We start from the raw sequence: 56,505 nt of genomic DNA on the forward strand, positions 1-56,505 counted from the left end.
ACTGAAGGAACAGAAAAAGAATCACGTACGGGTGGTGTTTGACGGCGCCATCCGGTTGCTGGACACCGGCGAGCGGGACGCCGCCTTCGACAGCCTCAACAAGCTGTTGGGCATGAAGGCCGCCTTTCACCTGATTGATGAGGATCTGCACCAGTTCGCCAAACTGGCCGCTGATGCCCTGGTCCAGTACGAACAGGCCAAACACACCACCGCCCCCATCGCGCCCCCGCAGGACGCTTTCATGCTGGGCCTTCACGCTCTGGTGTCCGGTGACGTCGAGACCCTGAGCTTCTTCCGTCGCCAGTTATTCGATCTGGCCGTCAAACACTCCTGCAGCCAAGCCCGTCTTCTCTACCGGGTACTGGTCGCCATGGTGCTCTGCCACCACGGCCGCCGCATTCCCGACAACGTGCTGGGGCCGCTGGTGAACAACAGCAACGAAGGGAGGGCAGTCCGTGAAGCCTCTTAACCATGCTGGTCGTGTTATGGCTGAGTATCAGCACCTTGAAGCCACTACGGGCGAAACGTTTGGCAAGGTTTTCTTCTTCGATGGCCAAAAGTGCGTTGCTACCGCTGACCGCCTCGGCCCCGCTCGCATGGTCGCCCCAGGCACCGTGGCTGTCAGTGTTTCTGGTCGTCAGTGGATGGCGGTAGGCGGTGACCGTGTAAAAGGGGCTGCTGGCTGGCGCTTCGTCTCTCCGTATGTCGATCAGTTGCCTGTGAACGGCGACCCGGTCTGCTTCAGCGACAACCCCAAGTCCCTGAAGATCCGCGCCAAGCTGGATGCCTACCTGGACTACTACCAGGAATGCAAAGGCGTCGCGCCTTCCACCGTGGTACTCCGCCGCGAACAGCTCTCCGCCGTCGGTGCGCTTCCTGGTCAGATCTACAAAGGCGCTCGCCTGGAGGTCTTTGTATGACTCCGGACGTTCGCAAGCAGAAGAAAACCAACATGCGCCTGCGCTTTCAGCAAGCCTGCGAAGCCTGGAGCGTTGGTGACTACGAACTGGCAGCCTGCCGCGCCAGCCAAGTGTCCGACATGGCCGCCTTTTATATGGGCGTCGACTCCGATCTGTACTGGTACGGCATCCGCCTGAGCATCGCCTGGAGCGAATTCATGCTTCAGGACGACACCCGCGACTTCAATACCTGGGCCGTCGGCCAAGCCTGCACCGCACTGAGGGCCGCCGCATGAACTGCCGCCAAGCAATGACCCATGCAATGGAATTCCAGCGCCCCAGCGCATCCAGGGAGGAACAGACCATGAGCGACCACACCAACTGTATCCGCCTCGCTCAGGCATGGCGCGACGACCGCCCGCAGCTCGCCGGCACCGGCTTTGTCGTGGTCTGCAATGACCAGTCCTGCGGCTGGATCAACGTGATCCGTAACCCGGAATGCTGGGCCCCAGGCTGTGTTGCTGTGGGCGCCAACGGCGACCTGTGGCAGGCCATGGGCGGCAATGATTACGACGGCGCGGCCCGCTGGGAACGCATCACCCACACAACGGAGAACGACCAATGAGCCACATTCCCCCACGCCAGGAACAGGTCGAGGACAAGGAACGGCGCTTCTACGTCTGCGCCGCGTCGTCCCGCTACCTGCAACTGCAACAGGAAGCCATCCAGCGCGGCACCGACCTGTGGACGCTGGGCGGCGCGGTCCTGACGGCGTGGCTGGAGGCCGGCTGCCCGGATTTCGGTTTCAGTGGTTCAGCCACCCCCGAAAGTCCCTCAAGTCCGCCCCCGTCATCGTCACCACTCGCGCATGACCAGGGAGACTGACAGGGAGCGTTGCAAGGCTGGCGCTTGCGCCACGGCCGCTTGCGGCCGCGTGGCCTTGTGGCGGTCCCTGGCAGGCTCACCATGCGCATAACGAGTGGTGATGCTGACGGGGGAGGACGCCGCCCCTTGATTCCGAGCCATGAGCACAGGAGGCAAGCGGAGCGCGGCAGGCGGCAGGGATCGTGACCCGTAAGGGCCAGCACCTCAGTGCTGGTTTGCAAAGCAAATAGAGCCCGGCCCGAAGGGGCCGCAGACAGAGTTAAACCCACCCGGAAACCACCGGGTATCACTGGAACGAAGAGGAAACAGCAAATGGAAAACTACCTGAACCTGATGATCATCGGCGCGACCCGCTACGACATCGACGGTAACCGTGGTGGTTCCCTGTGGGCCTACTCCCCAGCGGAAGCCGACGACGAAAACCGCGTAGGCAACGAGGTAATGAAGATCGCCTGCGATTACAAACACATCGACCAACTGCGCAACCACGCCAACCGCCTGCCGGCGATGTTCACCGTTAAGGCCCAAATGAAAGCCGGTGCCCAAGGCAAGGTGACCTTCAAAGCCCTGGAGCTGAAGCCCCAGGAACCGGCAAAGAAACCGGCAGCTTAAGGGAGTAGGGCAGCGTGAACTGGTGCCGGTTGCTTGAACGTTCTTCAACCCTTGTATCCGTTTTCATCATGGGCCTGACGATCGGCACGTTAGTCGGGCTCGCCATCGCGGTTGAAGGCCAGGATAGCTACCTGGAACAGCACGGCTGCCCGCCCGCTACATCCGAAAGTGGATCTGGGGAGTAGGACAGCATGCTTCGTGAAGTGCTCGTTGTAATGGTCGTGGCTTTCGTCTCTTTCGTGGCTGGCATGAGTTACATGACCTATGGCCTGGAAGATGACGTCATCCGCTTTCTGGATGAACACGGCTGCCCAACCCCCAGCACTGAGTTGGTTAAGTAATGGAAATCCTGACCTGTGACGGCCAGATCAGCCAGACCGGCAGCACCCCCCAGTGCTCCGGCTCCTGGCAGGTCGTCACGGTCGCCGAGTTCGCCACCCAGTACCGGGAGGCGTTCACCATGTCACGGGAAGACTTCCACCTGATGGCGGGGGATTTCGTGATGTGGTTCCTGATCGCGTTTGGGGTAAAGCTCATTCGCAAAGTAGCAAACGTTTGAAAGACGGGGATCTTATGAACGAACTCATGAAACAGCAGGAACGGGAGTCCCACAGCAAGCTGTGGGGCATTGAGAAATCACGCTTTGGCGCACTGGCCAAGGGCTCTGCGGCCCTGGCGTCGGTGGGCATGGCAGCGGCAGCCAATGCGGCCTCCATCCTGCCCGCCGACTTCAGCACCGACATGGACGCTGTTGGTAGTGACATTACCACCGTCGGCGCTGCGTTGATTGGTTTGGCCATCATCGCGGTGGGCATCAAGTGGGTGAAAGCCACCTTCTTCTGATCCTGAGGGTCACTCTCAACAGGGGCGGGCTACGGCCCGCCTTTTTTATGGACGGCCCCAGGGCCAAGGAGCAAGTGGTGTGTTCTTCAATGACCCGTATTTTCTGGCGCTGCTGGCGCTCATTGCCTGCTTGTGGGTGGCTACCAGTTAGGGCGCTGGTGTGCGTGTTGCTTTTCGCCCTGGCTCCTGCTGCGTATGCCTCCTGCCAGTCTATGGCTGAGTCTATGGCCTATTGTGCTGAAACAAAAAGCCGAATTCCGGGCTTAAAAAACGCCCGGTGCGTCTCTGCATATAGTGATTATCACCAATCTATGATGGTTTTTTTGAAGCATGATCGTTGGGGCAAAACCCATGATCACAGTAGCTGGAAAGTTTGCGGAAACAGTTGTGAGCAGAAAGAGTTTGAAGCCCCGGCCAGCTATGGAGCTGACAAATTACCCGTTGCTGCCTGTGACATGGGGTGCAGTGTTTCATACAGCGGAACGGTAACCGCGGATAGTGTTTCGGGGGGTGAGCCTGGTTCGGGTGATGAGACCTATCATTTTTCAAATGTGACGTTCACGTATTCCGGTGAGATGTGCTCTATGCCCGATGATGCGGAACCGTTGCCGACCTATGATCCGCCCGATGATGGAGGGGATGACGGCGGTGACGATGACACCGGCGGTGATGATGGCGATGGAGACGGCGATGGAGATGGTGATGGCGACGGCGACGGCGATGGCGATGGAGACGGCGATGGAGACGGCGATGGAGACGGCGATGGCGATGGCGATGGGGATGGCGATGGTGATGGTTCTGGCGATGGCGACGGGGATGACGACGGAAGTGGTGATGGTAACGGTGATGGCAATGGTCAGGGCGACGGTGATGGCCAAGGCGATGACCGCGAATACACCTCCAACGGCTGTGAAGCGGCCCCCACTTGCTCCGGCGACGCCATCCAGTGCGGCATTGTGCACGAAAACTGGCTGCACCGTTGCCAGATAGAGGAAGCTGCCAAGAAAGCCCAGGAGTTTATGGACCAGAAAACCCAGGGGGTCGGCAACCTGGGGGATGAAGGTCTGGCCCTGGCCGATCACAAAGAGTTCGACCTGTCTGAATACTTCTCCGACTTCACGAACGTATCGGACCCCTCACCGGGAGCCTGCCCTGCCGGTCAGCCTATCGACCTGTCGATGGGTAGCTACACCCTCAGTTATCAATCCTTCTGCGATCTAGCAACCGGCCTGCGCCCCCTGGTGATCTTCATCTTCACCTGCGCGGCCTCTTACATGATTCTCCGTCAGTTTATGGGAGGTATTCTCTGATGCCTGCGCTACTCCGTTGGGTCTGGTACCTGATCATCTCCGCTGTTCCGTACATCGTGGTTTATGTCCTGCGGGGCATTGGCTTTGGTCTGGTCACCTTCACCGGCATGACCATCATCTTCGACCAGCTCGAAAGCATTATCTTCAGCAAGCTGGACGGCATGCAGGAGACTATTTACCAGTTTGTGTCCCTGCTTGGTGTACCCCTGGGAATCAAAATCCTGTTCACCGCGGCCGCCGTGGCCATCGCCATCAAAACCGCCGTTAAGCCATCCCACCCGGTCTGGCGCAAACCCGGTTCTCCCTGGGAGGCCTGACCATGAAAACCACACTGTCCGGCGTGTTCTACAACACCGCCTACCACCTGATTACCGACATCCTGCCCCTGACCCTGGCCGCCCTGGGCGGTTACCTGCTGGGTCAGGGCAGCCCGTTCTAGGAGGCCTGCTGTGATCACCCTGATAACCGGCGTTCCCGGAAGCTCCAAAACCCTCAACGCCATCGATCTGGTGCAAAGCGATCCCGCCTTCCAGGGCCGGAAGGTGTACACCTACAACATCAAGGGCCTGACCCTGCCCTGGCAGACCCTGGACGCCGACGAAGCCAAACGGTGGTATAAGCTGCCCCACGGCTCGGTCATCATCCTGGACGAATGCCAGGACCTGTTCCCGCCGGAGAAATTCGGCAGCAAAGTCCCGGAGCACATCAGCAAGCTCAACACCCACCGTCACTTGGGCATCGACCTGGTGCTGATCACCCAGCACCCCAAACTGATCGATACCAAAGTGCGGCGCCTGGTGGGGCAACACTTCCACTTCAAGCGCCAGTTCGGCATGGAATCGGCGACCCGCTATACCTTCCAGGAATGCGCCGACGACCCCAACGACTTCTTTGCCCTCAAAGCGGCGACCAAAACCCGGAAGAAGTTCAACAAGAAACTCTACGGCGTCTACAAAAGCGCGGAAGTGCACACCCACAAGCGCAAGATCCCGTGGCAGCTGTGGGGCATTGTTGTTGTTGCGGTGATCGTGGGGTACATGATCTATTCCGTGGTCACCAACTACGGCAAGCGTGGCAACATCGGCGCCGACAATACGACAACCACCCAGGAGGCAGCCAGCCCCCTGGACACCGCAAAGCTGCCGGGCACGCCCGCCCCAGCCGCGCCCCAGAGCGATGGGAAGACCTTAACAAGGGAACAGTACATCGAGCGCTGGACCCCGAGACTTCAGGGCGTCCCGCACTCGGCACCGGCCTACGACAAGGTGTACGAGGTCCACGATTTCCCCAGGCCGCAATGCATCCAGCGCCAGAGTGATAGCAGCTGCCACTGCTACACCCAGCAGGCCACCCCCCTGGACATCGCCCAGGACCAGTGTGAATCCATCGTGGCCAATGGCTATTGGGACCCAACCCAAAAGCCGACCAGGGCTCAGCGGGTCAGCCAGCAGGGCGGCCAGCGGGGACAGGAAAGCGAGGGTGGTCAGAACCAGCTAGCTGCCCAAAGCGCCCACGCAAGGAACCTGCGGGCCTTACAGATACGAACCGAGACTGAGGCAATGAAGTTCTAGCAACCGCGGGGCGGTGGCGGCGCGTGGGTGGAAAGGCTTGCCCCAGCGACGCGCCGCCGCCGGCGGACAGACGTCCCTGTAACACGTCTCATAGAAAACGACGGCAGTCGTTTTAACACCACAATGAACCACAGTGAGCCATAGATGAAAATCAAAGACTTTGAGCGAATCGATGTACGCACCGGCGAGATTGGCAAGGGCAACCTGTTCATTGGACCGGAAGGGCAGCAAGTGGACCTGGGCAACGTCAATGTGCTGTGGACCGGGGTTGATACCGTCCGGCAGCTCTACGAAGGCAAACTGAAACCCCAGATCCTGGCCGACATCGCCCACGCCTACGAATCCGGCTACGACGCCAACGTAACCATTCGGGGCGTCACCTTCCGCCTGCAATCCGGTCGCCGTGGTGGCTTCAAATACCTGCTGCAAAACCGCGAATACGGCCTGACCATCCTGCTTCAGAACTTCTACGCCGAAGGCGATGCCCTGGGAACCCACGTCAAAATCGAATGCAGCCCTCAATGGCTCTATGAACGCGGAAGCGACCAGATCAGCGACGAACTGGCGGAGTGGGGCATGCACTTCCTCAACGCCATCAAACCGGTCGGAATCGCCCTCCATCTGGCCTGCGACTTCCAGGGCTGGGAACCGCCCCGAGAGTTTGCAGAACACTTCGTGACCCGCGCCAGAACCGTTACCGTCCACAACGGCCTGTCCGACCTGCGCTTCGATGGCGCCATCGGCTCAACGGTCAACGGACGTGGTGAAACCTACACCTTCGGCAAGGCCAACAGCCTCCAGATGTGCCTGTACAACAAGTCCAAAGAGATTGATGTCTCTGACAAGCGCGCCTTCATGGAAAGCATCTGGGAGTGTGCCAGCAACGAACAGTGCTTCCCGGACACCTGCTACGACCCGGATAAACCGGTCTGGCGCCTGGAGATCCGTTTCCATCACCGCATCGTCAACGAAGTCTCCCAGGGCACGGCCAACATGGCCCCGATCTACACCTTCGCCCACGCAGTGAAGCACCTGACCGGTCTGTGGCGCTACGCCATGGAACGCAACCGCTACGAGGCCAAACGGGAGTGGGTGCACCCGATCTGGACCAAGCTCCGTGACGACATCAGCTTCGGCCACCCGGCCCCGGATCTGCTGTACAAGCGCGCAAAAAAGGAACCCGGTTGCGGCAACGAAAAGAATGTCTCCCTGGCCTTCGGCAATCTCCTGAGCATCTATGCCCGCAACCGTTTTAACACCCGGCAAGCCTGGGATTGCCTCAAGAAATCAGGCCTGTGGGAAGACCTCTGCAACTACTACCGGCGCAGGGACATCAAGGAGAACGAGTTATACCAGCTTGTTGAGGATGGCTTGGTGAAACGACGGCTGTTGAGCAAGGTAGCGGCATGATCCGGAGAAAGCCCAACGGACGTTGGCAGGTGGATATTTGGGTAAATGGTCGCGGTTCAAAGCGCGTCCGGAAAACCTTTGCATCCAAGCCGGAAGCAATCCGGTTTGAGAACTGGGTGATGTCCAAGCGGATAGAAGGCAAAGAAGACTGGAGTCCGGCCAAAGCTGATACGCGAACCCTGCTACAGCTGATAGAGCTTTGGTTCAACATCAAAGGTGTCCACCTTAAGGACGGGGAACGTCGTAAACGAGCGCTGGAAACCATAGCCTCCGCTATGGGAAACCCCAGGGCCAGCAAGGCCAATGCGTCTGCCTTCCTATCTTACCGGGCAGCCAAAATGTCCAGTGGGGCAAATGGAAAGACCCTGAATAACCATCTTGGTTACCTCAACGCTGTGTACAACCAGCTACACAAGGTTGGTGAGATCGACTACGAAAGCCCGTTTGGCCGTATTGAGCCAATTCGGCTGGATGAAAAAGAACTAGCTTGGCTGACCTCCGACCAGATCCGGCACCTGCTGGAGACAATCAGCGATTTTACGTCGAATCCGCATGTCCATCTGCTGACTCGGCTTTGCCTGGCTACCGGTGCGCGTTGGGGCGAGGCTGAAAACGTTAAGGAGCGGAATCTAAGACACAACCGGGTGACGTTTGTGGGGACAAAAAGCGGCAAGTCCCGGACGGTGCCTCTGACACCGGATCTGTTCGAGGAGCTGCAGGCGCATCTGAAAGAGTGGGGTTCTTTCTCGTCTTCACTCAGTGCCTTTCGAAGAGCCCTGGTGAAGTCACGGATTCAATTGCCCAAGGGGCAGTCTGCCCATGTTCTGCGCCACACATTCGCCAGTCACTTTGTTATGAACGGTGGTGACCTTCTGACGCTGCAGAAGATCCTGGGACATTCCACCATCAACATGACCATGCGGTACGCGCATTTGTCACCGGACCACCTGTCAGACGCGGTGCGCTTTTCTCCGGTGTGGACACATTGTGGACGCGTTAGCGAGAATGAGGAAGGTTGAGAAACAAAAAAGCCCCTGAAATCAGGGGCTTAATTGAGAGAGGTTTGGTGGAGACGGCGGGGATCGAACCCGCGTCCGCCAGCACTCTGCCTTGAGGTCTACATGCTTAGCGTCCTTCTATTGATTTAACCTCAAACGACCCGAAGGTCAGGGTGTGAGAGGCGAGCTCTTTGAATCTTAGCCGTCAACCAGTGAGCTCTGGAAAACGGAGCATCCTGTTAATGATGACGTCCCGGGATGTTGCTACTAGGTTACAGGCATCCTAGCCGGGACGACTGGAACGGCTTACGCCGCCAGTGCGTAGTTGTCGTCGTTTGCGACTATTAATATGCAGCTTTGGATTAACGAGATTGGCTGCCATCTCGACATGCACCCAAGGGTTCGCAACCAGCGTCGAAGCCATGTCGTCCCCCTATGGTTAGAGTATATGTGGGCGGTTGTGCCCACTTCAAGGGCTTTCGCCGAAATTAAAGCGTCCCAGACTGGCGCGAGCCTCGCCAAGGCGTCGGGGGCCGACGCGGCTGATCCGCGAATAACCCCTAGCTCGCAGCGCGCGGTTCCCCCAAAAACGGTTGGCCTCTCGGAGTTGCCTGCAGCAAGCGCTCGAATTCGTTGTGGAAATCCGTCATGACGGCGTTGGGATCGAGATCGATCGCCTTGTCGACGCTGAAACCGAACTGGACCGTGCCATCATAGGTGAAAATGCTCATGCCGATCCCGATATCGCCACTTTGCGGGACCCAGAACATGGGTTGGCGCAGACGAGCGCCAGCGAGGTAGACCGGTTGCTTGGGGCCAGGCACATTGGTCAGCACGGCCGTGGCTTTGTGGCTGAGCAGGTTCAGGGCCTGGCGTTCGAGCTGATCCGGTCCATGGCCAAACAGATCCAGCAGCGAGTAGGTGATCTCGGCCTGGTGAGACTGCTTGAGCCGGCTCATGGTTTCCCGAGTCTGGTGGAATCGCATCAAGGGGCAGGGGACGTCCACCGGGAGGGTGACCAGCACCAGTCCAAACTGGTTCCCTAACGTGTCCACTGGCTGATGCAATGGCCGAAGGTTGAATGGCACCGCCACCCTGAGACCGCAATCCGGGGCTTGGCGGCCGGTATTCTCGAAGTATTGGTGCAGGGTGCCTGCGGCAATGCTCAGCAGCACATCGTTTACCGTTCCACCAAGGGTGTGGGCGCATGCCTTGACCTGGGCCAGATCCAGTGGGTTCGCCCAGGCAACCTGTTTGCGGCCACTCAAGGCGGGCTTGAGTCCGGTGGGCGGTTCGTTGGCGGCCAGTGCCAGCTTGAGGCCGTCAACCACCCAGCCGCTGGCCTCGCGGGCAAAGCGACGACCGAATTGTCCTTCCCGCAGGCTGTGACGAAGGCGCTCGCCGTTCCGGCGGACCGCTGAGGGCGCCGTCAGGAGTTGGTCCAGCCGGCGTTGCCAGCGCGATTGGCGTCGTGGTGGCTGATGGGCGCTGGGGGAGAGGGTATGGACCTTAGGGGTGGCGTTGCTGTCCGTCAGCGAGAGCAGTACCCGAACCAGGGAGAGGCCGTCGGCGATGCAATGGTGGATGCGGACAATCAGGGCGCAGCCGTCACCGTAGTGGTCGACGTAATGGATCTGCCAGAGCGGATGTCTGAAATCCAGTGGGGTGCTGTTGAGGTCGCTGACCAGTTCCTGCAGATCGAGCTGGCTACCCTGGCCGGCAAGGGCCATCCGGTGCAGGTGGTTGTCCAGGTCGAACCTGGGGTCATCCTGCCAGTACGTGGTGCCGCGATGATGGTAGGGTCGTTGCCGGAAGCGCCGAAACGCCAGCAGACGCTCGGACAGTACCCGGCGCAGCCGGGGCAGCGGAATGGCATCATCGAAAGCCAGTACCGCCGAAATCATCATCGGGTTCTGTTCGCTTTCCATGCGTAGCCAGGCGCGATCAACGGCTGACATGGGTTCACTGTGGGGTTGCATTCGACCCTCCCTCTTATCCGTAAGTGAGAGGTCGTAGCGTTGGTCAAATACGACAGATAGATGGGCGCTACCACCTGAGAAATTGCAGTATAGGCTGGTAGCACAGGTTGTGAAAGTGGCTTGTGACCAGACCTCGCGGCCGGGCTCAGGAGGCGTTGGCTTCCCGCATCACACGCTGTTTCTGGCGATTCCAGTCGCGCTCTTTCTCGGTCGCCCGCTTGTCGAAGAGCTTCTTGCCTTTCACCAGGGCAATCTCGCATTTAACCTTGTTTTTCTTCCAGTACAGGGCCAGCGGAATGCAGGTGTGACCGGTCTGATTGACCTTGCCGACAATGCGGGCAATCTCCTTGGCGTGCAGCAGCAGTTTGCGGGTGCGCGTCGGGTCTGCGATAACGTGGGTGGAGGCGGTGTTCAGTGGCATGATGTGGGCGCCAAGCAACCAGGCTTCACCGTCCTTGAGTAATACGTAGGCGTCCGTTAGCTGGCCCTTGCCAGCCCGGAGCGATTTCACTTCCCAGCCAAGCAGGGACAGTCCTGCCTCGAAGCGCTCTTCAATGTGATACTCGTGCTTGGCTTTCTTGTTGAGCGCGATGGTGCTGCTGGGCGTACCGGGTTTCTTCTTGCTCATGAATACCTGATCCGTTTGCGGGAATTGCCTGGGCCGGGAGGCCGGGCCCGCGGATAAAAGGGACCATTGTAGCCCAGGACTGCCAGATCGGTCACGATTCCCGTTGTCGGGGTCTGTCACAGGAGGTGAGTTCGCGTCGGATTTGGTTACAATGGCAGTCCACTGTCTGACTGGGTACGGAATGCCTACTCCATACGAAACGGCCATCGGTTCTTGGACCCGTCGCACGACGTTTTTCTGGGCGGCGACCGGCGCCACGGTGGGCCTCAGCAATCTGTGGCAATTTCCCTATCTCGCCTCGCAACATGGTGGTGGCCTGTTTGTGCTGCTGTACCTGGGGTGCCTGATCCTCGTGACCCTGCCGCTTATGTTGACCGAAGCCGCTGTTGGCCGGAATGCCCGCCATGGCGTGGTGTTGGCGATGGACGGCTTTGTGCGCCAGGCGCGGCTGTCGCGGTACTGGGTGTGGATCGGGCGTCTGGCCATTGTTTCCGCTTTTGTAGTTCTGTCGTTCACTCTGGTCATCGGGGCCATCTGTCTGGCGTACGTGTTCTATGGCGCCCTGGGCTGGTTTCACGGTGGTGGCGAGGCGGAGGCCACCGGCTTGCTGTCGTCTCTGGTGGCGGATCCGGGCAACTACCGTCACTTCATGGGCTGGCACGGGTTCTTTCTGCTGCTGGTGCTTTGGGTGTCAGCCCAGGGCGTGGTCGGCGGTCTGGAGCGGACTTTCCGGGGCGTTGTGCCAGGGTTGCTGTTACTGACGCTGGTGCTGTTGGTGTATGCCGGGCAGAACGGCGATCTGGCCGGCGCGAGTCAGCAGCTGTTGGGCTTCCGGCGCGAGCAGCTGGGCTGGGACAGTGTCAGCTTGGCGCTGTTCCACGCCTTCTTCACGCTGGGGCTCGGGATGGGGGTTTGGGCCATTTTTGGCGCTTACATGCCCGCCATGACACCGCTAAAGCGCTCGGTGTTCGCCGTGGTGCTGATGGACACCCTGTTTGCGCTGATGGCCGGGTTGGTGATCTTTGCGTTGGTCCGGGCCGGTGCGCCAGGGTTGGGCGAGCAGGGCTTCAGCTTGCTGTTTGTGGCCCTGCCGCTGAGTTTGGCGGAGGTCGTGGGGGGGCAGTTTGTGCTGGCGGCGGTGTTCCTGCTGGTGGTTCTGGTGGCCTGGACGACGTCGCTGGCGCTGCTGGAACCACTGGTGGGCTGGTTTCAGGAATGGACTGGTTCGCCCCGGGGGTGGTCGGTGGTGGTGATGGGGTTGGCGGTTTGGCTGGCCGGACTTCTGTCGCTGTTCTCGTTCAATGTCTGGGTCGATATCACCTGGATCGGCGGCAGTCTGTTCCGCTGGCTGGAGTTACTGGCCAGCGGCATCCTGATACCGCTGGTGTGTGTGTCTCTGGCGATATTCATCGGCTGGCGTCTGAGCCGGCCCCTGGCGTTCAGCCTGATTGGCCGGACGCCCTGGCTGGTTGGCCAGATCTGGTACTGGGGCATGCGGGTGGTGTTGCCGCTGGTGGTGGTCTACATCAGCGTTCATTACACCCTGGCCTCGGTGCGGGACCTGTGTGGCGAAGATCAGAATGAGGTCCTGTGTCGGCCAGTGTTGATTCACAATGGTGCTGCACCGCTGGAGGAGGCCGCGCCGGAAACGTCGGTAGAGCCGCCGGAATCTGAACTGAACGACGCTCAGGAGGCTTCCGAGCCGGGGGCTGATAAAGGAGCCCCGGGAGCGGAACCGCTGCCGCCAGCAGACGTGCGACCGGCGATGCAGGCCCCGAATGAGAAAGATCGCCAACGCCAGGATGAAATCCTTTATCATAGTGTCTGAATTTCCGGTTCCCGTGTCAGACAGGTAGTCCATTCCCATGTCCCACCAGATCGAGAAGACCGCGCTGGTCATGCACTCGGCCCAGCGCATGTTCGAACTCGTCAATGACGTTGCCCGTTACCCCGATTTTCTGCCCTGGTGTGAAGGCACCGAAATCCATGAGCAGACCGAGCTGGAACTCATGGCCTCTTTGCAGGTGGCCAAGGGCGGCGTGCGACAGCGTTTTACCACCCGCAACCAGCTACGGGCGCCGGACGTCATCGACATGACCCTGGTGGATGGTCCGTTTCGCAACCTCAGTGGCCACTGGAAGTTTCTGGCACTGGATGAGAACGCCTGCAAAGTGCTGCTGAGACTGGAGTTCGAGTTGTCCAATTCGCTGTCGAAAATGGCGTTTGGGGCTGTCTTCAGCCAAGCTGCCAATACCATGGTGGATGCGTTCTGTCGCCGGGCTGATGTGGTGTATGGGGAGCGCGTGCTGTGATTGCGGTTGAAGTGGCTTACGCGACGCCGGAACGTCAGGAAATCCTGGCGGTAAGGGTGGATGAGAGCGCAACGGTCTATGACGCAGTAATTCAGTCAGGTATTCTTGACGTGTTTCCTGAGATTGATCCGGACTGTATCGATATGGGGGTGTTTGGCAAAGTGGTCAAAGCCCCCAAGCGAGAAAGTCTGAGGGCGGGGGATCGGATTGAGCTCTACCGCCCGCTGAAAATCGATCCGAAACAGGCAAGGTTGAACCGGGCCCGGAAGAAAGGCTGATCCGGGCCGGAGCCGAACTGGTCAGTAGGCGGGCGTTTCGTCCAGCAGACTGGCTTCGTGATGGCTGTACTGGTTGCCATCGTAATAGACGATGATCTGCTGCTTGCGGATATCTCCGCCGGCTCGCTGGAAGGTGTAGACGTAGTACTCCTTGCTGTTGTCCACCGGATTGATGACGGCTGGTGACCCGAGGAGCGCGTGGACCTGGCGTCGACTCATGTCGGTGTTGAGCTGTTCCAGGTTCTCCTGGTCGACGATGTTGCCCTGCTGGACGTTGATTTTGTAGACGCCCGGGAACACGCAGCCAGAGAGGGTTAAAACCGCCGTCAGGGCCAGTAGGCACAAGGGCTTGAGGGGTGCCGCAAGCTTTTGCATCGTTGGGGGAAATCCTCTATCTTGAAGCGGCCTGCGGGTTGCAGGTAAGACGCGGGTCAAAACATATTCATGCGGCTTCATAATACCGGAAGCCGGAAGTACACCAAAGAGTGAATAGCATCATGTCTTCTGAAAACACCGAATTGCGCAAGGTCGGTTTGAAAGTCACGCTGCCGCGGGTGAAGATCCTCAACATACTGGAAAATGCCGAGGAGCACCACCTGAGTGCGGAGGACGTGTATAAAAAGCTCCTGGACCAGGGAGACGATGTCGGACTCGCGACAGTCTATCGGGTATTGACCCAGTTCGAGGCGGCAGGCCTGGTATTGCGCCACAACTTTGAAGGTGGCCACGCGGTGTTTGAGCTCGCGACCGACGAGCATCACGACCATATGGTTTGCACCCAGACCGGTCAGGTCATTGAGTTCTGCGATCCGGTGATTGAAGAGCGCCAGCAGAAAATCGCCGCCGAGCACGGCTTTGAGATTGTCGATCACAGCCTGACGCTGTACGTAAAGCCGATCGACTCCTGAGCGGGCATAAAAAAAGGCGGGTGTTGCCACCCGCCATCAAGGCTCTCAGGTCGAGAGGGGGAAAGTGTTCGTGGCGAGTTCAGTGATGGGTCGCCTGCCCCTTGGTAAACATCTCCCGGGCGTGAGCAATGGTCTGCTCCGTCATATCCACCCCGCCCAGCATTCGTGCCACTTCGTTGATCCGTTCATCGTCTCCCAGGGTTTCGATGCGGGAGTAGGTGGCGTCCTTCTGTGTGAACTTGCTGACAAACAGGTGCTGATGGCATTGCGCCGCCACCTGCGGCAAGTGCGTCACGCACAATACCTGGCCGTTGCCGCCGAGCGTGCGCAGCAGTCGGCCGACCACTTCCGCGGTACCGCCGCCAATGCCCACATCGACTTCGTCAAACACCAGCGTGGGGGTGGTGGAGGTCTGTGCTACCACCACCTGAATCGCCAGGCTGATCCGTGACAGTTCGCCGCCGGAGGCCACTTTGGCCAGTGGGCGTGCTGGCTGGCCGGGGTTGGCGCTGACCAGAAACTCGATGTCCTCCTGGCCGTGGGGGCCGGGTTCGTCGTGACTGTTACTGCTGAGGCGGGTGACGAACTGTACTGAGGGCATGCTGAGTTGCTGCAGTTCCTCGGCAATTCGCAGGTCCAGGGTGGCCGCCGCTTTTTGGCGGGCTTCTGACAGCTGAGTCGCCAGAGTCTGGTAGGTCTGTCTCCGCTCTTCCAGTTCTGCCTCCAGCTGCTCCAGGCTGCCAGCACCGCCATCAAGTTCGGCCAGTTCCTGGCTCAATTTGCGATGCAGCTCGGGCAGCTCTTCCGGTGGTACCCGGTGTTTGCGAGCCAGTTGGTAGATGGCGCTCAGTCGTTCCTCCACTTCTGCTAGTCGGGCCGGATCGGCGTCATAGTCTTCAACGAACCGGCGCAGGTTATCACCGGCTTCGGCAGCCTGGATTTGGGCTTCATTGAGCATCTGCAGGGTGTCGGCAAGCGCCGGCACTTCAATCGGGAGCTGCTCCAGCTGGTTCAGTGCCTGTCGCAGCAGGCTGGCTGCGCTGTTGTCGTCCTCGCTGCACAGCAAGGCGGCCTGATGGCTGCGGTGCATCACGCTTTCGGCGTGCCCGAGCTGCTCCTGCTCGGCCTCCAGCTGTGCCTGTTCACCGCCCTCCAGGGCCAGTCGGTCCAGCTCTTCCACCTGATAACGCAGCAGTTGCAGGCGGGCTTCGGCTTCGTCCGCGTTCTGGCGGCGCTTCTCAAGGGCGTCCCGGATTTGCTGCCAGGTCTTCCAGGCTGCCCGGGTCTGGTCGGCCAGGGGCAGGGCGCCGGCGAACTCGTCCACTAGCTTGCGGTGGGTGTCCTTGCGTAGCAGGGACTGGTGCTGGTGCTGGCTGTGAATGTCCATCAGCAGGGCGCCCAGCTCTTTCAGGTGTGCCAGTGGGCAGGGTTGGCCATTGATGTAGGCTCGAGACCGGCCATCTTTGCTGATGGTGCGACGGAGAATGCAGTCATTCTCATCATCGAGTTCGTGATCTGCGAGCCAGGTCCGGGCCTCGTCGATCCGGCTGACGTTGAACGATGCCGTGATGTCCGCCCGCTTGGCACCGTGTCGCACCGCCCCGGCGTCAGCCCGGCCGCCCATGGCCAGTCCGAGGGCGTCCAGCACAATGGATTTGCCGGCCCCGGTTTCTCCGGTCAGCGCGGTCATGCCTGCCTGGAACTGAAGCTCCACCCTTTCGGCGATGGCGTAATTGGTGACGGTCAGATGGGTCAGCATGCGGGGTCCTCCTGGATCGATGCGACGGATTCACTGTGAATCTATACAGTTGCTGTGAATATATACAGGCTTTTGCTGGTTTGCAAATGTTCAAATCGCAGGTTTCGGGTGGTTGAAACCCGTCAATTGGGCCCCATATCGTTCGGCAACGAGATTTACCGGTGACGCTGTCCCGGAACGCCAACTTGAATTGAGGGCCGTGACGGCCAGAAACGAACCAGCAGGAGTTGCCAATGAGCGCCGACGAGAACCGCAATGAGCAGGTGGAAGAGGAACTGAAGCAGCCGGAAGACGCCGAGCTGGAAACGCCGGAAAGCGACCCTGCGGGCGAGGCGTCGGCGGACGATACCGAGGCTCTGCAGGCCCAGCTCCAGGAAATGAAGGATCAGGTGCTGCGGACCCAGGCCGAGATGCAGAATGTCCGTCGTCGTGCCGAGATCGATGTCGAGAAGGCGCACAAATTCGCGCTGGAGAAGTTCGTCAAGGAACTGCTACCGGTGGCGGACAGCCTGGAGAAGGCGGTGGAGAGCACCGAATCCCAGAACCTGGATAGCGAGGCGCTGGCCTCCATTCGCCAGGGGGTTGAGATGACGCTGAATCTGTTCCTGTCCAGCCTGCAGAAGTTCAAGGTGGAGCAGATCAACCCGGAAGGCGAGCCGTTCGATCCCCAGAGCCATGAGGCGATGTCCATGGTGCCGGCGCCGGGCGCCGAGCCCAACAGTGTGGTGTCGGTGATCCAGAAAGGCTACAGCCTCAATGAGCGGCTGGTGCGTCCCGCCATGGTGGTGGTGGCGAAAGCCGAAGATGGGCCAAAAATCGACGAACAGGCTTGAAAACTTTTTGCTGGCGCCAATATAGGCAGTAAACGGGTGGCGCCCCGGGCCGACAGGCCCCGGAAGAGCAGCGGGCAGAATGCCGGAACCGGATGACATAACGAATTTGGAGTGAATCAATGAGCAAAATTATTGGTATCGACCTGGGAACCACAAACTCCTGTGTGGCCATCATGGATGGCGACAAGGTCAAGGTGATCGAGAACGCTGAAGGCGATCGCACCACCCCGTCCATCATCGCCTACACCGACGATGGCGAGACCCTGGTGGGCCAGTCCGCCAAGCGTCAGGCGGTGACCAACCCGGCGAACACCCTGTACGCCATCAAGCGTCTGATCGGTCGTCGCTTTGAAGACAATGTGGTCCAAAAAGACATCAAGATGGTGCCGTACACCATCGCCAAGGCGGACAACGGTGACGCTTGGGTGGAAGTGAAAGGCCAGAAGATGGCGCCGCCGCAGGTGTCCGCCGAAGTGCTGAAGAAGATGAAGAAGACCGCTGAGGACTACCTCGGTGAGACGGTCACCGAAGCGGTGATTACCGTCCCGGCCTACTTCAACGACAGCCAGCGTCAGGCCACCAAGGACGCCGGCAAGATTGCCGGTCTGGAAGTCAAACGGATCATCAACGAACCGACCGCCGCGGCCCTGGCCTATGGCCTGGACAAGAAGAGCGGTGACCGTACGGTGGCGGTTTATGACCTGGGTGGTGGTACCTTCGACCTGTCCATCATTGAGATTGCCGATGTGGACGGTGAGCACCAGTTCGAGGTTCTGGCCACCAACGGTGACACCTTCCTGGGTGGTGAAGACTTCGACATGAAGGTCATCGAATACCTGGCGGACCAGTTCAAGAAGGACAGCGGTATTGACCTGCGTGGTGATTCGCTGGCAATGCAGCGTCTGAAAGAGGCGGCAGAGAAGGCCAAGATCGAGCTCTCCAGCAGTCAGCAGACCGACGTCAACCTGCCGTATGTGACCGCCGATGCGTCTGGTCCCAAGCACATGAACGTCAAGCTGACCCGTGCCAAGCTGGAGTCTCTGGTTGAAGACCTGGTCCAGCGCAGCCTGGAGCCTTGTAAAGTGGCCCTGCAGGACGCCGGCATGAGCGGCTCTGAAATCGACGAAGTGATTCTGGTTGGTGGTCAGACCCGGATGCCGCTGGTGCAGGAGAAGGTTAAAGCGTTCTTCGGCAAAGAGCCGCGTAAAGATGTGAACCCGGACGAAGCCGTAGCCATGGGTGCGGCGATTCAGGGTGCGGTGCTTTCTGGCGATGTTAAGGACGTACTGCTGCTGGACGTTACCCCGCTGACCCTGGGCATCGAGACCATGGGTGGTGTGGCGACGCCGCTGATCGAGAAGAACACCACGATTCCGACCAAGAAATCGCAGACCTTCTCCACCGCGGACGACAACCAGACGGCAGTGACCATTCACGTCGTTCAGGGTGAGCGCAAGCAGGCTACCCAGAACAAGTCCCTGGGCCGTTTCGACCTGGCGGACATTCCTCCGGCGCCGCGCGGTGTGCCGCAGATTGAAGTGACCTTTGACATCGATGCCAACGGTATCCTCAACGTGTCCGCCAAGGACAAGGCAACCGGCAAGGAGCAGTCCATCGTGATCAAGGCCTCTTCCGGTCTGAGCGAGGACGAGATCGATAAGATGGTCAGCGATGCCGAGGCCAACGCCGATGAGGATCGTAAGTTTGAGGAGCTGGTGCAGGCCCGCAACCAGGGGGATGCCATGGTTCACACCGTGCGCAAGACTCTGAGCGAGGCCGGCGACAAGGTCAGCGACAGCGAGAAAGAGTCCATCGAAGCCGCCATCAAGGACCTGGAAGAGGCCCTGACCGGTTCCGATAAAGACGACATCGAAGCCAAGACCCAGAAGCTCACCGAAGTGTCTTCCGAGCTGGCACAGAAGATGTACGCCGAGCAGGCTGAAGCCCAGCCGGGTGATGCTGGTGCCCAGGCGGGCGGCGAGCAGGCTTCCGGCTCTGCGGACGATGCCGTGGACGCCGAGTTCGAAGAAGTGAAAGACGACGACAAGCGCTAATCCGCGCATTGTCGAAGTCAGAAAAACGCGGGGAGTCGCTTCCCGCGTTTTTCCTCGTTTAGGGGGTGCGCTAGAATGCCGGGCCGCCCCGTCGGTGAGGTGCTCCAGTTGGAGTATCCAGGCGATCAACAGAAGTCAGAACGGTTTCCGGAGATCCGGGAGCAAAAACAGGGTTAGAAAGCATGGCCAAGCGCGATTACTACGAGATTCTCGGAATTTCCCGGGAAGCGGATGAGAAGGAAATCAAGCGGGCATACCGTAAGCTCGCCATGAAGTACCATCCCGACCGCAATCCGGACGATGCGGATGCCGAGAACAAGTTCAAGGAGGCCAGCGAAGCATACGAAGTACTGGCCGATCCCCAGAAGCGTAGCGCCTATGACCAGTTTGGTCATGCCGGTGTCGACGGTCAGGCCGGCGGCGGCTTTGGCGGCGGTGGCGCGAGTTTCTCCGACATCTTTGGTGACGTGTTCGGTGATATCTTCGGCGGCGGTGGTGGTGGTCGTGGTGGCCGCAATACCCGTGGTGCCGATCTGCGCTATACCCTGGCTCTGGACCTTGAGGAAGCCGTCAAGGGCAAGACTGTCAAGATTCGGGTGCCGGGACACGTCGAGTGTGATCACTGCGACGGCTCCGGTGCCGAACAGGGCTCCCACCCGGAGACCTGTACCACCTGTAACGGCATGGGCCAGGTCCGCATGCAGCAGGGATTCTTCACCGTTCAGCAGGCCTGTCCGACCTGTCGTGGTGCCGGCAAGATCATTAAGAACCCCTGTAAGGTCTGTCATGGTGTCGGCCGGGTTCAGGAGGAGAAGACGCTGTCGGTGAAAGTGCCGCCAGGTGTGGATACCGGAGATCGTATCCGTCTGGCGGGTGAGGGTGAAATGGGCGTGGATGGTGGTCCTCCGGGGGATCTTTATGTCCAGATCGACGTTCGTGAGCACTCCATCTTTACCCGTGATGGCCGCAACCTTTACTGTGAAGTGCCGATCAGCATTGTTGATGCCAGCCTGGGCGGCGAACTGGAAGTGCCCACACTGGATGGTCGGGTGAAGCTGAAAATTCCGCCAGAAACCCAAACCGGCAAACTGTTCCGGCTGCGTAACAAGGGCGTCAGCCCGGTTCGCGGTGGTCCTGCCGGCGATCTGCTGTGCCGGGTCATGGTGGAAACCCCGGTAAACCTGACCAAGCGCCAGAAAGAGTTGCTGGAAGAGTTCCAGCAAACCCTGGACGCTGGCAACGGTACTCACCACGCTCCGAAGAAGACCTCCTGGTTTGAAGGGGTTAAGAGCTTTTTTGACGAAATGAAATTCTGAGGGCGGAGCAGATGAGGGTAGCGATCATTGGTGCGGCTGGCCGCATGGGCAAGGTGTTGATTGAGGCGGTGGATGACGCTGAGGGTCTGACTCTGGGTGCTGCCATTGTTGAGCCGGGCAGCAGTCTGGTCGGTGCCGATGCAGGTGAAATGGCCGGTATCGGCAAGATGGGGGTGTCCCTGGTGTCGTCATTGGACGAGGCCTGTGACGCCTTCGATGTGTTGGTGGACTTTACGTTCCCGGATCTGACCCTGGCCAACGCCCGTTTCTGTCAGGAACACGGCAAGGCCATGGTGATTGGCACCACCGGTATGACGGACGCTGAGAAACAGCAGTTGGCAGTGGCGGCCGAGTCGGTGCCGGTGGTCTTTGCGCCGAACATGAGTGTTGGCGTGAACGTGGTGCTGAACCTGCTGCGCACGGCAGCTGAAGTGTTGGGTGACGATTACGATGTGGAGATCATCGAGGCCCATCACCGTCACAAGAAAGACGCCCCCTCCGGCACAGCGCTGCGGATGGGTGAGGTGGTTGCTGATGCGCTGGGGCGAGATCTGGCCGAGTGCGCCGTGTATGGCCGAGAAGGGTTCACCGGTGAGCGTTCGCAGAAGGAGATCGGCTTTGAGACCATTCGTGGTGGCGATGTGGTCGGGGATCATACTGTGCTATTTGCCGGCATTGGTGAGCGTATCGAGGTTACCCACAAGGCCAGCAGCCGAATGACTTTTGCCAAGGGCGCGGTACGGGCGGCCAGATGGCTGAGTGGGCGGCCTGCCGGTTTGTACGATATGCAGGACGTGCTCGCGCTCAAAGACTGAGCGCGCCTGCAATCGCCGTGGACAGTAAGTCGCCAAAATTCTATAATAAGGCGGTTTAACTGCACTAAGCGTAACAAGCAGCCGTAGTTGACAACAGGACCTGGCATGGCAACGCATGCCAGGCATCGGGAAAGCGGGACGGAGTGAAAGACTCCCTCTCGCTTTTTTGCGACCTGAATTTGGCCTTTCACGGCCAGGTCGCCACGTTGGGGACCCCGCGCGCAACCGTTTAGAATAACGGTAGGGTCCGGCCCGATTCGCAACTGACGACACGCCACTCGATGAGGATACACGCCTTGAGTACTCACGCCCTGAGCTCCCCAAACCTGAGAACCCCGGCAATCCTGGCTCTCGCAGATGGAAGCCTGTTCTACGGAACCGCCATCGGCGCGGACGGAGAAACCAGTGGAGAGGTGGTGTTTAACACCGCCATGACCGGATATCAGGAAATCCTGACCGATCCGTCCTATGCCCGCCAGATGGTTACCCTGACTTATCCTCACATCGGTAACACCGGCGTCAATGAAGAGGATGTGGAGTCCGACCGTATCCATGCCGCCGGTCTGATTATCCGAGATCTGCCCCTGCTGGCCAGCAACTGGCGAAGCACCAATACGCTGGATCAGTACCTTCGCAACAACAACGTGGTGGGTATTGCCGATATTGATACCCGCCGCCTGACCCGGATTCTCCGGGACAAGGGCTCGCAGAACGGTGCCATCGTGGCGGGTGCCGACGCGACGCCAGAGCGTGCCCTGGAATTGGCCAAGGCCTTCCCCGGTCTGAAAGGTATGGACCTGGCGAAAGAGGTCACCGCTGACAAGAGCTGGCAGTGGAGCCAGACCGAGTGGGATCTGAGCAGTGGTTACGGTGAACGTACCGAGTCCCGCTTCAAGGTGGTGGCCTGGGATTATGGGGTCAAACTCAACATCCTGCGCATGCTGGCCGCACGGGGTTGTGATATCACGGTAGTGCCGGCCACCACACCGGCTGCCGATGTGTTGGCGATGAATCCGGATGGCATCTTCCTGTCCAATGGCCCGGGGGACCCAGAGCCCTGCGATTACGCTATCCAGGCCATTCGTGAAGTGCTTGAGACCGAGACCCCGGTCTTCGGCATCTGCCTGGGGCATCAGCTGCTGGCTCTGGCCAGTGGCGCCAAGACCCTGAAGATGGGGCATGGCCACCATGGCGCCAACCACCCGGTTCAGGATCTCGCCAGTGGCACTGTGATGATTACCAGCCAGAACCACGGCTTTGCGGTCGACGAAGCCAGTCTTCCGGCAAATATTGAGGCGACTCACAAGTCCCTCTTTGACGGTACGCTGCAGGGAATCCGACGTACCGACAAACCCGCGTATAGCTTCCAGGGTCACCCGGAAGCCAGCCCCGGCCCCCACGATGTGGCGCCTCTGTTCGATGAATTTATCCGGCTGATGGACGCTGCCCGGGGCTGAGCCCCGGTCCCAGCGCCAAGCTGTGTTCGAACATTATTAGCGCCGCCCTCAGGGCTGCAAGAATCCAACGTTGCTGACAGGTTTATCGACGACATGCCAAAACGTACTGACATCCAGAGTATCCTGATCCTGGGCGCGGGCCCCATTGTGATCGGCCAGGCCTGCGAGTTTGACTACTCCGGCGCCCAGGCCTGTAAGGCGCTGCGGGAAGAGGGCTACCGGGTGATTCTGGTGAACTCCAACCCGGCCACCATCATGACCGACCCGGCGATGGCCGATGCCACCTACATCGAGCCCATCACCTGGAAGACGGTCGCCAAGATCATCGAGAAAGAGAAGCCGGACGCGCTGCTGCCCACCATGGGTGGCCAGACCGCCCTGAACTGCGCCCTGGATCTGGAGAAGCACGGCGTTCTCGCCGAGCACGGCGTGGAGATGATCGGTGCCAATGCCGACACCATCGACAAGGCCGAAGACCGCGACCGCTTCGACAAGGCCATGAAGTCCATCGGCCTGGAATGCCCCCGTGCCGAGATTGCCCACACCATGGAAGAAGCCTGGGGCGTGGCGGAGCGCATCGGCTATCCCTGCATCATCCGGCCCTCGTTCACCATGGGCGGCTCCGGTGGCGGCATCGCCTACAACCGTGACGAGTTTGAGGAGATCTGCCAGCGCGGCCTGGATCTGTCGCCCACCAACGAGCTGCTGATCGACGAATCGCTGATCGGCTGGAAAGAGTACGAGATGGAGGTGGTGCGGGACCGCAACGACAACTGCATCATCGTCTGCGCCATCGAGAACTTCGACGCCATGGGCGTGCACACCGGCGACTCCATCACCGTGGCCCCGGCCCAGACCCTGACCGACAAGGAATACCAGATCATGCGCAACGCCTCGCTGGCGGTGCTGCGTGAGATTGGTGTGGAAACCGGCGGCTCCAACGTCCAGTTCGGCATCCATCCGGACACTGGCCGCATGGTGGTGATCGAGATGAACCCGCGGGTGTCCCGTTCCTCGGCGCTGGCCTCCAAGGCTACCGGCTTCCCCATCGCCAAGGTGGCCGCCAAGCTGGCCATTGGTTACACCCTCGATGAGCTGCGCAACGAGATCACCGGTGGCGTCACCCCGGCCTCGTTCGAGCCCAGCATCGACTACGTGGTCACCAAGATCCCCCGTTTCACCTTCGAGAAGTTCCCTCAGGCCGACGCCCGCCTGACCACCCAGATGAAATCGGTGGGTGAGGTGATGGCCATCGGCCGCACCTTCCAGGAGTCCATGCACAAGGCCCTGAGAGGGCTGGAAGTGGGCTCCGAAGGCTTTGAGCCCCAGGTCGACCTGGCCACCGAAGACGGCCGCGAAACCCTGATCCGCGAACTCAATGAGCCGGGCGCCGAGCGCATCTGGTACATCGGCGACGCCTTCCGCAGCGGCATGACCGTGGAAGACGTGTTCCAGCACACCAAGGTGGACCCCTGGTACCTGGTGCAGATCGAAGACATCATCCTGGAAGAAGAGGCGCTCAAGCAGGCCGGCAAGGCCGACATCGACCGCGACACCCTGTTCCGCCTCAAGCGCAAGGGCTTCTCCGACGCCCGCCTGGCCAAGCTGCTGAGCCTGTCCGAAGAGAGCCTGCGCAAGCTGCGTCACGACCTGGACGTGCGCCCGGTGTACAAGCGGGTGGACACCTGTGCCGCCGAGTTTGCCTCCAGCACCGCCTACATGTACTCCACCTACGAGGAAGAGTGCGAGGCCGACGCCACCGATCGCGACAAGATCGTGGTGATCGGCGGTGGCCCCAACCGCATCGGCCAGGGCATCGAATTCGACTACTGCTGTGTCCACGCCGCCCTGGCCATGCGTGAGGATGGTTATGAAACCATCATGATCAACTGCAACCCGGAAACCGTGTCCACCGACTACGACACCTCCGATCGTCTGTACTTCGAGCCGATCACCCTGGAGGACGTGCTGGAGATCGTCCGGGTGGAGCAGCCCAAGGGCGTGATCGTGCAGTACGGTGGCCAGACCCCGCTGAAACTGGCCCGCGGCCTGGAAGCGGCCGGCGTGCCCATCATCGGCACCAGCCCTGACGCCATCGACCGCGCCGAGGACCGCGAGCGGTTCCAGCAGATGATTGGCCGCCTGGGCCTGCTGCAGCCGAACAACGCCACCGTGCGCAGCCACGAGGAAGGTGTGCTGGCAGCCCGTGAGATCGGTTACCCGCTGGTGGTGCGGCCGTCCTACGTGCTCGGTGGCCGGGCGATGGAAATCGTCTACAACGAGGAAGAACTGGTGCGCTACATGCGCAACGCGGTGCTGGTGTCCAACGACAGCCCGGTGTTGCTGGATCACTTCCTCAACGCTGCCATCGAGGTGGACATCGACGCCATCTGCGACGGCAAGGACGTGGTCATCGGCGGCATCATGCAGCACATCGAACAGGCCGGGGTGCACTCCGGTGACTCCGCCTGCTCGCTGCCACCGTACACCCTGCCTGCCGACGTTCAGGACCAGATGCGCGACGCCGTCCGCAAGATGGCCATTGAGCTTGAGGTGGTGGGTTTGATGAACGTTCAGCTGGCGTGGCAGGATGGCCAGATCTACGTCATCGAAGTGAATCCGCGGGCCTCGCGGACGGTGCCGTTCGTGTCCAAGGCCATCGGCGTGTCCCTGGCGAAGGTGGCGGCCCGCTGCATGGCCGGTACGTCACTGGTTGAGCAGGGCTTTACCCAGGAAATCGTGCCGTCGTACTACGCGGTGAAGGAATCGGTGTTCCCGTTCAACAAGTTCCCGGCTGTGGACCCGATCCTGGGACCGGAGATGAAATCCACCGGTGAGGTCATGGGCCTGGGCGACAGCTTTGATGAGGCCTTTGCCAAGGCCGCTTTGGCGGTCGGTGAGCGGTTGCCGGAGAAGGGCACTGCGTTCATGTCGGTACGGGATGTGGATAAAGCCGGCGCGGCGGAAGTGGCTCGCGATCTGATCGCCGCCGGCTTCCAGCTGGTTGCCACCACTGGCACGGCCAAGGCTCTGCGCGATGCCGGCATTAAGGTGGAGACGGTCAACAAGGTCCGTGAAGGCCGCCCGCATATTGTGGACGCCATCAAGAATGGCCAGGTTCAGTTGATCATCAACACCACCGAGGGCCGCAAGGCCATCTCTGACTCGGCGCAGATCCGGCAATCGGCTCTGCAGTCGAAGGTTACCTACACAACGACGCTGGCGGGCGGTGAAGCGCTTTGCCGCGCCATTAATTTTGGTCCGGAGCGCACCGTTCGTCGGCTCCAGGATCTGCATGCAGGAAAGTAAGACTATGACAACCCGTGTACCCATGACCAAAGCTGGTGAGGTCAGTCTCCGTGAAGAACTGCACCAGCTCAAGACCGTTGAGCGCCCCCGCGTGATCGAAGCGATTGCGGACGCCCGCGAGCACGGTGATCTCAAGGAGAACGCCGAATACCACGCCGCCCGCGAGCAGCAGAGCTTTATTGAAGGCCGTATCCAGGAAATCGAGGGCAAGCTGTCCTCGGCCCAGGTGATCGACGTCACCACCATGGAGAACACCGGCAAGGTGGTCTTTGGTGTGACGGTTCACCTGCTGAACGTGGATACGGATGAGCAGGTCAAGTACCAGATCTGTGGTGAGGATGAGGCCGACATCAAGGCTGGCAAAATCTCCATTTCATCACCCATCGCTCGCGCCCTGATTGGCAAGAGCGAAGGCGATGTGGTGGCGGTACGGGTACCGTCCGGCACCGTGGAGTACGAGATCGAAGAGGTCGAGCACATCTGAGCATGTGTGTGCAGGTTCTCCGTCGCCGGCGACAGACAGGCCGGCGGTTGGGGAGCCAATAAAAAACCGGCAGCGGGACAGACCCGGTGCCGGTTTTTTATTGCCGCTGCGGTGGCGTCGATTAACCTTGCTGGCGCAGCAGGTTGGACAGCTTGGGGTTGGGCTTCTTGGCGCGACGCAGGACCACAGCGATCTTGCCAATGGTTTGAACCAGCTCGGCACCGGATTCCGCGCAGAGCGCCGCAATGATTTCCTGGCGCGCCTCGCGATCCGGGTTTGCGACCTTGACCTTGATCAGCTCATGATCGTCGAGAGCTCGGTCCAGCTCCTGCTGGAGGCCCTCGGAGAGGCCCTTGTCGCCGATGATAATCACCGGTTTGAGTGAATGGGCAATGCCCCGGTATGCGCGGCGCTGTTCAGGTGACAGGCTCATGATCAAGTCCTTCAATGGGTGCCATAAAAAACGTCAGCGGCACATCGGCCGTCAAACCCTTATAATCGAGGCATTGTACCAGATCGCATGATCCTGGAAATTGCCGTATCCACCTATCAGTGCGCCGGGAGGTTCTGCTTGGCACGTTCTAAATCCAGTGGTCGTTGGCTTAAGGAACATTTTGACGATGTTTGGGTCAAGAAGTCCCAGGCGGATGGCTATCGCTCAAGAGCCAGTTACAAGCTGGTGGAGCTGGATCAGAAAGATCAGTTGTTCCGCCCTGGGCAGTTGGTGGTGGACCTTGGCGCGGCGCCTGGCGGCTGGTCACAGGTGGCCATGGAGCGGGTCGGTGATCAGGGCACGGTGATCGCCAGTGACATCCTGGCAATGGACCCGATTGCCGGCGTCACGTTTGTTCAGGGCGACTTCACCGAGCAGTCGGTGTTCGACGAATTGATGTCGACTCTGGGTGAGCGTCGCGCAGACGTTGTAATTTCCGATATGGCACCCAATATGAGTGGCATGGCTGCCGTTGATATCCCCAGCGCCATGGGCCTGGTTGAGCTGGCGTTGGATATGGCCAGCCAGGTGCTCAAACCCAATGGGGTGTTTGTGGCGAAGGTTTTCCAGGGTGAGGGCTTTGATCAACTGCTGCAGGACATGCGCGGTTCGTTCAAGACCGTCGTCAGTCGCAAGCCGGATTCCTCTCGCGCTCGGTCCCGGGAGATCTACCAGGTCTGCAAGGGCTTTCGTGGGTAACTAGGCCAACTGTGTCGAGGGTGCCGATTACCCGCCGACAAGATTGGTTACCGACTGACCTTGTCGTTTTACCCGGGCTGACCAAAGGGTAACGAAAAAACCGCCAAGGGCGGATCATACGCGAAGGCCACTTATGGTGGAGCGGCGTATAATTGGTGTAAGGTGTCGATAAAGGCCAGCTTTGCGGCGTTGCCGGCAATGGGGTCTTTCAATTCACAGGTGACGATCCTTGAACGATATGGCAAAAAATCTGGTTCTTTGGCTGATCATAGCCGCCGTCCTGTTGATGGTGTTTCAGAATTTCTCACCCAACCCTACGGGGCAACAGGTAAATTATTCCCAGTTTGTACAGATGGTACAGCAGGGGCAGGTACGTCAGGTAACCATCGACGGCCTGGAAATCCAGGGCACCCGTGGTGATGGTTCCCGCTTCCAGACCATCCGTCCCCAGGTTGCCGACAACAAACTGATGGACGATCTTCTGGCCAACCAGGTGGAAGTCGTTGGCAAGGAGCCTGAGCGTCAGAGCCTGTGGACGCAGCTTCTGGTTGCGGCATTCCCGATTCTCATCATCATTGCTCTGTTCGTGTTCTTCATGCGCCAGATGCAGGGTGGCGGTGGCGGCAAAGGACCGATGTCTTTTGGCAAGAGCAAAGCCCGCTTGATGAGTGAGGATCAGATCAAGACCACCTTCTCCGACGTTGCTGGGGTCGACGAGGCCAAGGAAGACGTCAAAGAGATCGTTGACTTCCTGCGGGATCCGAGCAAGTTCCAGCGTTTGGGCGGCCGTATTCCCAAGGGGGTGCTGATGGTGGGGCCTCCGGGTACCGGTAAGACCCTGTTGGCCAAGGCCATCGCCGGGGAAGCCAAGGTGCCGTTCTTCTCCATCTCCGGTTCCGATTTCGTAGAAATGTTCGTCGGTGTGGGCGCATCCCGCGTTCGCGACATGTTCGAGCAGGCCAAGAAACAGAGCCCTTGCATCATCTTCATCGACGAAATCGATGCCGTTGGTCGCCATCGTGGCGCAGGCATGGGCGGTGGTCACGATGAGCGGGAGCAGACCCTTAACCAGTTGCTGGTTGAAATGGACGGCTTTGAGGGCAACGAAGGCGTTATCGTCATTGCCGCCACCAACCGTCCCGATGTCTTGGACCCGGCGCTGCTGCGCCCAGGCCGTTTCGACCGTCAGGTTGTGGTCAGCCTGCCGGACATCATCGGCCGGGAGCAGATCCTGAAAGTGCACATGAAAAAGGTGCCGCTGGCGGATGGCATTGAGCCGAGCGTGATTGCCCGCGGTACACCCGGCTTTTCCGGTGCGGACCTGGCCAACCTGATCAATGAGGCCGCGCTGTTCGCCGCCCGCCGCAATCAGCGTCTGGTGTCGATGGAAGAGCTGGAGCTGGCAAAAGACAAGATCATGATGGGTGCCGAGCGCAAGTCCATGGTGATGAATGAGAAAGAAAAGCGGAACACGGCCTACCATGAGGCCGGGCACGCCATTGTCGGACGTCTGATGCCCGAGCATGATCCGGTGTACAAGGTCAGCATTATCCCCCGTGGCCGTGCCCTGGGTGTGACCATGTTCCTGCCGGAAGAGGACAAGTACAGCCATTCCAAGCGTTACCTGATCAGTTCGATCTGCAGTCTGTTCGGTGGTCGGATCGCTGAGGAGCTGACGCTCGGGTTTGAGGGGGTCACCACCGGTGCCTCCAATGACATTGAGCGGGCGACTGGCCTGGCCCGTAACATGGTGACCCGCTGGGGGTTGTCGGAAAAGCTGGGGCCGCTGCAATACGATACCGACAGCGAGGAGCCTTTCCTGGGTCGCTCTGCCGGTCAGAGTCATACGGTCTACTCTCCGGAAACAGCTCAGCGAATCGATGAAGAAGTACGCAATATCATCGATGAATGCTACGAGAAAGCCCGTCAGTTGCTGATCGATAATCGCGATAAGCTGGATCTGATGGCCGATGCCCTGATGAAGTACGAGACCATCGATCGTCACCAGATTGATGACATTATGGAAGGTCGCACGCCGCGACCACCCAGAAGCTGGGGGGATAATGGTCCCAGTGGGGGCGCGGCGGTTGAAGAGCCGGTATCGGAACCAGCCGCTGGCGATGATCGCCAGTCCGGTGGGGTTGGCCGGCCTGCCGGGGAGCACTGACCGGCACCTCGGTGTTGGCTTCCCTGAACGCTGAGAGCAGTACGCACAACGCCGCCCGTCCGGGCGGCGTTTCTGTTTGTTAAGTGGAAATACACGTACGACCATGCCGGGCGGTTGATGAGCTTGCCCGGCGCTTGCTGATCCAAGAGGCTGAGATGGAAATGAACTTTGCCGGCCGGGTGCTGGATATGTCCCGGTGTCATGTCATGGGGATTCTGAATGTCACGCCGGATTCATTCTCCGATGGTGGGCGCTTCAACCGTCTGGACGCTGCCCTGGATCAGGCGCGCCGGATGGCGGACGCCGGCGCGGTGTTTATCGATGTTGGCGGCGAATCCACCCGGCCTGGTGCGGCGGAGGTCTCGGAGCAGGAAGAGTTGGATCGGGTATGTCCGGTGGTTGAGGCGATTGGCCGCGAACTTGAGGTGGTGGTGTCTGTGGATACCAGTTCGCCAGCGGTGATCACCGAGACGGCCCGCTTGGGCGCCGGGCTGATCAACGACGTTCGGGCACTGAGTCGGGACGGTGCCGTTGCAGCGGCCGCAGCCAGCAAACTGCCGGTCTGCCTGATGCATATGAAGGGCAAGCCCCGGGATATGCAGGTTCAGCCACGGTACGACAATGTCCTTCGGGAAGTCAGTGCCTTTCTGATGGCGCGAGTAAGGGAGGTGGAAGCTGCGGGTATTGCGCCAGAACAGGTGCTGCTGGACCCGGGCTTCGGTTTTGGTAAGAGCCTGGAGCACAATCTGCAGTTGCTGGCCACGATGGAACAGTTGCAGGTGTTGGGTTATCCGCTTCTGGTGGGGATGTCACGTAAGAGTATGCTGGGTCACATTACCGGCCGTGACGTGGATGAACGGTTGTCTGCGAGCGTGGCGGTGGCGACAATAGCGGCGATGAAGGGCGCGTCGGTCATTCGGGTGCATGACGTGCCGGAGACGGTGGATGCGGTTAAGGTCGTTGCAGCGATGGAGGAATCGGCACAATGAGCGACAGAAAGTATTTTGGGACCGACGGGATTCGTGGTCGTGTAGGTGAAGCGCCGATTACTCCGGATTTCATGTTGCGGCTGGGCTGGGCGGCCGGCCAGGTATTCAAGCGAGAGGGTCAGCGCAACAGTGTGTTGATAGGCAAGGATACCCGGCTGTCCGGGTATATGTTTGAGTCGGCGCTGGAGGCCGGGCTCTCAGCCGCCGGCGTTGATGTGAAGTTGCTGGGCCCCATGCCGACTCCGGCCATTGCCTATTTGACCCGAACTTTCCGGGCGTCTGCGGGCATTGTCATCAGTGCCTCCCACAACCCCCACCATGATAACGGCATCAAGTTCTTTTCGGCGGCTGGTACCAAGCTGGATGACGCCCTGGAGGCGGAAATTGAACGCTGGCTGGACCTCCCCATCCAGGTGGCGGATTCCGCCGACCTTGGGAAAGCCAGTCGTATCGATGACGCGCCGGGGCGTTACGTTGAGTTCTGCAAGAGCACCGTGCCCAATGAGTTCACTCTGGAGGGGGTGAGGTTGGTGCTGGATTGTGCCCATGGGGCGACTTACCACGTGGCGCCCAAGGTCTTTCGCGAGCTAGGGGCCAAGGTTTCAGTCATCGGTGGTGAACCGGATGGTCTCAACATCAACCTGGCGGTCGGTTCCACCAATCTCGACCGCTTGCGGGAGACCGTGCTTGCGCAGGGCGCTGACCTGGGAATTGCTTTTGACGGTGATGGTGACCGGGTGATGATGGTGGATTCGGACGGTGCCGAAGTCGATGGCGATGAGTTGCTGTACATCCTGGCTGCCGAACGCCAGGCATCGGGCAAACTCAAAGGGGGAGTGGTCGGCACCCTGATGACCAATCTCGGGGTCGAGCTGGCGCTGCAGGAGCGGGGGATTCCCTTTGAGCGGGCGAAAGTTGGTGACCGCTACGTCATGGAATGTCTGGTGAAGAACGACTGGGTACTGGGGGGCGAAGGTTCCGGACACATGGTCATCCGGGATCGCACGACCACTGGCGATGGTATTGTGTCGGCATTGCAGGTGCTGGTGGCCGGCTGGACCTCCGGCTGCTCTCTGAAGGCCTTGCGGGAAGGTGTGAACAAGCTGCCTCAGCATATGGTCAACGTCAGGGTGGCGGAGCGCTTTGATCCGCTGTCCCGGGATGATGTGCGGACGGCGGTCGACCAGGCTGAGCAGGCGTTGGGTGCGAACGGCCGGGTACTGCTGCGGGCTTCAGGCACCGAGCCGCTGATTCGGGTAATGGCGGAAGGACGGGACGCTGGGCAGATTGGTCGAATCGCGGAAGAGCTGGCGGAGGTGGTTCGCCAGTCCAAGGCGTGAAATTTCGGCGGGCGGTTGTCTGGCAGGGGAGACTGCTGTATAGTTCGGCCTCCCTTGTGTCAGGGGGCTGATATGCGCCAAAAGATTGTTGCTGCAAACTGGAAAATGAACGGGTCCGAAGAAATGGTTCGGACGTTGCTCAAAGATGTAAAATCCGGTGTTGCAGGCCTTGATAAAGGTGTTGAGGTTGTTATTATTCCTCCCTCTCTTTATCTTCGCGATGTGCAGCAGGAAGTTAAAGGCAGTCAGCTTAAGCTGGGAGCGCAGAATGTTGCTCGCTGGCAAGCCGGTGCTTATACCGGGGAAGTGGCTGCAGGCATGTTGAGTGACTTTGGTTGTCGCTATGTCTTGGTCGGTCACTCCGAGCGGCGTCAGTTGTTCGCGGAATGCGAAGAGGTCGTCGCCGAGAAACTCCAGCAAGTGCTGGAAGCGAATTTGACGGTCGTGCTCTGTGTTGGTGAAACGCTGGAGCAGCGACAAGCCGGGCAGGCTGAGCAAGTCGTGTGTGAGCAGTTGAGCTCTGCACTGGTAGGTCTGCGAGGCGAGCAGTGGCAGCAAGTGGTTGTGGCTTATGAGCCAGTCTGGGCAATCGGTACCGGCAAAACGGCAACCGCAGAAGACGCCCAGTCAATGCATGCTGTTATGCGTAAGCAATTGGCAAAGCTGGGTGCGCCCGCAGAGGAAATTACGCTGCTTTATGGTGGCAGCGTGAAGCCCGAAAGCGCAGTCGGACTGTTTCAGCAGCCGGATGTCGATGGTGGCCTGATTGGTGGCGCATCGTTGGTAGCTGCTGATTTTGTCGAAATCTGTAGGGCGCTCGAAGCGCCGGATGCGGTCAACTGATCGCACCAGCTAGATAGACAGAGAGTCGTTATGGAGTGGTTGGAAACACTGGTTGTCGTAGTGCACGTGGTGATCGCCGTCGCTCTGGTGGGTCTGGTTCTGATTCAGCAGGGAAAAGGGGCGGATGCTGGTGCAGCCTTCGGGGGCGGAGCGTCCCAGACGGTATTCGGCAGTCAAGGCAGTGGTAGCTTTCTGACTCGGATGACCACGTTCCTCGCGATCGTGTTCTTTGTGACAAGTTTTTCCTTGGCGATTTTCGCCAAGCAGCGTGCGGAAGTGGCTGGCGATGCTGGCATTCCGGTGGTCGAGGAAGTTTCGGTCGACGCTGAGCAGCCTGCACTTGAAGAGGGTGCGGCTCAAACCGAGGATGCGGCAGGTAATGATCTGCCGGAACTCGAGTAAGTTATTGCCGAAGTGGTGGAATTGGTAGACACGCTATCTTGAGGGGGTAGTGGCGTAAGCCGTGCCGGTTCAAGTCCGGCCTTCGGCACCATCTTAAAACGGTTTGGGTTTCCAAGCCGTTTTTTTTGGTCAGTCCTTGACCAGTGGCGGTGAGGTACTTATACTCCGGCCACGTTCGATGCGGTTTTCCGGTGATTTCGAGCCGGAGCTCGTGATGACAGGCCAGGTGTCTGTCTGCAGGGAGCGCGCAAGCGCAGCTTTCCCTGTACGTTCTTGCAACAAAGGGCCCCGGATTAAGGGGCTTTTTGATTAAGGGGCCTGGCAAATGGCCCTGGTGCATAAAAAGGGCTGATTAACAGCCCTTTTTTTGTTTTAGGGCACAGAAAATGATGGAGACGGGATAACCTTGTCAGCCAAGTTAAGTAAGCTTGAAGAAATGCTGCGGCCTGTAGTGGAAGGGTTGGGGTATGAGTTTTGGGGAATGGAATACCGTTCCCGTGGCCCTCAGCCGATGTTGCGGCTGTTTATCGACGATGCCGAGAACGGTATCGGTGTCGATGACTGTGAGAAAGTGAGTCGCCAGGTGAGCGGCGTGCTGGATGTGGAAGACCCTATCCAGAGTGAGTACACCCTCGAAGTTTCCTCCCCGGGCATGGATCGGCCTCTGTTCCGACTTGAACAGTACCAGGCTTATGCCGGCCACAAAGTCCAGATCCGGCTACGCATGGCGTTCGAAGGACGCCGTAAGTTCCAGGGCCTGCTTAAGGGCACCGAAGGTGGCGATGTGGTAGTGATCGTGGATGATCACGAGTACCTGTTGCCCTTCGACAGCATTGAGCGCGCCAACATCATTCCGGTATTCAAGTAAGTCGTCTGACTGCGAGTCTATTTCAGGTTAAGGGCAGGGTAATCCAATGAGTAAAGAGATCTTGCTGGTTGTAGAAACCGTCTCGAACGAGAAGGGCGTTGAAAAAGACGTCATCTTTGAGGCGATTGAGCTGGCGCTCGCCACCGCCGCCAAGAAACGTTACGAGGATGAAGAGGCCGATATCCGCGTTTCCATTGACCGCCGTACCGGAGAGTACGAAACCTTCCGTCGTTGGCTGGTGGTGGATAACGACGCGGTTCCTGCTCTGGGTACCGAACTCACGCTGCAGGAAGCGGAAGAAATCGATACGGAGCTCAAGCCCGGTGACCTGCACGAAGAGAAGGTTGAGTCCGTGGCCTTTGGCCGGATTGGTGCCCAGGCGGCCAAGCAGATCATCTTCCAGAAAGTGCGGGAAGCTGAGCGTACCAAGATCGTCGACAGCTACCGTGACCGGGTGGGTGAACTGGTGTCCGGCACCGTCAAGAAGGTGACCCGTGACAACGTCATCGTTGATTTGGGCAGCAACGCCGAAGCGCTGCTGCCCCGTGATCAGCTCATCCCCCGTGAAACTTTCCGCATGGGCGACCGTGTGCGTTCGCTGCTGCTGGAAATCCGCACCGATCATCGCGGCCCGCAGCTGATCCTCAGCCGTACCGCGCCGGAGATGCTGATCGAGCTGTTCCGTATTGAAGTGCCGGAAATCGCTGAGGATCTGATCGAGATTCGCGGTGCAGCCCGTGATCCCGGCTCCCGTGCCAAAATCGCCGTCAAGACCAACGACCGCCGTATCGATCCGGTCGGTGCCTGCGTCGGTATGCGCGGCTCACGGGTACAGGCTGTGTCCAATGAGCTCGGCGGCGAGCGCGTCGACATTGTGCTGTGGGACGACAACCCGGCTCAGCTGGTGATCAATGCCATGGCACCGGCGGAAGTGGCTTCCATCGTGATGGATGAAGATCGCAACACCATGGATGTCGCTGTCGCCGAAGACAACCTGGCCCAGGCCATCGGCCGTAACGGTCAGAACGTTCGCCTGGCCAGCGAGCTGACCGGCTGGACCCTCAATGTGATGACTGAGGAAGAAGCCGGCGAGCGTCAGGAACAGGAATACAATCGTCTGCTGAGCCACTTCACGGAAAACCTGGATGTGGACGAAGAGTTTGCCGGAGTTCTGATCGAGGAAGGCTTTACTTCCATTGAGGAAGTGGCTTATGTCCCGATGGAAGAAATGCTGGCGATTGACGGGTTTGATGAAGACACCGTCACAGAATTGCGTCGTCGTGCCAAGGACGTCCTGCTGAACAAGGCACTGGCCGACGAGGAAGCGCTGGAAGGTCGTGAGCCGGCAGAGGACCTGCTGACGATGGACGGCATGGATCGTGCCCTGGCGTTTAAGCTGGCGGGGCTGGGTGTCCAGACCATGGAAGACCTCGCGGAGCAGTCTGTTGACGATCTGCTCGAAATCGAAGGTATGGATGAAGAGCGCGCTGGCCAGTTGATCATGGCAGCACGTGCGCCCTGGTTTCAGGACCAGGCTTAATCGGGAGGAGGACCAGTATGTCAGAAGTAACGGTTAAACAACTGGCCGAAGATGTTGGCGCTCCCGTCGATCGTTTATTGCGCCAGATCGTCGAAGCCGGCCTCAAGGCCCGCTCTGAGAATGACTCGGTATCCAGCGAAGAGAAACAGCAGCTGTTGGCCTTCTTGCGAAAGAACCACGGCGAGTCGGACGCTGAACCCCGCAAGATCACCCTCAAGCGGAAAACCACGACCACCCTTAAAGCCGGTGGTTCCAGTGGCCGTGCCAAGACGGTCAATGTCGAGGTTCGCAAGCGTCGCACTTACGTCAAGCGAGCGGAGGTTCAGCCGGATGCGGATGCGCCTGACGTTGCCGAAGAGGCGGTAGAAGCCGCAGCGCCGGTTGCCGAGGCTCCGCAGGCCGAGCCGCCCGTCGCGACAGAAGCTGCCGAGGCGCCAGCCGCAGAGGCGCCGGCGCCAGAAGAGACTCAGCCGGAGCCGGAAGTGGAAGCGCCCGTTGAGGCTGCCGAGCCTGCGCCGGAGGAGGTTCCGGTTCCACCGCCTGTGGATGCCGATAACAAGGACCGCAAGGCGAAGAAGAAGAAGGAAAAAGAGCGCGGTCGCGACGACGCCGATGACGGCAAGCCGAAGAAAAAGTCGGCGGGTCATCGTGGTCCCCGTAACCGCCCGGCCGAGAAGCCGGTCATTTCTGTGGACGATGAAGATACGACGCTGCGCAAGCCAATGCGCGCGAAAAAGAAATCCAAAGAGAAGCGACACGGCTTCGAAAGGCCGACCAAGCCAATGGTAAGAGAAGTAGAAATCCCCGAAACCATCGCGGTGGGCGAACTGGCCCAGCGTATGGCCGTTAAAGCGGCGGACGTCATCAAGACCCTGATGGGTATGGGTGTCATGGCCACCATCAACCAGGCACTGGATCAGGAAACCGCCGTTCTGGTCACTGAAGAGCTGGGCCACAAGCCCAAGACAGTGAGCGAAGACGCATTTGAAGAAGAAGTGCTGAGCGGCATCGAGTTTGAGGCGGGCGAGAAGTCCAAGCGCGCGCCGGTGGTAAGCGTGATGGGTCACGTTGACCATGGTAAGACCTCGCTGCTCGACTACATCCGTCGCACCAAGGTAGCTGCCGGTGAATCCGGTGGTATTACCCAGCACATCGGTGCGTACCACGTTGATACCGATCACGGCATGGTGTCCTTCCTGGATACCCCGGGCCACGCCGCGTTTACCGCCATGCGTGCTCGCGGTGCCCAGTGCACCGACATCGTTATCCTGGTGGTTGCGGCCGACGATGGCGTAATGCCGCAGACCAAGGAAGCGGTTCAACACGCCCGGTCCGCCGGCGTACCGCTGGTCGTCGCTGTCAACAAGATGGACAAGGAAGAAGCCGATCCGGACCGCATCAAGAATGAGCTGTCCGCACTGGAAGTGATCCCGGAAGACTGGGGCGGCGATGTCCAGTTCGTGCCGGTCTCCGCACACACCGGTCAGGGCATTGAGGAACTGCTGGAGGCGGTTCTGCTGCAGGCCGAGATTCTGGAACTGGAAGCCTCCCCTGACGCACCGGCCAAAGGTGTAGTGGTGGAATCCAGTCTGGAGCGCGGCCGAGGTTCCGTCGCCACGGTACTGGTCCAGAACGGTACCCTGAAGCGTGGAGATATGGTCGTTGCCGGTGGCTTCTTTGGTAAAGTCCGGGCGATGATGGACGAGACCGGATCTCAGGTTCAGACTGCTGGCCCTTCCATCCCGGTTGAGATTCTGGGCCTGAATGGAACCCCCGATGCCGGTGATGAGTTCTTCGCGGTTGCGGATGAACGCAAGGCAAAAGAACTGGCTGAGTTCCGTCAGACTCGCGAACGCGAGCAACGGCTGCAGCGCCAGCAGGCGGCCAAGCTGGAGAACATGTTCGAGAACATGGGCAAAGACGAGGTCAAGAATCTCAACGTGGTCCTCAAGACCGACGTCCGTGGTTCTCTGGAAGCCATCGTCAAGGCTCTGCAGGATCTGGGCAACGACGAGGTCCAGGTGAAGGTGGTGTCCTCTGGTGTGGGCGGTATCGCCGAGACCGACGTCAGTCTGGCGATGGCCACCGGTTCGGTAATCTTCGGCTTCAACGTTCGTGCCGATACCGCCGCCAAGCGGTTGGTGGAGCAGGAAGGTCTGGATCTGCGTTACTACAGCATCATCTATAACCTGATTGATGACGTGAAAGCCGCGTTGACAGGGATGCTGGCACCGGAATTCCGGGAAGACATTGTTGGTATTGCCGAAGTTCGGGATACCTTCCGGTCGCCGAAGTTTGGCCAGGTGGCCGGCTGTATGGTGACCGAAGGCACGGTGTTCCGGAACAAGCCGATCCGGGTCCTGCGTGACAACGTGGTGATCTTTGAAGGTGAGCTGGAATCCCTGCGTCGCTTCAAAGACGATGTTCAGGAAGTCCGGAACGGTATGGAGTGTGGTATCGGGGTTAAGGGCTACGACGTGAAGGTCGGTGACCAGATCGAGGTGTTTGATCGGGTCAAGGTCGAGCGTAAGCTGGAATCCGCTGGTTGATACCGGCGTTCCCCGGACCAGGAGGCGCCCCGGCTGACGGGGCGCCGTGTTTTCTGCCGAGATAATCCGAAGGCGCGACATGCCAAGAGAATTCAGCCGAATCGATCGAATCGGCGACCAGATGCAGCGGGAACTCGCGCAGTTGATTCAGCGTGAGATCAAGGATCCCCGTGTGGGTATGGTGACCGTCAACGCGGTCAAGGTAAGCCGGGATTTGGGCTACGCTGATATCTACATTTCCCTGCTGACAACCGACGAATTGAATGCCGACTCGCCCGAGGTGAAAGAGTCTCTGGCGGTGCTCAGCAAAGCTGCAGGCTTTCTGCGGGGACAGGTTGGCCGAGCCATGAAGCTGCGGGTGGTGCCCCAGCTGCGTTTCCACTTTGACAGCCTGCTTGGGCAGAGCCGCAGAATGGATGCGCTGATCCGTAAGGCGGTGGACGACAAGCCTGCGGTGGATCAGGGCGATGACTCGGAGTCACCAGAGGAGTCGGGTTCTTGAGTCGTCGACGCAAAGGCCGTGATGTTAACGGCATTCTGGTGATCGACAAGCCGCAGGGGATCACCTCCAACGGTATCCTGCAGCAGGTCAAACGATTGTACGGTGCCGCCAAGGCCGGCCATACCGGTGCGCTGGACCCGCTAGCGACGGGCGTGCTGCCGCTGTGCTTTGGTGAGGCCACCAAGTTTTCCCAGCTGATGCTGGACAGTGACAAAGCTTACATCACCACCGCTCGTCTCGGCGTTCGTACCGAAACCGGCGACAGCGAAGGGGCGGTGGTCGATGAGCGTCCGGTGCCGGAAGGTCTGGACGAGGATGCCCTGGAGCCAGTACTGGCAAATTTCCGCGGCGATATCCAACAGGTGCCCTCGATGTACTCGGCGCTCAAGCACAAAGGGCGGCCGTTGTACGAGTATGCTCGTGAGGGCATTGAGGTTGAGCGCCCACCCCGCCCGGTTACGATCTACCAACTGATTCTGCTGAATGTCCGCGCCAATGAAATCGATCTGGCGGTGAAGTGTACCAAGGGCACCTACATCCGCTCGCTGGTTGACGATATTGGTGAGGCGCTTGGCTGTGGTGCCCATGTTACCGCCCTGCGTCGAACGCTGGCCGCCGGTTTTACTCTGGACCAGGTTCATCGGGTGGACGATCTGGAGGCCATGCGGGAGCGGGGCGAAAGCCTGGATGGCCTGCTGGTCAAGCCCGATGCGGCATTGAGCATGTTCCCGGAGTTGACCCTGGAAGGGGCATCGCTGGTATCGATATTGAACGGCCAACCGGTTAGAATATCGGGTCATTCTATATCCGGTCCGGTGCGGTTGTATGGCGACCGCGGATTTGTCGGGCTGGGAGAAGGATTTGCCGAAGGCGACGGCTGCAAGATCGTTCCCCGTCGTTTGGTAAAACACGGCTGACCTACCCCGAAACGGGTGGGGCCGTATTAGCCGGGCTGTAGAGATGCGCGGTTCGGCTGGACCTTTTATATGCATCGCAACCAATGAGGTGAGTTATGGCACTTTCTGCCAATGAGAAGGCACAGATCGTTAAGGACTTCCAGCAAGGTGAAGGCGATACCGGTTCTCCTGAAGTACAGGTAGCACTGCTGAGCGCCAACATCGATAAGCTGCAGGGCCATTTCAAGGCCAACAAGCAGGATCACCATTCCCGCCGTGGCCTGATTCGGATGGTTAACCAGCGTCGTAAGCTGCTGGACTACCTGAAGAACAAGAACGCTGATCGCTACCTTGAGCTGATCCAGCGTCTGGGTCTGCGTCGCTGATCCGTCTGGATTCGACGACTGTTGGTCAGGGCCTGTTGGTCCTGGCCTGCGCCCGGCGGCGTTGCCGTCGGGTGTGCTTCTCTCCAGCGATATTGTTGGCCGCCAGAGCCCTGGTGCAGGCAATACCGCTAACCGTGCCGCCTTCCGGTTCCGCCGGTGATTCGTAAGGACTCCCTGTCACAATGGAAAGCCGCTATTGATAGCAGGTTGTTGAAAGGCCTGGCTCCGCCACTTGCTGGCCTTGCCGGGGTTTTGCAACAGCCTGTTAGCTTTCTGACAGGTGTCGCTTTCGTTCATCGCAACAGAGCCGTGACGCGGTAGGTGTAGTAAAACGTGGCCAATCGGCGGACTTTGATGCCGGATTGGCGATTACAAAGATGAGCTATCGAATTAAGGAGTTACCGTGAATCCGGTACAGAAAACATTTGAACTCGGCGGCAAGACCGTCACCCTCGAGACTGGACGCATCGCCCGTCAGGCCACTGGTGCCGTTCTGGTAACCATCGACGATGTATCCGTTCTGGGTACCGTTGTTGGCGCCCGGGAGCCCAAGCCGGGCCAGGGTTTCTTCCCGCTGACCGTGAACTACCAGGAAAAGACCTACTCCGTTGGTAAGATTCCGGGAGGCTTCTTCAAGCGTGAAGGCCGTCCTTCCGAGAAGGAAACCCTGACATCCCGTCTGATCGACCGTCCTATCCGTCCGCTGTTCCCCAACGGCTACATGAACGAAGTTCAGGTTGTCCTGACGGTCATGTCTGCCAACAAGACCCAGGACCCGGACATTGCTGCCATGCTGGCCGCCTCGGCTGCCCTGGCGATCTCCGGCATTCCGTTCGACGGCCCGATTGGTGCGGCCCGTGTCGGCTTTGAGAACGATCGCGGCTACTTCCTCAACCCGACTTTCCAGGAGCTGGAAACATCCCTGCTGGACATGGTTGTGGCAGGCACCGAAGACGCGGTGCTGATGGTTGAGTCCGAGGCCAAGGGGCTGACCGAGGACCAGATGCTGGGTGGCGTTCTGTTCGCCCACCAGGAAATGCAGGTGGCAATCCAGGCCATCAAGGACTTCGCCGCCGAAAACGGCAAGCCCCGTTGGGAGTGGACCCCGGAAGCCGAGAACACCCAGCTGCTTGAGGCCATCCGCAGCGAGTTTGCCGCTGGCATCGAGGAAGCCTACACCATCCGCGACAAGATGGACCGCTACGCCCGTCTGGGCGAGCTGAAGGCGGCTGCGGTCGAGAAGCTGGCCGGTGAAGAGGAAGGTCAGCCGTCCGAAGACGAAGTGAAGAAGTACTTCGGCAAGGTTGAGAAGGCGACGGTTCGCCAGTCTGTCATCGACGGCAAGCCGCGCATCGACGGTCGTGATACCAAGACCGTGCGTCCGATCGAGGTGGAAGTCGGCGTACTGCCAAGCACCCACGGTTCCGCTCTGTTCACCCGTGGTGAAACCCAGGCCATCGTGACCACCACTCTGGGCACCGCCCGTGACACCCAGATCATCGATGCCCTGGAAGGTGAGCGTAAGGACCCGTTCCTGTTCCACTACAACTTCCCTCCCTACTCCGTTGGTGAGGCTGGCCGTATGGGCAGCCCGGGCCGTCGTGAGATTGGTCACGGTCGTCTTGCCAAGCGCGGTGTGGCTGCCGTTATGCCGACTGTGGAAGAGTTCCCGTACACCATCCGTGCGGTGTCTGAGATCACCGAGTCCAACGGTTCCAGTTCCATGGCTTCTGTCTGTGGCTCGAGCCTGGCACTGATGGACGCCGGTGTGCCGATCAAGGCGCCGGTGGCCGGTATTGCCATGGGTCTGGTCAAGGAAGGCGAAAAGTTCGCCGTTCTGACCGACATCCTGGGTGACGAAGATCACCTTGGCGACATGGACTTCAAGGTTGCCGGGACCGCTGAGGGTGTGACTGCCCTGCAGATGGATATCAAGATCAACGGCATCACCGACGAGATCATGGAAATCGCCCTGCAGCAGGCTTACGACGCACGTCAGCACATCCTTGGTGAAATGGCGAAGGTCATCTCTGTGCCGCGTACCGAGCTGTCCTCACGGGCGCCGAGCATCACCACCATCAAGATCCATCCGGACAAGATCCGTGACGTGATCGGTAAGGGTGGCTCCACCATCCGTGGTATCTGCGACGAAACCGGTGCCTCCATTGATCTGGACGACGACGGTAACGTCAAGATCTACGCGGAAGACCAGGCGTCTGCCCAGGCGGCGATGAAGCGGGTTCAGGAAATCACTGCCGAGATTGAAGTCGGCGCAATCTACAGTGGCCGCGTTGAGCGCATTGTGGACTTTGGTGCCTTCGTCAACATCCTGCCGGGTAAGGATGGTCTGGTGCATATCTCCCAGATCTCCGAGCGTCGCATTGAGAATGTGACCGACGAACTCTGCGAAGGCCAGGAAGTGCTGGTCAAGGTGCTGGATGTGGACAACCGTGGTCGCGTCAAGCTTTCCATGAAGGAAGTCAAAGAGGGCGAGCAGCCGACGGAATTCTGATTCCGGGGCTGACTGTCCTGTAAGCGAAAACCCGCCGTTCGGTCCGAACGGCGGGTTTTTTTATGGCGGTGATTGCGCCAGGCCAGTTGCACAGCCCTGTGCTACGTATGGGGCCTTCCAACGAGGGCCAATAAAGATTAGGATTTGGTAACGCGGAGGTAAGGGAGTGCGGTCCGCTTTCCAGTCGGTTGGTTCTCCGATTCCCTCCGCTTATTTTTCGACGGCCTGAAACGGGACGCACGGATTCTCAAATTGGTATTTAGGGAAAAGAGGAACGCAATGAAATCAATTAGATTGGCCGCAGTGCTGATGCTGGTCGCGGCACTGTTCGCTGGCTGTACTTCGGTATCTCGCCAGCTCGGCAGCCTGACTGACAATAAATATGCAGAAGCCCGCAGTGGCACCGTTTGGGTCGTACCACCGCCTCAGTTGGAGCCGCCCGCTGGTGGCGATCGTACGGTGTACATCTCTTATCGTAATATCAGTGACAGCGATATTGAGTTGCTGAACCTGCTGAAGGAATCTGCCCGGGAGCAGGGTTGGTCGGTTGTGAACGATCCGTCGACTGCCAAGTATCGTCTACGTGCCTCCACGCGTTATTTCGGCGAAGTGGAGCCTGAGTCCGGCGGTGCGATCGCGGCCGGCACCATGGGTGCCATCGCCGGTGCAGCAACCGGGATTGGCACCGGTATCGCTGTAGCAGCAGCGACCGACAGCAACCTGGCTGGCGCCGCTGCCGGTATTGGTGTCGGTGGCCTGGTTGGCGCTGGCCTGAGCAATGCCTCGCGTCCTCGCGAGTGGGCACTGATCATCGACGTGGTGCTGGAGGAATACCACTCCGAGCCGGTTGAGTTCACCATGGTTACGGGTTCTGCCAGCGGTACCCGTGATGTTGCGGGCACTCACAACGGTCGTATGGCCTCTGGCGGTGGCACCGCTCAGGGCAATGCGTCCGGCGCGACCGCAACACGAACCAGCAACTACTTCCCTCATGGTATCCGCCTGTCCGTCTGGGCGAACCAGATGAACATGAAGGAAGAAGAAGCGCTGCCGGAAATTGAGGAACGCACTCGTCGCGTCGTGACACAGATGCTGCCGATGTAATCTGAGCTTTCTGAAAGCCCGGTATCCAGAGATGGTGCCGGGTTTTTTTATACCTGAACCATTGTGAGTCGTGGCGGAACGTGGCTGACTCAAGGGCTTGGTTTTGATTGCAGGGAGATCAAGCCGTTACCGGGTGATCGGATGGGCATTAGTTGGGAAAAGGGAGGAGAGTGAACACGCCTCCAGCATGAGAATTCTGGAGGCGAGAGCTGGTAAAGTCGGCAGACTTTACTCGCCGTGAACCCGCAGCTCGTAGGTTCCGATAATGCCGAGAATGTTCTTGGCTTTCCAGTCCATGTGCGACACGGAAGAAATGTTACCGTCTTCTTTGGCGGCTTCGATGCTGCAATCGCCAATGGCGACCAGAGACAGGATGCTCTGACACTTGGCTACACCAGTCTTGGAGGCCGCAGTGTTAGAGGTCGCACCCGCCGGGAGCTCAACGTCAGTGTACAGTCCGCCAACCGGAAAAGAAGTCGCGCAACCAGACAGAGTGACAGTCGCAGCGATGGCTGCAGCGGCAAAAAACTTCTTCATGAAGATAATCCTTGTTTAGAATTGGTTCCAATTTAAGGCACAGGGCAGACCTGGCCAGGCCGTTCGTTTTCATCGTAAGAACGGCTTGGCAATCATAAGCCTTTTGTAAGAAATGTGAAGTCTGAGTGTCATCTAATCGGTTTTTATTCCGCTTCCAAGAACTCAATGACTTCTTCCCGATACTCCGGATATACAAACGTCGCTGCGTGTGGCGTGTCCGTCTGGAGAAACTGCTTCGGTTGCTGAGCCTTGGTGAACAGCGTTGTGCCATGATGAAACGGCACGATGGCGTCGCGCGTACTGTGGATAATCAAAAGGGGGGTTGGGGCAACTGCGGCGATCAGGTCCAGGGCTTCATGATCGTCGGGAATGGTCCAACTGAGCGGCACCTGGAGCGCCCAGGTGAGCCAGAAGCTGTCGAGTTTCTCCTGGGCGATGGTACGAAAGCCGGAGAACGCTGCGTCCAGCACTACGGCGTCCAGTGCCGGTCGTGCTTGGGTCTCTGTCCACTTGCCGGCCAATGCGGCCCCCAGAGCTCCTCCGAGGCTTTGACCAAGCAACATAATGGGGGAGCCTGAGGCATCCGGGTTGGCTGCCAGCCAGCGCAAACCGGTTTCAGCATCGTGCAGAGCGCCTTCCAGATCGGGGACGCCGGTCGAGCTACCGAAGCCCCGATAGTCGATCATGAAGACGTTGTAGCCGCGCTCAGGGAGCCAGGCTACGTTAAGTATATGGCTGCTTATATTCTGGGCGTTGCCATGTAGATAGTAGACCGTTCCTTTGGTCGTTCCATTGTTGCTGGGGAGCCACCAGCCGTGAAGGGTTTCACCGTCGGCGGTGTCGAGGTAAACATCTTCGTACGTCAGGTTCAGCCGATCAGGGGTCAGATAGACCGCTTGGTCAGGATAGAAAAACAGACCGCTGCATCCGGTAAGCAAGCTGCAACCACAAAGCAACAGCAGGGTCAGAGATAGATATGTAGGCCTAGCTTCCATAGGGACTGATACCGGTCAAAATGATGCTCGCGGGCCCACTCTGCGAACCCGCTGACTTGACGAGACCAATGCATTGTCGCTTTCAGGTAGGCCTGATCCTGACGATGCTGGCTGCTCACGATCCAGGCTTTAGAACGTATGCCCCCCAGTGCACTGAGCCGGTCTGACTGGTAGAGAACACCAAGATCAACGCCGGGGGCTATGTCGTACCCTCTGTTCAGGTCATCATCGAGTTCCAGGTCTGCAGTCGCAAGTGCAAATGCCTGGCCGTTCGGGCTGACCCTCACGCTGCCACCGGCGCCCCCTTCCAGATAAGGGGCCAGAACCCGATCAGTACCGGTATCACTTCGGCGGGCGCCAAATCCTACTTGCCAGGACAGGGGCGAAAAGAACTGATTCCGCGGGGACAGAGACCGAATCTCAACAGCCGTCAGCTTTTCTATCTGGAGCTCATTGTTATCCGTGTAGCGGCGGGCGTCGAGGCGAAAGAACTGCAGTTGGGCGCCCGCGCGATAGCCCGCTGGCGGGTCGAGCACATCATGGTAAGCCGAGCGGAGGGTGAGTTCATTAAAGTTGCGCTCGCCCCAGCGGCCTGCGGAAAGGCTGGCCCGAAAGGTATCGTGGCCCTGGTCGTCTCTCACTTCTGGTTCCGGCGGAGACGGGGGCGTGGAGGTCTGTGGCAGTTGGCTGCGGGCGAGCAGAAGACTGTGGGACAACGGCGCGACCTGCTCTCTGGGCCACTCCTCGGCTTCGCTCTGATAACGGACGTATTCATAGGTCGCGTCCAGCACGGCCGCCTGCTGGGCGGTGGATGGCAGTTTTCCGGCAATAGCCCCGGGCTTGATATCGTCGTTGGCGAGTTCAGCTGCCAGGGCCTGTTGATCTTCTGGCAACTCGTCCAATGCATAGCTGACGGCGGTGGCTGCCGATGGCCGGTAACCTACTTCTGAAATCAGTGATTTCTTGACCACCCATCTAACCGTATCGGAGGGGATGGCATGAGTGCTCACTTCATCGAGCAGGTTCGTGCCTGGTCTGGCAACATCAATCAGCGCAAGCAGGCGGTAGGCGCAGTTCTCATCAAAGAAGTAATAGTCAAAGTTGCGGTCTTTGATCTCCCACGCATGGGCCAGCATCTGCCTGACCTCTGCTGGGGTCAGGTTAAGTTGATATTCCCACAGATCACGATGTTCAATGTCTGAGTAGAGCCGTATTTTCTCGTAATAGGGTTGAACGGTGGTGATACCGGGGTAACCACCAAAAATACCCTTGTAGGCAAACAGCAGCTCACTGTCATGTGCTGCTGCGTCCGCGGCGTAAGAGATGGTGTTTGCCAACAGCAGGTCAGTTGTTTCGTCATCGCTTGGTGGATCAAGCCTCAGGAAAGTGTGACCAAACATGGACGAGGGGCTGTTGAGGTAGGACGCGGCAAACACCAGGGTGACTGTCTGGGTGTTCAGCGTCTCGGTCCATTCCTCATAGGCGGGGCACTGTCTTGACTCCGGCGTGGCCAGATCCAGCTTGCTTCGAATCCATCGATTTCTGGCGGGAAAGCGACAGGCTGGATGGTCGTTGCCGGCTCCGGGTTGCTGGACGGCGATTATGGTGGCCTGGAGTTCCGCCTCTGGTGACGTCTTACCGTTTGGGCTCAGGAAAAAGTCGGAATCGTCCGCCTGGCTGGTGTAGCCGTCCGAGAAGGTGTTGGGGTGATAGTGTCCGAGATTAAGCCACTCCCGGGAACTGGCAAGTTCTTGCAGTTCTGTTTGCGTTAGTGCCTGGGCGTTCAGGCTCGTTGCCGCTGCGGCGGCAAGCAGCAACTGGCGGAGCAGTAATGGCATGAAGGTAAGGTACTTGTGCGGTGGGAACGGAAAGTGCGCCATCCCTGGCGCACGTGCAATCCATTGTAATGAGCGGGTAAGCGCTTAGGCAGCGACGTACTTGCTCAGGCTTTCGTGTTGCTCCAGCAGAGCGACAATGGCGTCGACTGCCTGGCCGGAAGTGGTGTCGGCAGACGGGAAGATGGCTGCGAAGTTGTCCTTCATCAGGGCACGGAATGATTCCCGGTCACCTTGCTCGACGCCCAGCAGAACCGCCAGGGTCTCCAGGTTTTCGCCTTCACCGCGGGACATGTCGCGGGCGATCTTGTCAGCGTTGCTGTCCATGTACAGAGCCATGGACTGAACGGACTCGTTGGTATCGCAGCCCAGAGTACCGGTAGTCATACCGAACGTTTGGTTGCCGAACGTGCCGTTGGTCGTTGCAGCGAGGATGTGTGCAGCCGGTCCGGACTGGCCTTTCCAGACCATTGCCCCCAGGCCACAGCCGGGCTGTGCGAACGTTACGGTGGAGGCACCCAGAAGCAATGCACCTGCGATCAGTTTTTTCATTATCCACTCCTTTCTGTGGTTTTTTGCTGTCGTCTTGTCGGTATGACTTCAAGCTTTGAAATCATTGGGTTAACGGTCTTGGCGAGTCATCCGTAAATGCAGCTGCAAGACCGACCGTCAGAGTATAGACCAGATGGCGTCATGTCGAACAGGCAACTAAAGGATACGGAACTTAAGCAAGACACCTTAAGTTTTTCGCCTGACCTTAGCCTCCCAGATACGCATTCCGCACATCCGGATTTTCCAGCAGGTTGGCGCCGGTGTCGTGGAGGCGGATGCGGCCGGTTTCCAGTACATAGCCGCGGTCTGCCAGGTTGAGCGCCTGGTGGGCGTTCTGCTCCACCAGAAACACGGTGATGCCTTCCTCCCGCAACTGGCCGATGATCTCGAAGATCTGTTTGATCACCAGCGGTGCGAGCCCCAGGGAGGGTTCGTCGAGGATGATCATCCGCGGCTTGCTCATCAGGGCCCGGCCGATGGCCAGCATCTGCTGCTCACCGCCGGACATGGTACCGGCCCGCTGGGCGCGGCGTTCCTTGAGGCGGGGAAACAGTTCATAGACGTGTTCCTGGCTCTTGCGGATCTCCTCTTTGGTATTGAAGAAGCCACCCATATGCAGGTTCTCCTCCACCGTCAGGCTGGAAAAGATCCGCCGGCCCTCCGGAACAATGGCGATGCCGGATCGCATGATGTTCGCGGTGGCCTCGCGGGTGATATCCCGACCCTCCAGGATCACCCGGCCAGAGGTGGCCTGGGGCGTGCCACAGACCGTCATCAGCAGAGTGGTCTTGCCGGCGCCATTGGCGCCGATCAGTGACACGATTTCGCCCTGGTTGACCTCAACAGAAACCCCGTGGAGGGCCTCAATCTTGCCGTAGTGGGTGTGGACATCTTCAAGCAACAGCATGGACATGGTTCAGGTCTCCCCCAGGTAGGCTTTGATGACGTCGTCGTTCTGGCGCACCTCTTCCGGGGTGCCGCTTGCCAGCGGACGTCCCTGGTTGATGACATTGATGCGATCGGAGATTTCCATCACCAGGCTCATGTCGTGCTCAATCAGTACCACCGAAACGTTGTAATCCTCCTTCAGGCTGATGATCAGCTGGTTGAGGTCGCGGGTTTCTGCCGGGTTGAGGCCGGCGGCCGGCTCGTCGAGCATCAACAGCCGGGGCTCGGTGACCATGCAGCGGGCAATTTCCAGGCGCCGTTGCTGGCCATAGGCCAGGTTGCCAGCCTCGCGGTTGGCCAGCTCCAGCAGGCCGACCCGGTCCAGCCAGTAAGTGGCACGGTCCAACGCCTTCTGTTCCCGCTTCCGGTAATTGGGGGAGCCGAGAAGCCCGGCAATCAGGTTAGTGTTGAGGTGGCGGTGTTGCGCCACCAGCAGGTTTTCCACCACCGTCATCTTGTTGAACAGCCGAACGTGCTGGAAGGTTCTTACCAGCCCCAGCCGGGAGATCTTGTAATCGGGTTTGCCGTGAATTGGCTGATCGTTGAACAGGATCTCGCCACCGGTCGGACGATAGAAGCCACTCATGCAGTTGAACACGGTGGTCTTGCCGGCCCCGTTGGGGCCGATGATGGAGACAATCTCATGCTCCTGAACGTCCAACGACACCTGATCGACCGCAAGCAGGCCGCCAAAACGCATGGACAGGTTGCGTACTTCAAGCATGCCGCGTCACTCCTGCTTCTTGAGTTCGATGTGGATACGTCGCATTGGCAGCAGGCCCTGGGGCCGCCACACCATCATCAGCACCATGGCGGCGCCGAAGATCAGCATGCGGAATTCAGAGAACTCCCGTGCCAGTTCCGGCAGGATGACAACGGCGATGGCCGCGAGGATAACGCCGATCTGCGAGCCCATGCCTCCCAGCACCACAATTGCCAGAATAATGGCGGACTCCAGGAACACGAACGATTCCGGGCTGATGAAGCCCTGCTTGGACGCAAACACGGTACCGGCAAAGCCGGCAAAGAATGCGCCGATGGTGAAAGCCGAGAGCTTGACCGAGGTCCGGCTCAGACCCAGGGAGCGGGCCGCGATCTCATCCTCCCGCAGGGCTTCCCAGGAACGGCCCACCGGCATCTTGGTGAAGCGGCGGATCACCACCGCGGTGAAGACCGCCAGTACCAGGGCAATCAGGTACAGGAAGATGATCTTGTGCTCACTGCTGTAGGCGATGCCAAACACCTCGTGGAATGAGCTGTTGCCTTCTTCCTTGATACGGCGCCCGAACTCCATGCCGAACAGGGTGGGGTCGGGGATGCCGCCTATGCCATTGGGGCCGCCGGTCAGCCAGGTCATGTTGTTCAGCAGGATGCGGATGATCTCGCCGAAGCCGAGAGTCACGATGGCCAGGTAATCCCCCCGCAGCCTGAGCACCGGGAAGCCCAGTACCAGCCCGAACAACGCCGCCAGACAGGCTCCCAGTGGCAAAGCGAGCCAAAAGGAGATGCCGAAATACTGGGACAGTAGGGCGAAGGTGTAGGCCCCGACGGCATAGAAGGCGACGTAACCCAGGTCCAGCAGACCTGCCAGGCCCACCACCACGTTCAGACCCAACGCCAGCATGACGTAGATCAGCACCAGGGTGGCCAGGTCCACCGAGCCCCGGGACACGAAGAACGGCCAGGCCAGGGCGGCCATGACCAGCAGCACCAGGGCAATGGTCTCGAAACGCTGGCGGCGGCCCTGTTCCATGGGCTCACGGTTGGCCAGGGGATTGAGGCGGGGAATTCGACCGAGCGAGGCCATGATGGTGTCCCGAAACAGCTGGAACAGAAACACCACGATTGCGGCCAGCGCAATGGACACCACCGTAACGGTGTCGGCGCCTTCGAGCACCACCTGGGTGCCTTCCGCCTCCAGGTTCAGGCCAAGAATCGGGTAGGCGATGATCAGGGTGATTATGGCGCAGAACAGCGCGTGCTTGAGGTTTTGAGCTGCCATCAGATCTTCTCCACCTCAGGTTTGCCGAGCAGGCCGGTGGGTTTGAACAGTAGGATCAGGATCAGCAGTCCGAACGACACCACGTCCTTATATTCGCCACTAAGGTAGCCGGAGGTCATGCTTTCTGACACCCCCAGGATCAGCCCGCCCAGCATCGCGCCGGGAATGCTGCCAATGCCCCCCAGTACGGCGGCGGTGAAGGCCTTGAGGCCGGCTATAAAGCCAAACAGTGGATCGATGGAGCCGTAGTACATCCCCAGCAGCAACCCGGCGACCGCAGCCAGTGCCGCACCAATGATGAAGGTGGCGGAGATGATGCGGTTGGTGTCGATGCCCAGCAGGTTGGCCATCCCCAGATCCTGGGAGACCGCCCGGCAGGCGCGTCCGGTGCGGGAACGGGAGATAAACAGCGAGAGGGCGGTCATGCAGATCAGGGTGGTGATAAAGATGGTGATTTGCATGTAGGAAATGGAGGTCTGGAAGGAGTCGGCAGGGCCGAAGGTGAAGCCGCCTTCAATCAGGGCCGGGAAGCCGATGTTGCGGGAGCCCTGGGCGAGATGAACGTAGTTCTGCAGGAAGATTGACATCCCGATGGCGGAGATCAGTGGAATCAGCCGGTGTCGTCCCCGGACCGGCCGGTAGGCCACCCGTTCGACGGCCCAGCCCATGGAGCTGGAAACCAGCATGGCGCAGATCAGCGCCACAAGAAGAACCAGGGGCAACCAGGCGACGCCGAGACTTGCGAGGCCGGTAATGGTGATCAGCGCCGTGTAGGCGCCGATCATGTAGATCTCGCCGTGGGCGAAGTTAATCATTCCGATGATGCCGTAGACCATGGTGTAGCCAATCGCGATCAGGGCGTAGGCACTGCCAATGGTCAGTCCGTTTATCAACTGCTGGAAAAAGTACAGGAGATCTTGCATGTTTGTGGCGCTCCGACAACCAGGCCATGCATCCGGGCTGAGCGCGATCATTCAATCGGCAGTCCGGACCACGAGCCTAGAAAAACACCTCCTCTCCGCGCTGGTGAGAAGGTGTTTTTGCTTTATTATTACCGTTTTTTAACGATTTCGGCTCAGTTTACCGGAGTTTTGCTGCCATCTGAATGCCATTCATACACCACGAACTCGAACGCTTTCATATCGCCCTTGTCGTCGTATTGAACGGTACCGATGGGGGTGTCGAAGCTGCCCTGGCGAAGGGCTGCTGCAACGTCAAACGGGTCAGTGGATTGGGCCTGTTCAATGCCATCGGCCACCAGCTGAACCGCGGTGTAGGAGGTCAGCACGAATGGGCCGGAGGGGTCTTCGCCCTTGTCTGCAAAGGCCTGTACCAGAGCCTGGTTTTCGGCTTTTTCGTCGAAGCTCGGCGGCAGGGTGACCAGCAGGCCTTCTGACGCTTCGCCGGCAATGGTGTTGATGTCCTTGTTGCCAACCCCTTCAGGGCCCATGAACGTGGCATCCAGGTCCGCCTGGCGCGCCTGACGCAGGATCAGCCCCAGTTCCGGGTGATAGCCACCGTAGTAGACGTAGTCCACATCAGCCTGCTTGAGCTTGGTAATGAGGGAAGAGAAGTCCTTGTCGCCAGCGGTGATGCCTTCGAACATCGCCACTTCCACGCCGGCCTCTTCCAGAGTGTCGCGCACGGCGCTGGCGATGCCTTCACCGTACTGCTGCTTGTCGTGGACCACGGCAACCCGTTCCGGATTGACGCCGGCGAGGTAGGCGCCCGCAACCGGCCCCTGCATGCTGTCCAGGCCGATGGTGCGGAACACCAGTTCGTAACCACGATCCGTGATGTCCGGGCTGGTGGATGCCGGGGTGATCATCAGGATGCCTTCGTCCTCATAGATGTCGGACGCCGGCTGGGTGGAGCTGGAGCACAGGTGCCCGACCACAAAGCGGACCCCGTCGTTGACCAGGCGGTTGGCCACGGTCACCGCTTGCTTGGGATCGCAGACGTCGTCCACTTCCACGGCTTCGAGCTGTTCGCCCATCACGCCGCCGTTTTGGTTGATGCGTTCGATCGCCATGCGGGCGCCGGAGAATTGCATGTCACCGTATTGTGCAACCGGACCGGTCATCGGACCGGCGATACCCACCTTGATCTCAGCCGCAGCCTGGCCTGCTCCCAGCATGGCAACCGAGGCGCTGACGGCCGTTACAAGTTTCTTCACGGATGTATTCATTGGATCTGTCCTACCTTGGGTGAGGGAGTCCCTGATCAACTTCGGGTCGCGCCCTGGTGGCGAATCGCCCTTAAGACCGGAGGCGGCCAGGCGTTGATCCGAGGTTCCCGAGGGTTATTCTTATGTTCTCAACGGTTTAAACAAACACCACGGCCCCGAAGTTGTCAAGCCGCAGGGCGACTGGTGAGGCCGTGGTGTGCGTTTGCTCAGAGGCATGAGCAAAAAGGTAGGCAAAACCTGTGCCGGGAGTGCCCGGCATCGGGTCAGGATGGCAGTTCTTCGTCTTCCTCTTCCTGACCATTGTCCGGGAAGACCACGGCGCGGAACTGCTCGTGTTCCTGCAGTTGGGAGAAGCTGGGGTCAACCGAGGCATCGTCGCGATACGCCTCGGAGATTTCCACGGCCTTGCTCAGGGTGTTGACCGCATCTTCCCAGCGGCCGATCTCGGCGTAGGCACAGGCCAGCTGGTAGTGGGCGTGGCCGTTGTCCGGGGCCAGCTTCAGGGCCCGCAGGCAGAGGCTGATGGCCCACAGCGGCTCCTGCAGTTCCAGCACCGCATCGGCCTTGTAACTGAGGGCTTCCACATCGTCCGGGCGCAGGTCCAGGATCTGGTCGTATACCGAGATCTTGTTCTGATGGGAGGTCTCCTGGCTGGCTTTAAGCCAGAGCGAATGCACCTCGTTGGTGCGTTCGATCTCTTCCTGGTTCTGCTGAATGATGTCGGATTTCTGCTGCAGCTGTTCCTCAATGTCCTTCAGGCGCTTCTCGTACTCGATAACCAGCTCGTTGACCCGCTTTTCCGCCAGGCTGGTGAGCTGGGATCGCATGTCCCGGATCGAGTTCCAGCCGATCACAACGAGGATGGACGTGGCACCGGCGATCAGATAGAAGAAGTAGGTGACGGTGTCTGTGGCGTAGGACATCGTTTTGTCCGCTACCGTCAGTTCCTTGTCGACCACCTTCTCGATAAGTTCCGCGCGGGTATTGAGTAATTCGTTCCGCAGGTTCTTGACCTCATCCAGCAGGTAGCGCTCCACAAACGGGTTGTAGAGCGGTTCTGTCAGGGTGTCTACCCGTTGCTTGACGTCTTCGGCATCGGCTGATGTCGGTGGTTGCTCCTCGCTCTGTGCCTGGGCGGTTGAAGCCAGCAACAGGGCCAGGGAAACCTGGAGCAGGATGAACAGGGTGCGGGGCAGGCTGGTGCCTGGTTGGTCAGGGTTCTGGTACATCATGAGTATTGTTGTGTCCGATGCCGATCAGGTGAAACATTCGGGCCGCGCCGTTGGCGGCGTCCACGCATGGCCGTTGAGACCTTATCCATGGCGTTGAGACCTTATCATAGTGGCTGGCTGAAAAAATGCTGTCAGGATTTGTGCGATGGCGGCGGAGGTCCCCATCTCGGTATCTCCACACTTGCATTGCGGGCGGTATCGGAATCTAATAGTTAGAGCTGTAAATAATTGGAGTCCACCGGTAACTGCGAGGAGATGAGGTCGTCGTGTCTGCCCACAAGGCTTTTTACTCGGATACCGCCAATGCCTATAATTCCCGCCCTTTTGATGTGGCGGAGTGGGGGAGTGCCGTGAATAACTACGAACAGGTTTTGGTGGCGCTCCGGCGCGTGATTCGCGCGACTGATCTGCATTCCAAACGGTTGAGCAAACACGCTGGCCTGACCGGGCCGCAGCTGCTGATCATGCGTACGATCCGGGATCTGGGGGAGGTGACCATCGGTACCATCGCCGAGCAGGTCAGCCTGAGTCAGGCTACCGTAACCACCATTCTGGATCGACTGGAACACCGGCAACTGGTTTACCGGGTTCGCAGCACCCGCGACAAGCGCAAGGTGCACGCTCACCTCACCGAGGAAGGGGCGGCGATCCTGGCACGGGCTCCCCAGCCGCTGCAGGAGGAGTTCATTGAGAAATTCCAGAGCCTGCAGGAATGGGAGCAAACCATGATCATCTCGTCCCTGCAGCGGGTGGCGAACATGATGGACGCCGACCATATCGATGCCTCGCCGGTGCTCGATGTGGGGCCGGTCCTGCGGGAAGACGGCTGGAAGGAAGGCGGCAAGAAATAGTCCGCCGGATGGCCAAATCGCAGAAAAGGGACGGGCAACTACCCGTCCCTTTTTCGTTGGGTCAGTGAACGCTGGCTTTCTTTTTCGGCTTGTCCTCAAAGCAGATCTGGAACACGTCGCCAAAGTGCTGGGCGAAGTGCACTTCCAGCCCTTCCTTCAAGTAATCCGGCAATTCCTCGTAGTCACCGCGATTGGCGTCCGGCAGAATCAGGGTGGTGATCTTCTGGCGCCGTGCCGCAATCACTTTTTCCCGGATGCCGCCGACGGGCAGCACCTGGCCGGTCAGGGTCAGTTCTCCGGTCATTGCCACGTTCTGGCGGGGCGCCTCGTTGCGGGCAATCGACAACAGCGCCGTGGCAATGGTGATGCCGGCACTGGGGCCGTCCTTGGGTGTCGCCCCGGCCGGCACGTGCAGGTGCACCTGGGACTTGTCGAAGAAGGCGGTGTCGCCCTTGTAGCGCTTCAGGTTCGACGAAATGTAGCTGTAGGCGATGTCTGCAGACTCCTTCATTACATCGCCCAACTGCCCGGTGAGCTTGAAGCCGCGGTGGCTGGTGTGGATGCGGGATGCCTCAATGCTCAGGGTGGCGCCTCCCATGGCGGTCCAGGCCAGGCCGGTGACCACCCCCACGCCCTTGAGCGCCCGCTCCTTCTTGAACGGCGGCTGGCCCAGGTATTCGGCCAGGTCCGCCACGCCGACCTTGATCGGCGTCTCCGGGTCCTCCAGCAGTCGGACAATGCCTTTGCGCAGAATCTTGTGGATCAGCTTTTCCAGATTTCGCACCCCCGCTTCACGGGCATAGCCTTCAATCACCTGCTTCAGCGCCGCATCGGTGATGTTGAGCTGCTTTTTCATCAATCCCGCCCGCTTCAGCAGCCGTGGCAGCAGGTAGTGCTTGGCTATGGCCTGCTTCTCCTCGGCGATGTAGCCGGAGAGACGGATCACATCCATGCGGTCCAGCAGGGGCTGGGGAATGGAGTCGAGCTGGTTGGCGGTACAGATGAACAGGACCTTGGAGAGGTCCATGCGGACGTCCAGGTAATGGTCGAGAAACTCCCGGTTCTGCTCCGGGTCGAGGGTTTCCAGCAGGGCTGAGGCCGGGTCGCCCTGGAACGACGCGCCAATCTTGTCGATCTCGTCCAGCATGATCACCGGGTTGGCCACCTTGGCGTCCTTCAGCGCCTGGACGAACTTGCCGGGCATGGCGCCGATGTAGGTGCGGCGGTGGCCCTTGATCTCGGCCTCATCACGCATGCCGCCGACGCTGAAGCGATAGAACTCCCGCCCCAGGGCATCCGCGACCGAACGCCCGATGGAGGTCTTGCCGACCCCAGGCGGGCCTACCAGCAGCAGGATTGAGCCGGATACCTCGCCCTTGAAGGTGCCTTCGGCGAGGAACTCCACGATGCGGTCC

At 59.5% G+C, this 56,505-nt stretch carries 56 protein-coding genes, 1 tRNA gene and 1 other RNA gene (2 of these 58 running past the window's edge); 41 read left to right on the forward strand and 17 right to left on the reverse strand.

Translation table 11 applies throughout. The features are described from left to right. The 14 genes from J2887_RS02890 to J2887_RS02955 form a co-directional block, all read left to right on the forward strand. Window positions 1–469 carry the 3' portion of a hypothetical protein gene (locus J2887_RS02890; RefSeq protein ID WP_227173954.1) on the forward strand. Its footprint begins 11 nt before the window's first position, so only the last 469 of its 480 coding nucleotides appear in the window; the start codon falls outside the window, past its left edge; it ends in the stop codon at window positions 467–469. A 16-nt stretch (window positions 470–485) separates the two neighbouring features. Continuing rightward, window positions 486–920, forward strand: coding sequence for a hypothetical protein (locus tag J2887_RS02895; protein ID WP_227173955.1), 435 nt, complete (start codon window positions 486–488; stop codon window positions 918–920). Next, window positions 917–1,195 (forward strand): hypothetical protein, encoded by a 279-nt coding sequence (locus tag J2887_RS02900; RefSeq protein WP_227173956.1) that lies wholly within the window; start codon window positions 917–919, stop codon window positions 1,193–1,195. The genes J2887_RS02895 and J2887_RS02900 overlap by 4 nt, the downstream gene beginning before the upstream one ends. A gap of 68 nt (window positions 1,196–1,263) precedes the next feature. Beyond that, window positions 1,264–1,524 (forward strand): hypothetical protein, encoded by a 261-nt coding sequence (locus J2887_RS02905; RefSeq protein WP_227173957.1) that lies wholly within the window; start codon window positions 1,264–1,266, stop codon window positions 1,522–1,524. Beyond that, window positions 1,521–1,784 (forward strand): hypothetical protein, encoded by a 264-nt coding sequence (locus J2887_RS02910; protein WP_227173958.1) that lies wholly within the window; start codon window positions 1,521–1,523, stop codon window positions 1,782–1,784. The genes J2887_RS02905 and J2887_RS02910 overlap by 4 nt, the downstream gene beginning before the upstream one ends. Before the next feature lie 312 nt (window positions 1,785–2,096). Next, the gene (locus J2887_RS02915) at window positions 2,097–2,396 is read left to right on the forward strand and encodes a hypothetical protein (protein ID WP_227173959.1); all 300 of its coding nucleotides are present in this window, start codon (window positions 2,097–2,099) and stop codon (window positions 2,394–2,396) included. 191 nt (window positions 2,397–2,587) lie between these two features. After that, window positions 2,588–2,737 carry a hypothetical protein gene (locus J2887_RS02920; protein ID WP_227173960.1) on the forward strand — a complete coding sequence of 50 codons (150 nt, stop codon included), beginning with the start codon at window positions 2,588–2,590 and terminating at the stop codon, window positions 2,735–2,737. Then, window positions 2,737–2,955, forward strand: coding sequence for a hypothetical protein (locus tag J2887_RS02925; RefSeq protein WP_227173961.1), 219 nt, complete (start codon window positions 2,737–2,739; stop codon window positions 2,953–2,955). Before J2887_RS02920 ends, J2887_RS02925 begins: the two co-directional genes overlap by 1 nt. Before the next feature lie 14 nt (window positions 2,956–2,969). Continuing rightward, window positions 2,970–3,239, forward strand: a complete 270-nt coding sequence (locus J2887_RS02930; protein WP_227173962.1) for a major capsid protein — start codon at window positions 2,970–2,972, stop codon at window positions 3,237–3,239. Between the two features lie 584 nt (window positions 3,240–3,823). Then, the gene (locus J2887_RS02935) at window positions 3,824–4,549 is read left to right on the forward strand and encodes a virulence factor TspB C-terminal domain-related protein (protein ID WP_227173963.1); all 726 of its coding nucleotides are present in this window, start codon (window positions 3,824–3,826) and stop codon (window positions 4,547–4,549) included. Further along, the gene (locus J2887_RS02940; RefSeq protein ID WP_227173964.1) at window positions 4,549–4,866 is read left to right on the forward strand and encodes a DUF2523 family protein; all 318 of its coding nucleotides are present in this window, start codon (window positions 4,549–4,551) and stop codon (window positions 4,864–4,866) included. Before J2887_RS02935 ends, J2887_RS02940 begins: the two co-directional genes overlap by 1 nt. 132 nt (window positions 4,867–4,998) lie before the next feature. Then, complete coding sequence (locus J2887_RS02945) at window positions 4,999–6,120, forward strand: zonular occludens toxin domain-containing protein (RefSeq protein WP_227173965.1); 1,122 nt, start codon at window positions 4,999–5,001, stop codon at window positions 6,118–6,120. Between the two features lie 144 nt (window positions 6,121–6,264). After that, window positions 6,265–7,530, forward strand: a complete 1,266-nt coding sequence (locus J2887_RS02950) for a hypothetical protein (protein WP_227173966.1) — start codon at window positions 6,265–6,267, stop codon at window positions 7,528–7,530. Further along, window positions 7,527–8,549 carry a tyrosine-type recombinase/integrase gene (locus tag J2887_RS02955; RefSeq protein ID WP_227173967.1) on the forward strand — a complete coding sequence of 341 codons (1,023 nt, stop codon included), beginning with the start codon at window positions 7,527–7,529 and terminating at the stop codon, window positions 8,547–8,549. The genes J2887_RS02950 and J2887_RS02955 overlap by 4 nt, the downstream gene beginning before the upstream one ends. A 45-nt stretch (window positions 8,550–8,594) precedes the next feature. Here J2887_RS02955 and ssrA read toward each other — a convergent pair. The 3 genes from ssrA to smpB form a co-directional block, all read right to left on the reverse strand. Beyond that, window positions 8,595–8,961: a transfer-messenger RNA gene (gene ssrA, locus J2887_RS02960) on the reverse strand. 127 nt (window positions 8,962–9,088) lie between these two features. Beyond that, on the reverse strand, window positions 9,089–10,507 hold the full coding sequence (locus J2887_RS02965; RefSeq protein ID WP_227173968.1) for a wax ester/triacylglycerol synthase family O-acyltransferase: 1,419 nt from the start codon (window positions 10,505–10,507) through the stop codon (window positions 9,089–9,091). 145 nt (window positions 10,508–10,652) lie between these two features. After that, window positions 10,653–11,135, reverse strand: a complete 483-nt coding sequence (gene smpB, locus J2887_RS02970; protein ID WP_227173969.1) for an SsrA-binding protein SmpB — start codon at window positions 11,133–11,135, stop codon at window positions 10,653–10,655. A gap of 181 nt (window positions 11,136–11,316) precedes the next feature. Here smpB and J2887_RS02975 point away from each other — a divergent pair, with 181 nt between their 5' ends. Genes J2887_RS02975 through J2887_RS02985 form a run of 3 tightly spaced genes read left to right on the forward strand, consistent with a single transcriptional unit; the run spans window position 11,317 to window position 13,725 of the window. After that, a complete protein-coding gene (locus J2887_RS02975; RefSeq protein WP_227173970.1) occupies window positions 11,317–12,963 on the forward strand; it encodes a sodium-dependent transporter in 1,647 nt (548 codons plus the stop codon). 37 nt (window positions 12,964–13,000) lie between these two features. Further along, window positions 13,001–13,447: a type II toxin-antitoxin system RatA family toxin gene (locus tag J2887_RS02980; RefSeq protein WP_227173971.1), complete on the forward strand. Its 447-nt coding sequence runs from the start codon at window positions 13,001–13,003 to the stop codon at window positions 13,445–13,447. Continuing rightward, window positions 13,447–13,725, forward strand: coding sequence for an RnfH family protein (locus J2887_RS02985; RefSeq protein ID WP_227176035.1), 279 nt, complete (start codon window positions 13,447–13,449; stop codon window positions 13,723–13,725). Before J2887_RS02980 ends, J2887_RS02985 begins: the two co-directional genes overlap by 1 nt. 21 nt (window positions 13,726–13,746) lie before the next feature. Here J2887_RS02985 and J2887_RS02990 read toward each other — a convergent pair whose 3' ends face one another. Beyond that, the gene (locus J2887_RS02990) at window positions 13,747–14,100 is read right to left on the reverse strand and encodes an outer membrane protein assembly factor BamE (protein ID WP_227173972.1); all 354 of its coding nucleotides are present in this window, start codon (window positions 14,098–14,100) and stop codon (window positions 13,747–13,749) included. A gap of 122 nt (window positions 14,101–14,222) precedes the next feature. Between J2887_RS02990 and fur the strand changes: the two genes are divergently transcribed. Further along, window positions 14,223–14,633 carry a ferric iron uptake transcriptional regulator gene (gene fur, locus J2887_RS02995; RefSeq protein WP_227173973.1) on the forward strand — a complete coding sequence of 137 codons (411 nt, stop codon included), beginning with the start codon at window positions 14,223–14,225 and terminating at the stop codon, window positions 14,631–14,633. Window positions 14,634–14,712: 79 nt separating this feature from the next. Here fur and recN read toward each other — a convergent pair whose 3' ends face one another. Then, window positions 14,713–16,392, reverse strand: a complete 1,680-nt coding sequence (gene recN / locus J2887_RS03000; protein ID WP_227173974.1) for a DNA repair protein RecN — start codon at window positions 16,390–16,392, stop codon at window positions 14,713–14,715. 233 nt (window positions 16,393–16,625) lie between these two features. Between recN and grpE the strand changes: the two genes are divergently transcribed. The 7 genes from grpE to greA all read left to right on the forward strand — a co-directional run bounded on the left by grpE (window position 16,626) and on the right by greA (window position 26,660). Beyond that, the gene (gene grpE / locus J2887_RS03005) at window positions 16,626–17,225 is read left to right on the forward strand and encodes a nucleotide exchange factor GrpE (RefSeq protein WP_227173975.1); all 600 of its coding nucleotides are present in this window, start codon (window positions 16,626–16,628) and stop codon (window positions 17,223–17,225) included. A gap of 119 nt (window positions 17,226–17,344) precedes the next feature. Further along, a complete protein-coding gene (gene dnaK / locus J2887_RS03010) occupies window positions 17,345–19,279 on the forward strand; it encodes a molecular chaperone DnaK (protein ID WP_227173976.1) in 1,935 nt (644 codons plus the stop codon). Window positions 19,280–19,461: 182 nt separating this feature from the next. Beyond that, window positions 19,462–20,595 (forward strand): molecular chaperone DnaJ, encoded by a 1,134-nt coding sequence (gene dnaJ / locus J2887_RS03015; RefSeq protein ID WP_227173977.1) that lies wholly within the window; start codon window positions 19,462–19,464, stop codon window positions 20,593–20,595. Between the two features lie 11 nt (window positions 20,596–20,606). Further along, window positions 20,607–21,410 (forward strand): 4-hydroxy-tetrahydrodipicolinate reductase, encoded by an 804-nt coding sequence (gene dapB, locus J2887_RS03020; protein ID WP_227173978.1) that lies wholly within the window; start codon window positions 20,607–20,609, stop codon window positions 21,408–21,410. Window positions 21,411–21,736: 326 nt separating this feature from the next. After that, on the forward strand, window positions 21,737–22,867 hold the full coding sequence (carA, locus tag J2887_RS03025; protein ID WP_227176036.1) for a glutamine-hydrolyzing carbamoyl-phosphate synthase small subunit: 1,131 nt from the start codon (window positions 21,737–21,739) through the stop codon (window positions 22,865–22,867). 93 nt (window positions 22,868–22,960) lie between these two features. Then, on the forward strand, window positions 22,961–26,176 hold the full coding sequence (gene carB / locus J2887_RS03030; RefSeq protein WP_227173979.1) for a carbamoyl-phosphate synthase large subunit: 3,216 nt from the start codon (window positions 22,961–22,963) through the stop codon (window positions 26,174–26,176). 4 nt (window positions 26,177–26,180) lie between these two features. Further along, window positions 26,181–26,660 (forward strand): transcription elongation factor GreA, encoded by a 480-nt coding sequence (gene greA / locus J2887_RS03035; protein ID WP_227173980.1) that lies wholly within the window; start codon window positions 26,181–26,183, stop codon window positions 26,658–26,660. 121 nt (window positions 26,661–26,781) lie between these two features. On the opposite strand, the gene yhbY is transcribed toward greA, so the two are convergent. Next, window positions 26,782–27,093: a ribosome assembly RNA-binding protein YhbY gene (yhbY, locus tag J2887_RS03040; RefSeq protein ID WP_228752837.1), complete on the reverse strand. Its 312-nt coding sequence runs from the start codon at window positions 27,091–27,093 to the stop codon at window positions 26,782–26,784. A gap of 138 nt (window positions 27,094–27,231) precedes the next feature. Here yhbY and rlmE point away from each other — a divergent pair, with 138 nt between their 5' ends. The 15 genes from rlmE to traT all read left to right on the forward strand — a co-directional run bounded on the left by rlmE (window position 27,232) and on the right by traT (window position 43,950). Beyond that, window positions 27,232–27,852, forward strand: coding sequence for a 23S rRNA (uridine(2552)-2'-O)-methyltransferase RlmE (gene rlmE, locus J2887_RS03045; protein WP_227173981.1), 621 nt, complete (start codon window positions 27,232–27,234; stop codon window positions 27,850–27,852). A 229-nt stretch (window positions 27,853–28,081) separates the two neighbouring features. Continuing rightward, entirely contained in the window at window positions 28,082–30,019 is a 1,938-nt protein-coding gene (ftsH, locus tag J2887_RS03050; protein ID WP_228752838.1) for an ATP-dependent zinc metalloprotease FtsH, read from the forward strand. 155 nt (window positions 30,020–30,174) lie between these two features. Next, a complete protein-coding gene (folP, locus tag J2887_RS03055) occupies window positions 30,175–31,008 on the forward strand; it encodes a dihydropteroate synthase (RefSeq protein ID WP_227173982.1) in 834 nt (277 codons plus the stop codon). Next, a complete protein-coding gene (glmM, locus tag J2887_RS03060; protein WP_227173983.1) occupies window positions 31,005–32,348 on the forward strand; it encodes a phosphoglucosamine mutase in 1,344 nt (447 codons plus the stop codon). The genes folP and glmM overlap by 4 nt, the downstream gene beginning before the upstream one ends. Window positions 32,349–32,420: 72 nt before the next feature. Continuing rightward, entirely contained in the window at window positions 32,421–33,191 is a 771-nt protein-coding gene (gene tpiA / locus J2887_RS03065) for a triose-phosphate isomerase (RefSeq protein WP_227173984.1), read from the forward strand. A gap of 30 nt (window positions 33,192–33,221) precedes the next feature. Next, the gene (gene secG / locus J2887_RS03070; RefSeq protein ID WP_227173985.1) at window positions 33,222–33,593 is read left to right on the forward strand and encodes a preprotein translocase subunit SecG; all 372 of its coding nucleotides are present in this window, start codon (window positions 33,222–33,224) and stop codon (window positions 33,591–33,593) included. 6 nt (window positions 33,594–33,599) lie between these two features. Beyond that, window positions 33,600–33,684: transfer RNA gene (locus J2887_RS03075), tRNA-Leu, on the forward strand. A 315-nt stretch (window positions 33,685–33,999) separates the two neighbouring features. Further along, window positions 34,000–34,461, forward strand: coding sequence for a ribosome maturation factor RimP (gene rimP / locus J2887_RS03080; protein ID WP_227173986.1), 462 nt, complete (start codon window positions 34,000–34,002; stop codon window positions 34,459–34,461). A gap of 46 nt (window positions 34,462–34,507) precedes the next feature. After that, window positions 34,508–36,001, forward strand: a complete 1,494-nt coding sequence (gene nusA, locus J2887_RS03085; RefSeq protein ID WP_227173987.1) for a transcription termination factor NusA — start codon at window positions 34,508–34,510, stop codon at window positions 35,999–36,001. A 17-nt stretch (window positions 36,002–36,018) separates the two neighbouring features. Then, a complete protein-coding gene (infB, locus tag J2887_RS03090) occupies window positions 36,019–38,550 on the forward strand; it encodes a translation initiation factor IF-2 (RefSeq protein ID WP_227173988.1) in 2,532 nt (843 codons plus the stop codon). Window positions 38,551–38,629: 79 nt separating this feature from the next. Further along, window positions 38,630–39,052, forward strand: coding sequence for a 30S ribosome-binding factor RbfA (gene rbfA / locus J2887_RS03095; protein WP_227173989.1), 423 nt, complete (start codon window positions 38,630–38,632; stop codon window positions 39,050–39,052). Then, window positions 39,049–39,969, forward strand: a complete 921-nt coding sequence (gene truB / locus J2887_RS03100) for a tRNA pseudouridine(55) synthase TruB (protein WP_227173990.1) — start codon at window positions 39,049–39,051, stop codon at window positions 39,967–39,969. The genes rbfA and truB overlap by 4 nt, the downstream gene beginning before the upstream one ends. Before the next feature lie 95 nt (window positions 39,970–40,064). Beyond that, a complete protein-coding gene (gene rpsO, locus J2887_RS03105) occupies window positions 40,065–40,334 on the forward strand; it encodes a 30S ribosomal protein S15 (RefSeq protein ID WP_227173991.1) in 270 nt (89 codons plus the stop codon). Between the two features lie 403 nt (window positions 40,335–40,737). Beyond that, complete coding sequence (gene pnp, locus J2887_RS03110) at window positions 40,738–42,846, forward strand: polyribonucleotide nucleotidyltransferase (protein WP_227173992.1); 2,109 nt, start codon at window positions 40,738–40,740, stop codon at window positions 42,844–42,846. Window positions 42,847–43,125: 279 nt separating this feature from the next. Next, a complete protein-coding gene (gene traT / locus J2887_RS03115) occupies window positions 43,126–43,950 on the forward strand; it encodes a complement resistance protein TraT (protein WP_227173993.1) in 825 nt (274 codons plus the stop codon). A gap of 228 nt (window positions 43,951–44,178) precedes the next feature. Here traT and J2887_RS03120 read toward each other — a convergent pair whose 3' ends face one another. From J2887_RS03120 to J2887_RS03165, 10 genes are all read right to left on the reverse strand, one after another. Beyond that, window positions 44,179–44,487: a TRL-like family protein gene (locus J2887_RS03120; RefSeq protein ID WP_227173994.1), complete on the reverse strand. Its 309-nt coding sequence runs from the start codon at window positions 44,485–44,487 to the stop codon at window positions 44,179–44,181. Window positions 44,488–44,630: 143 nt separating this feature from the next. Then, complete coding sequence (locus J2887_RS03125) at window positions 44,631–45,482, reverse strand: alpha/beta hydrolase (protein WP_227173995.1); 852 nt, start codon at window positions 45,480–45,482, stop codon at window positions 44,631–44,633. After that, window positions 45,452–47,320 (reverse strand): DUF4105 domain-containing protein, encoded by a 1,869-nt coding sequence (locus J2887_RS03130; protein WP_227173996.1) that lies wholly within the window; start codon window positions 47,318–47,320, stop codon window positions 45,452–45,454. Before J2887_RS03130 ends, J2887_RS03125 begins: the two co-directional genes overlap by 31 nt. Window positions 47,321–47,404: 84 nt before the next feature. After that, on the reverse strand, window positions 47,405–47,869 hold the full coding sequence (locus tag J2887_RS03135) for a DUF3015 domain-containing protein (RefSeq protein ID WP_227173997.1): 465 nt from the start codon (window positions 47,867–47,869) through the stop codon (window positions 47,405–47,407). A 205-nt stretch (window positions 47,870–48,074) separates the two neighbouring features. After that, on the reverse strand, window positions 48,075–48,776 hold the full coding sequence (locus tag J2887_RS03140) for an ABC transporter ATP-binding protein (protein WP_227176039.1): 702 nt from the start codon (window positions 48,774–48,776) through the stop codon (window positions 48,075–48,077). Between the two features lie 9 nt (window positions 48,777–48,785). Then, on the reverse strand, window positions 48,786–49,541 hold the full coding sequence (gene livG, locus J2887_RS03145; protein ID WP_227173998.1) for a high-affinity branched-chain amino acid ABC transporter ATP-binding protein LivG: 756 nt from the start codon (window positions 49,539–49,541) through the stop codon (window positions 48,786–48,788). A 6-nt stretch (window positions 49,542–49,547) separates the two neighbouring features. Then, a complete protein-coding gene (locus J2887_RS03150) occupies window positions 49,548–50,819 on the reverse strand; it encodes a high-affinity branched-chain amino acid ABC transporter permease LivM (RefSeq protein ID WP_227173999.1) in 1,272 nt (423 codons plus the stop codon). Next, entirely contained in the window at window positions 50,819–51,742 is a 924-nt protein-coding gene (livH, locus tag J2887_RS03155; protein WP_227174000.1) for a high-affinity branched-chain amino acid ABC transporter permease LivH, read from the reverse strand. Before livH ends, J2887_RS03150 begins: the two co-directional genes overlap by 1 nt. A 152-nt stretch (window positions 51,743–51,894) precedes the next feature. Then, on the reverse strand, window positions 51,895–53,007 hold the full coding sequence (locus tag J2887_RS03160; protein ID WP_227174001.1) for a branched-chain amino acid ABC transporter substrate-binding protein: 1,113 nt from the start codon (window positions 53,005–53,007) through the stop codon (window positions 51,895–51,897). Window positions 53,008–53,270: 263 nt separating this feature from the next. Beyond that, window positions 53,271–54,239: a TPR end-of-group domain-containing protein gene (locus tag J2887_RS03165; protein WP_227174002.1), complete on the reverse strand. Its 969-nt coding sequence runs from the start codon at window positions 54,237–54,239 to the stop codon at window positions 53,271–53,273. Window positions 54,240–54,589: 350 nt separating this feature from the next. Here J2887_RS03165 and J2887_RS03170 point away from each other — a divergent pair, with 350 nt between their 5' ends. Next, complete coding sequence (locus tag J2887_RS03170) at window positions 54,590–55,090, forward strand: MarR family winged helix-turn-helix transcriptional regulator (protein ID WP_227176040.1); 501 nt, start codon at window positions 54,590–54,592, stop codon at window positions 55,088–55,090. 61 nt (window positions 55,091–55,151) lie between these two features. On the opposite strand, the gene lon is transcribed toward J2887_RS03170, so the two are convergent. Further along, window positions 55,152–56,505, reverse strand: partial view of an endopeptidase La gene (gene lon, locus J2887_RS03175; protein ID WP_227174003.1) — the 3' portion only. Its footprint extends 1,085 nt past the window's final position; only the last 1,354 of its 2,439 coding nucleotides appear in the window; its start codon lies off the right edge, out of view; its stop codon occupies window positions 55,152–55,154.

This window comes from Marinobacter sp. CA1 (genome assembly GCF_020546665.1).
GTDB lineage: Bacteria > Pseudomonadota > Gammaproteobacteria > Pseudomonadales > Oleiphilaceae > Marinobacter > Marinobacter xestospongiae.

What these genes read in the sequence shown, in the direction of transcription:
- traT (WP_227173993.1), top strand. Translation starts at nt 43,126, where the DNA reads ATGAAATCAATTAGATTGGCCGCAGTGCTGATGCTGGTCGCGGCACTG.
- yhbY (WP_228752837.1), bottom strand. Translation starts at nt 27,093, where the DNA reads ATGAGCCTGTCACCTGAACAGCGCCGCGCATACCGGGGCATTGCCCAT.
- carB (WP_227173979.1), top strand. Translation starts at nt 22,961, where the DNA reads ATGCCAAAACGTACTGACATCCAGAGTATCCTGATCCTGGGCGCGGGC.
- J2887_RS02975 (WP_227173970.1), top strand. Translation starts at nt 11,317, where the DNA reads ATGCCTACTCCATACGAAACGGCCATCGGTTCTTGGACCCGTCGCACG.
- tpiA (WP_227173984.1), top strand. Translation starts at nt 32,421, where the DNA reads ATGCGCCAAAAGATTGTTGCTGCAAACTGGAAAATGAACGGGTCCGAA.
- J2887_RS03150 (WP_227173999.1), bottom strand. Translation starts at nt 50,819, where the DNA reads ATGGCAGCTCAAAACCTCAAGCACGCGCTGTTCTGCGCCATAATCACC.
- J2887_RS02910 (WP_227173958.1), top strand. Translation starts at nt 1,521, where the DNA reads ATGAGCCACATTCCCCCACGCCAGGAACAGGTCGAGGACAAGGAACGG.
- J2887_RS02895 (WP_227173955.1), top strand. Translation starts at nt 486, where the DNA reads ATGGCTGAGTATCAGCACCTTGAAGCCACTACGGGCGAAACGTTTGGC.
- J2887_RS02940 (WP_227173964.1), top strand. Translation starts at nt 4,549, where the DNA reads ATGCCTGCGCTACTCCGTTGGGTCTGGTACCTGATCATCTCCGCTGTT.
- J2887_RS02990 (WP_227173972.1), bottom strand. Translation starts at nt 14,100, where the DNA reads ATGCAAAAGCTTGCGGCACCCCTCAAGCCCTTGTGCCTACTGGCCCTG.
- J2887_RS03160 (WP_227174001.1), bottom strand. Translation starts at nt 53,007, where the DNA reads ATGAATACATCCGTGAAGAAACTTGTAACGGCCGTCAGCGCCTCGGTT.
- J2887_RS03130 (WP_227173996.1), bottom strand. Translation starts at nt 47,320, where the DNA reads ATGCCATTACTGCTCCGCCAGTTGCTGCTTGCCGCCGCAGCGGCAACG.
- rbfA (WP_227173989.1), top strand. Translation starts at nt 38,630, where the DNA reads ATGCCAAGAGAATTCAGCCGAATCGATCGAATCGGCGACCAGATGCAG.
- J2887_RS02915 (WP_227173959.1), top strand. Translation starts at nt 2,097, where the DNA reads ATGGAAAACTACCTGAACCTGATGATCATCGGCGCGACCCGCTACGAC.
- J2887_RS03165 (WP_227174002.1), bottom strand. Translation starts at nt 54,239, where the DNA reads ATGATGTACCAGAACCCTGACCAACCAGGCACCAGCCTGCCCCGCACC.
- smpB (WP_227173969.1), bottom strand. Translation starts at nt 11,135, where the DNA reads ATGAGCAAGAAGAAACCCGGTACGCCCAGCAGCACCATCGCGCTCAAC.
- J2887_RS03140 (WP_227176039.1), bottom strand. Translation starts at nt 48,776, where the DNA reads ATGCTGTTGCTTGAAGATGTCCACACCCACTACGGCAAGATTGAGGCC.
- J2887_RS02905 (WP_227173957.1), top strand. Translation starts at nt 1,264, where the DNA reads ATGAGCGACCACACCAACTGTATCCGCCTCGCTCAGGCATGGCGCGAC.
- J2887_RS02955 (WP_227173967.1), top strand. Translation starts at nt 7,527, where the DNA reads ATGATCCGGAGAAAGCCCAACGGACGTTGGCAGGTGGATATTTGGGTA.
- secG (WP_227173985.1), top strand. Translation starts at nt 33,222, where the DNA reads ATGGAGTGGTTGGAAACACTGGTTGTCGTAGTGCACGTGGTGATCGCC.
- J2887_RS02950 (WP_227173966.1), top strand. Translation starts at nt 6,265, where the DNA reads ATGAAAATCAAAGACTTTGAGCGAATCGATGTACGCACCGGCGAGATT.
- grpE (WP_227173975.1), top strand. Translation starts at nt 16,626, where the DNA reads ATGAGCGCCGACGAGAACCGCAATGAGCAGGTGGAAGAGGAACTGAAG.
- J2887_RS02925 (WP_227173961.1), top strand. Translation starts at nt 2,737, where the DNA reads ATGGAAATCCTGACCTGTGACGGCCAGATCAGCCAGACCGGCAGCACC.
- J2887_RS03135 (WP_227173997.1), bottom strand. Translation starts at nt 47,869, where the DNA reads ATGAAAAAACTGATCGCAGGTGCATTGCTTCTGGGTGCCTCCACCGTA.
- J2887_RS02920 (WP_227173960.1), top strand. Translation starts at nt 2,588, where the DNA reads ATGCTTCGTGAAGTGCTCGTTGTAATGGTCGTGGCTTTCGTCTCTTTC.
- J2887_RS02930 (WP_227173962.1), top strand. Translation starts at nt 2,970, where the DNA reads ATGAACGAACTCATGAAACAGCAGGAACGGGAGTCCCACAGCAAGCTG.
- infB (WP_227173988.1), top strand. Translation starts at nt 36,019, where the DNA reads ATGTCAGAAGTAACGGTTAAACAACTGGCCGAAGATGTTGGCGCTCCC.
- recN (WP_227173974.1), bottom strand. Translation starts at nt 16,392, where the DNA reads ATGCTGACCCATCTGACCGTCACCAATTACGCCATCGCCGAAAGGGTG.
- J2887_RS02980 (WP_227173971.1), top strand. Translation starts at nt 13,001, where the DNA reads ATGTCCCACCAGATCGAGAAGACCGCGCTGGTCATGCACTCGGCCCAG.
- greA (WP_227173980.1), top strand. Translation starts at nt 26,181, where the DNA reads ATGACAACCCGTGTACCCATGACCAAAGCTGGTGAGGTCAGTCTCCGT.
- glmM (WP_227173983.1), top strand. Translation starts at nt 31,005, where the DNA reads ATGAGCGACAGAAAGTATTTTGGGACCGACGGGATTCGTGGTCGTGTA.
- dnaJ (WP_227173977.1), top strand. Translation starts at nt 19,462, where the DNA reads ATGGCCAAGCGCGATTACTACGAGATTCTCGGAATTTCCCGGGAAGCG.
- livG (WP_227173998.1), bottom strand. Translation starts at nt 49,541, where the DNA reads ATGCTTGAAGTACGCAACCTGTCCATGCGTTTTGGCGGCCTGCTTGCG.
- J2887_RS02900 (WP_227173956.1), top strand. Translation starts at nt 917, where the DNA reads ATGACTCCGGACGTTCGCAAGCAGAAGAAAACCAACATGCGCCTGCGC.
- J2887_RS02965 (WP_227173968.1), bottom strand. Translation starts at nt 10,507, where the DNA reads ATGCAACCCCACAGTGAACCCATGTCAGCCGTTGATCGCGCCTGGCTA.
- fur (WP_227173973.1), top strand. Translation starts at nt 14,223, where the DNA reads ATGTCTTCTGAAAACACCGAATTGCGCAAGGTCGGTTTGAAAGTCACG.
- J2887_RS02935 (WP_227173963.1), top strand. Translation starts at nt 3,824, where the DNA reads ATGCCCGATGATGCGGAACCGTTGCCGACCTATGATCCGCCCGATGAT.
- dnaK (WP_227173976.1), top strand. Translation starts at nt 17,345, where the DNA reads ATGAGCAAAATTATTGGTATCGACCTGGGAACCACAAACTCCTGTGTG.
- dapB (WP_227173978.1), top strand. Translation starts at nt 20,607, where the DNA reads ATGAGGGTAGCGATCATTGGTGCGGCTGGCCGCATGGGCAAGGTGTTG.
- rpsO (WP_227173991.1), top strand. Translation starts at nt 40,065, where the DNA reads ATGGCACTTTCTGCCAATGAGAAGGCACAGATCGTTAAGGACTTCCAG.
- nusA (WP_227173987.1), top strand. Translation starts at nt 34,508, where the DNA reads ATGAGTAAAGAGATCTTGCTGGTTGTAGAAACCGTCTCGAACGAGAAG.
- J2887_RS03120 (WP_227173994.1), bottom strand. Translation starts at nt 44,487, where the DNA reads ATGAAGAAGTTTTTTGCCGCTGCAGCCATCGCTGCGACTGTCACTCTG.
- J2887_RS03125 (WP_227173995.1), bottom strand. Translation starts at nt 45,482, where the DNA reads ATGGAAGCTAGGCCTACATATCTATCTCTGACCCTGCTGTTGCTTTGT.
- livH (WP_227174000.1), bottom strand. Translation starts at nt 51,742, where the DNA reads ATGCAAGATCTCCTGTACTTTTTCCAGCAGTTGATAAACGGACTGACC.
- folP (WP_227173982.1), top strand. Translation starts at nt 30,175, where the DNA reads ATGGAAATGAACTTTGCCGGCCGGGTGCTGGATATGTCCCGGTGTCAT.